45 protein-coding genes and 9 pseudogenes are annotated in these 57,671 nt (G+C 69.7%); 31 read left to right on the forward strand and 23 right to left on the reverse strand.

All coding sequences use genetic code 11. The annotated features are described in order from the left end of the window. The 3 genes and pseudogenes from ACFXGX_RS19040 to ACFXGX_RS19050 all read right to left on the reverse strand — a co-directional run. Nucleotides 1–346: pseudogene (locus tag ACFXGX_RS19040) on the reverse strand (hypothetical protein); the annotation flags it as partial. Nucleotides 347–380: 34 nt separating this feature from the next. After that, a complete protein-coding gene (locus ACFXGX_RS19045) occupies nt 381–1,376 on the reverse strand; it encodes an FAD binding domain-containing protein (protein ID WP_384792203.1) in 996 nt (331 codons plus the stop codon). Then, entirely contained in the window at nt 1,373–1,912 is a 540-nt protein-coding gene (locus ACFXGX_RS19050; RefSeq protein WP_355846153.1) for a 2Fe-2S iron-sulfur cluster-binding protein, read from the reverse strand. The genes ACFXGX_RS19045 and ACFXGX_RS19050 overlap by 4 nt, the downstream gene beginning before the upstream one ends. A 311-nt stretch (nt 1,913–2,223) precedes the next feature. Here ACFXGX_RS19050 and ACFXGX_RS19055 point away from each other — a divergent pair. Beyond that, nucleotides 2,224–2,561: pseudogene (locus ACFXGX_RS19055) on the forward strand (hypothetical protein); the annotation flags it as partial. Between the two features lie 25 nt (nt 2,562–2,586). Continuing rightward, nucleotides 2,587–2,835: pseudogene (locus ACFXGX_RS19060) on the forward strand (hypothetical protein); the annotation flags it as partial. Nucleotides 2,836–2,965: 130 nt separating this feature from the next. Here ACFXGX_RS19060 and ACFXGX_RS19065 read toward each other — a convergent pair. From ACFXGX_RS19065 to ACFXGX_RS19075, 3 genes are all read right to left on the reverse strand, one after another. Next, nucleotides 2,966–5,278 carry an FdhF/YdeP family oxidoreductase gene (locus ACFXGX_RS19065; protein ID WP_384792207.1) on the reverse strand — a complete coding sequence of 771 codons (2,313 nt, stop codon included), beginning with the start codon at nt 5,276–5,278 and terminating at the stop codon, nt 2,966–2,968. Nucleotides 5,279–5,314: 36 nt separating this feature from the next. Beyond that, nucleotides 5,315–5,911: an SRPBCC family protein gene (locus tag ACFXGX_RS19070; RefSeq protein WP_384792210.1), complete on the reverse strand. Its 597-nt coding sequence runs from the start codon at nt 5,909–5,911 to the stop codon at nt 5,315–5,317. Nucleotides 5,912–6,414: 503 nt separating this feature from the next. After that, the gene (locus ACFXGX_RS19075; RefSeq protein ID WP_384792213.1) at nt 6,415–6,909 is read right to left on the reverse strand and encodes a TspO/MBR family protein; all 495 of its coding nucleotides are present in this window, start codon (nt 6,907–6,909) and stop codon (nt 6,415–6,417) included. Between the two features lie 244 nt (nt 6,910–7,153). Here ACFXGX_RS19075 and ACFXGX_RS19080 point away from each other — a divergent pair, with 244 nt between their 5' ends. The 8 genes and pseudogenes from ACFXGX_RS19080 to ACFXGX_RS19115 all read left to right on the forward strand — a co-directional run. Beyond that, nucleotides 7,154–8,398 carry an RNA-guided endonuclease InsQ/TnpB family protein gene (locus ACFXGX_RS19080; protein WP_384792216.1) on the forward strand — a complete coding sequence of 415 codons (1,245 nt, stop codon included), beginning with the start codon at nt 7,154–7,156 and terminating at the stop codon, nt 8,396–8,398. Between the two features lie 383 nt (nt 8,399–8,781). After that, nucleotides 8,782–10,086 (forward strand): alpha/beta hydrolase family protein, encoded by a 1,305-nt coding sequence (locus tag ACFXGX_RS19085; protein ID WP_384792219.1) that lies wholly within the window; start codon nt 8,782–8,784, stop codon nt 10,084–10,086. 507 nt (nt 10,087–10,593) lie between these two features. After that, a complete protein-coding gene (locus ACFXGX_RS19090; protein WP_384792222.1) occupies nt 10,594–12,894 on the forward strand; it encodes a HAMP domain-containing protein in 2,301 nt (766 codons plus the stop codon). 15 nt (nt 12,895–12,909) lie between these two features. Further along, nucleotides 12,910–14,373 (forward strand): poly-gamma-glutamate synthase PgsB, encoded by a 1,464-nt coding sequence (gene pgsB, locus ACFXGX_RS19095; protein WP_384792225.1) that lies wholly within the window; start codon nt 12,910–12,912, stop codon nt 14,371–14,373. Next, nucleotides 14,373–14,855: a poly-gamma-glutamate biosynthesis protein PgsC/CapC gene (locus ACFXGX_RS19100; RefSeq protein ID WP_382796865.1), complete on the forward strand. Its 483-nt coding sequence runs from the start codon at nt 14,373–14,375 to the stop codon at nt 14,853–14,855. The genes pgsB and ACFXGX_RS19100 overlap by 1 nt, the downstream gene beginning before the upstream one ends. 42 nt (nt 14,856–14,897) lie before the next feature. After that, the gene (locus ACFXGX_RS19105) at nt 14,898–15,959 is read left to right on the forward strand and encodes an NlpC/P60 family protein (RefSeq protein ID WP_384792228.1); all 1,062 of its coding nucleotides are present in this window, start codon (nt 14,898–14,900) and stop codon (nt 15,957–15,959) included. A gap of 41 nt (nt 15,960–16,000) precedes the next feature. After that, on the forward strand, nt 16,001–17,905 hold the full coding sequence (locus ACFXGX_RS19110) for an ArnT family glycosyltransferase (protein WP_384792232.1): 1,905 nt from the start codon (nt 16,001–16,003) through the stop codon (nt 17,903–17,905). 8 nt (nt 17,906–17,913) lie between these two features. Then, nucleotides 17,914–18,056: pseudogene (locus ACFXGX_RS19115) on the forward strand (transposase); the annotation flags it as partial. A 651-nt stretch (nt 18,057–18,707) separates the two neighbouring features. Here the strand turns inward: ACFXGX_RS19115 and ACFXGX_RS19120 are convergent. Then, entirely contained in the window at nt 18,708–19,802 is a 1,095-nt protein-coding gene (locus ACFXGX_RS19120; RefSeq protein ID WP_384792235.1) for a barstar family protein, read from the reverse strand. A 130-nt stretch (nt 19,803–19,932) separates the two neighbouring features. On the opposite strand from ACFXGX_RS19120, the gene ACFXGX_RS19125 reads away from it, so the two are divergent. After that, complete coding sequence (locus ACFXGX_RS19125; protein ID WP_384792238.1) at nt 19,933–20,310, forward strand: hypothetical protein; 378 nt, start codon at nt 19,933–19,935, stop codon at nt 20,308–20,310. Between the two features lie 65 nt (nt 20,311–20,375). On the opposite strand, the gene ACFXGX_RS19130 is transcribed toward ACFXGX_RS19125, so the two are convergent. From ACFXGX_RS19130 to ACFXGX_RS19140, 3 genes are all read right to left on the reverse strand, one after another. Then, nucleotides 20,376–20,996 carry a hypothetical protein gene (locus ACFXGX_RS19130; protein ID WP_384792241.1) on the reverse strand — a complete coding sequence of 207 codons (621 nt, stop codon included), beginning with the start codon at nt 20,994–20,996 and terminating at the stop codon, nt 20,376–20,378. Nucleotides 20,997–21,082: 86 nt separating this feature from the next. Next, nucleotides 21,083–21,244: a hypothetical protein gene (locus tag ACFXGX_RS19135; RefSeq protein WP_384792244.1), complete on the reverse strand. Its 162-nt coding sequence runs from the start codon at nt 21,242–21,244 to the stop codon at nt 21,083–21,085. Nucleotides 21,245–21,590: 346 nt separating this feature from the next. Continuing rightward, nucleotides 21,591–21,845 carry a hypothetical protein gene (locus tag ACFXGX_RS19140; protein ID WP_384792247.1) on the reverse strand — a complete coding sequence of 85 codons (255 nt, stop codon included), beginning with the start codon at nt 21,843–21,845 and terminating at the stop codon, nt 21,591–21,593. A 781-nt stretch (nt 21,846–22,626) separates the two neighbouring features. Between ACFXGX_RS19140 and ACFXGX_RS19145 the strand changes: the two genes are divergently transcribed. The 4 genes from ACFXGX_RS19145 to ACFXGX_RS19160 all read left to right on the forward strand — a co-directional run bounded on the left by ACFXGX_RS19145 (nt 22,627) and on the right by ACFXGX_RS19160 (nt 25,453). Continuing rightward, on the forward strand, nt 22,627–22,899 hold the full coding sequence (locus tag ACFXGX_RS19145; protein WP_384792250.1) for a hypothetical protein: 273 nt from the start codon (nt 22,627–22,629) through the stop codon (nt 22,897–22,899). A 48-nt stretch (nt 22,900–22,947) separates the two neighbouring features. Next, nucleotides 22,948–23,744, forward strand: a protein-coding gene (locus ACFXGX_RS19150) for an IS5 family transposase (protein WP_384792356.1) whose coding sequence is annotated in 2 segments (ribosomal slippage) — nt 22,948–23,283 and nt 23,286–23,744 — 795 coding nt in all. Because the reading frame shifts where the segments join, the coding sequence is not laid out codon by codon here. A gap of 62 nt (nt 23,745–23,806) precedes the next feature. Next, entirely contained in the window at nt 23,807–24,406 is a 600-nt protein-coding gene (locus tag ACFXGX_RS19155) for an SMI1/KNR4 family protein (RefSeq protein ID WP_384792253.1), read from the forward strand. Nucleotides 24,407–24,532: 126 nt separating this feature from the next. Continuing rightward, a complete protein-coding gene (locus ACFXGX_RS19160) occupies nt 24,533–25,453 on the forward strand; it encodes a transposase family protein (RefSeq protein WP_384792256.1) in 921 nt (306 codons plus the stop codon). 65 nt (nt 25,454–25,518) lie between these two features. Here the strand turns inward: ACFXGX_RS19160 and ACFXGX_RS19165 are convergent. The 4 genes and pseudogenes from ACFXGX_RS19165 to ACFXGX_RS19180 form a co-directional block, all read right to left on the reverse strand. Continuing rightward, nucleotides 25,519–25,695: pseudogene (locus ACFXGX_RS19165) on the reverse strand (transposase); the annotation flags it as partial. A gap of 104 nt (nt 25,696–25,799) precedes the next feature. Continuing rightward, complete coding sequence (locus ACFXGX_RS19170; RefSeq protein ID WP_384792258.1) at nt 25,800–27,977, reverse strand: FUSC family protein; 2,178 nt, start codon at nt 27,975–27,977, stop codon at nt 25,800–25,802. Nucleotides 27,978–28,248: 271 nt separating this feature from the next. Further along, nucleotides 28,249–29,424, reverse strand: coding sequence for a glutathione-independent formaldehyde dehydrogenase (locus tag ACFXGX_RS19175; RefSeq protein ID WP_384792261.1), 1,176 nt, complete (start codon nt 29,422–29,424; stop codon nt 28,249–28,251). 315 nt (nt 29,425–29,739) lie between these two features. Further along, entirely contained in the window at nt 29,740–30,861 is a 1,122-nt protein-coding gene (locus tag ACFXGX_RS19180) for a hypothetical protein (RefSeq protein ID WP_384792264.1), read from the reverse strand. A 379-nt stretch (nt 30,862–31,240) separates the two neighbouring features. On the opposite strand from ACFXGX_RS19180, the gene uvrA reads away from it, so the two are divergent. Continuing rightward, a complete protein-coding gene (gene uvrA / locus ACFXGX_RS19185; protein ID WP_384792267.1) occupies nt 31,241–33,709 on the forward strand; it encodes an excinuclease ABC subunit UvrA in 2,469 nt (822 codons plus the stop codon). A 150-nt stretch (nt 33,710–33,859) separates the two neighbouring features. Further along, nucleotides 33,860–34,345 (forward strand): LysR substrate-binding domain-containing protein, encoded by a 486-nt coding sequence (locus tag ACFXGX_RS19190; protein WP_384792270.1) that lies wholly within the window; start codon nt 33,860–33,862, stop codon nt 34,343–34,345. 57 nt (nt 34,346–34,402) lie between these two features. Here the strand turns inward: ACFXGX_RS19190 and ACFXGX_RS19195 are convergent, their stop codons facing one another. After that, complete coding sequence (locus ACFXGX_RS19195) at nt 34,403–36,169, reverse strand: PucR family transcriptional regulator (RefSeq protein ID WP_384792273.1); 1,767 nt, start codon at nt 36,167–36,169, stop codon at nt 34,403–34,405. 282 nt (nt 36,170–36,451) lie between these two features. On the opposite strand from ACFXGX_RS19195, the gene dnaK reads away from it, so the two are divergent. From dnaK to ACFXGX_RS19240, 9 genes and pseudogenes are all read left to right on the forward strand, one after another. Further along, a complete protein-coding gene (gene dnaK, locus ACFXGX_RS19200) occupies nt 36,452–38,353 on the forward strand; it encodes a molecular chaperone DnaK (RefSeq protein WP_384792276.1) in 1,902 nt (633 codons plus the stop codon). A gap of 8 nt (nt 38,354–38,361) precedes the next feature. Continuing rightward, the gene (gene grpE, locus ACFXGX_RS19205) at nt 38,362–38,970 is read left to right on the forward strand and encodes a nucleotide exchange factor GrpE (RefSeq protein WP_384792279.1); all 609 of its coding nucleotides are present in this window, start codon (nt 38,362–38,364) and stop codon (nt 38,968–38,970) included. Nucleotides 38,971–38,976: 6 nt separating this feature from the next. Next, on the forward strand, nt 38,977–39,921 hold the full coding sequence (locus ACFXGX_RS19210; protein ID WP_384792283.1) for a DnaJ C-terminal domain-containing protein: 945 nt from the start codon (nt 38,977–38,979) through the stop codon (nt 39,919–39,921). Beyond that, entirely contained in the window at nt 39,918–40,325 is a 408-nt protein-coding gene (locus ACFXGX_RS19215; protein ID WP_384792286.1) for a chaperone modulator CbpM, read from the forward strand. Before ACFXGX_RS19210 ends, ACFXGX_RS19215 begins: the two co-directional genes overlap by 4 nt. Continuing rightward, the gene (clpB, locus tag ACFXGX_RS19220; RefSeq protein ID WP_384792289.1) at nt 40,316–42,955 is read left to right on the forward strand and encodes an ATP-dependent chaperone ClpB; all 2,640 of its coding nucleotides are present in this window, start codon (nt 40,316–40,318) and stop codon (nt 42,953–42,955) included. Before ACFXGX_RS19215 ends, clpB begins: the two co-directional genes overlap by 10 nt. Then, nucleotides 42,952–43,407, forward strand: coding sequence for a thioredoxin (gene trxA, locus ACFXGX_RS19225; protein ID WP_384792292.1), 456 nt, complete (start codon nt 42,952–42,954; stop codon nt 43,405–43,407). The genes clpB and trxA overlap by 4 nt, the downstream gene beginning before the upstream one ends. After that, nucleotides 43,404–43,667, forward strand: a complete 264-nt coding sequence (locus ACFXGX_RS19230; protein ID WP_067378125.1) for a UBP-type zinc finger domain-containing protein — start codon at nt 43,404–43,406, stop codon at nt 43,665–43,667. The genes trxA and ACFXGX_RS19230 overlap by 4 nt, the downstream gene beginning before the upstream one ends. Next, on the forward strand, nt 43,667–45,484 hold the full coding sequence (locus ACFXGX_RS19235) for an FAD-dependent oxidoreductase (RefSeq protein ID WP_384792296.1): 1,818 nt from the start codon (nt 43,667–43,669) through the stop codon (nt 45,482–45,484). The genes ACFXGX_RS19230 and ACFXGX_RS19235 overlap by 1 nt, the downstream gene beginning before the upstream one ends. 38 nt (nt 45,485–45,522) lie before the next feature. Then, a pseudogene (locus ACFXGX_RS19240) lies at nt 45,523–45,794 on the forward strand (transposase); the annotation flags it as partial. A 76-nt stretch (nt 45,795–45,870) separates the two neighbouring features. On the opposite strand, the pseudogene ACFXGX_RS19245 reads toward ACFXGX_RS19240, so the two are convergent. Continuing rightward, nucleotides 45,871–46,131, reverse strand: a pseudogene (locus ACFXGX_RS19245) (IS5/IS1182 family transposase); the annotation flags it as partial. A 676-nt stretch (nt 46,132–46,807) separates the two neighbouring features. Between ACFXGX_RS19245 and ACFXGX_RS19250 the strand changes: the two are divergent. The 3 genes from ACFXGX_RS19250 to ACFXGX_RS19260 are packed head-to-tail and all read left to right on the forward strand — an operon-like array spanning nt 46,808 to nt 48,950. After that, on the forward strand, nt 46,808–47,008 hold the full coding sequence (locus ACFXGX_RS19250) for a hypothetical protein (RefSeq protein ID WP_384792299.1): 201 nt from the start codon (nt 46,808–46,810) through the stop codon (nt 47,006–47,008). Further along, complete coding sequence (locus ACFXGX_RS19255; protein ID WP_384792302.1) at nt 47,005–47,487, forward strand: hypothetical protein; 483 nt, start codon at nt 47,005–47,007, stop codon at nt 47,485–47,487. Before ACFXGX_RS19250 ends, ACFXGX_RS19255 begins: the two co-directional genes overlap by 4 nt. Then, nucleotides 47,484–48,950 (forward strand): UvrD-helicase domain-containing protein, encoded by a 1,467-nt coding sequence (locus ACFXGX_RS19260; protein WP_384792359.1) that lies wholly within the window; start codon nt 47,484–47,486, stop codon nt 48,948–48,950. The genes ACFXGX_RS19255 and ACFXGX_RS19260 overlap by 4 nt, the downstream gene beginning before the upstream one ends. Before the next feature lie 296 nt (nt 48,951–49,246). On the opposite strand, the pseudogene ACFXGX_RS19265 reads toward ACFXGX_RS19260, so the two are convergent. Together ACFXGX_RS19265 and ACFXGX_RS19270 are read right to left on the reverse strand one after the other, a co-directional pair. Next, nucleotides 49,247–50,370, reverse strand: a pseudogene (locus tag ACFXGX_RS19265) (IS630 family transposase). Nucleotides 50,371–50,614: 244 nt separating this feature from the next. Next, a pseudogene (locus ACFXGX_RS19270) lies at nt 50,615–51,555 on the reverse strand (zinc-binding dehydrogenase). A 167-nt stretch (nt 51,556–51,722) separates the two neighbouring features. On the opposite strand from ACFXGX_RS19270, the gene ACFXGX_RS19275 reads away from it, so the two are divergent. Then, entirely contained in the window at nt 51,723–52,388 is a 666-nt protein-coding gene (locus ACFXGX_RS19275) for a TetR/AcrR family transcriptional regulator (RefSeq protein WP_384792305.1), read from the forward strand. A 166-nt stretch (nt 52,389–52,554) separates the two neighbouring features. Continuing rightward, a complete protein-coding gene (locus ACFXGX_RS19280; RefSeq protein ID WP_384792308.1) occupies nt 52,555–54,108 on the forward strand; it encodes an alpha/beta hydrolase in 1,554 nt (517 codons plus the stop codon). A gap of 27 nt (nt 54,109–54,135) precedes the next feature. On the opposite strand, the gene ACFXGX_RS19285 is transcribed toward ACFXGX_RS19280, so the two are convergent. The 5 genes from ACFXGX_RS19285 to ACFXGX_RS19305 form a co-directional block, all read right to left on the reverse strand. After that, complete coding sequence (locus ACFXGX_RS19285) at nt 54,136–54,291, reverse strand: hypothetical protein (RefSeq protein ID WP_384792311.1); 156 nt, start codon at nt 54,289–54,291, stop codon at nt 54,136–54,138. Nucleotides 54,292–54,580: 289 nt separating this feature from the next. Next, a complete protein-coding gene (locus ACFXGX_RS19290; protein ID WP_384792314.1) occupies nt 54,581–54,928 on the reverse strand; it encodes a hypothetical protein in 348 nt (115 codons plus the stop codon). Between the two features lie 155 nt (nt 54,929–55,083). Beyond that, nucleotides 55,084–56,535: an IS607 family element RNA-guided endonuclease TnpB gene (gene tnpB / locus ACFXGX_RS19295; protein WP_384792317.1), complete on the reverse strand. Its 1,452-nt coding sequence runs from the start codon at nt 56,533–56,535 to the stop codon at nt 55,084–55,086. After that, nucleotides 56,532–57,107 carry an IS607 family transposase gene (locus tag ACFXGX_RS19300; protein WP_384792320.1) on the reverse strand — a complete coding sequence of 192 codons (576 nt, stop codon included), beginning with the start codon at nt 57,105–57,107 and terminating at the stop codon, nt 56,532–56,534. Before ACFXGX_RS19300 ends, tnpB begins: the two co-directional genes overlap by 4 nt. A 214-nt stretch (nt 57,108–57,321) precedes the next feature. Beyond that, nucleotides 57,322–57,534, reverse strand: a complete 213-nt coding sequence (locus tag ACFXGX_RS19305; RefSeq protein WP_384792323.1) for a hypothetical protein — start codon at nt 57,532–57,534, stop codon at nt 57,322–57,324. Between the last annotated feature and the right edge of the window lie 137 nt (nt 57,535–57,671).

A 57,671-nucleotide genomic window follows, 5' to 3' on the forward strand; every position in this document is an offset into this window, starting at 1 on the left:
CCCGCGCCCGCGGGGGCCGCCGCGCGCCCCCGCCCACGCGGGGGGCGACCGGGCGGTACCGGGTGCTCTCCCCCCCCCCGCCCCGCCGCGGGGGGGCCCCCCCGCGGGGGGGGCGGGGGCGCGGGGTGGGGTGGGGGTCCTGCTCCAGGGCGCCGGTAGGGGGCTGCCGGCCCTCGCCGGATTCACCCGAGGCGGCGGAGGCGGCGCGGGTGAGGAGGTCGTCGTGCGGCAGAGCGGCGCCGGCCCGCGGATCGTCCCGGGCCGGTCCGGTGGCGGCCATCGGATCGTCGTGCGGCAGACCGGACCCGGGCAGCGGGCCGCCGTGCTCCAGTGGGTCGTTCGCCATCGGTTCTCCTGGGGTTGGGCGGGTCCGGAAGAAGTCAGGCCGTCGCGGGTGCGGGGGCGAGGCGATTCAGGACGTCCAGGGCGAGGTTGCGGGCGAGGGGCACCTTGTAGGCGTTGTCGCGCAACGGCTCGGCGTGGTCCAGTTCCAGGGCCACGGCGCACTCGAAGGCCTCGGGGGTCGCCGCCGCGCCCAGCAGCGCCGTCTCCGCGTGGTGGGCTCGCCAGGGCCGGGGGGCGAGGCCGCCGAAGGCGAGCCCCACCTGGTCCACGACGCCGTCCGCGACCCGCAGGACGACGGCCACGGAGGCCAGGGCGAAGGCGTACGAGGCACGGTCGCGGGCCTTGCGGTAGGCGCAGGGCACACCGGCCCGGGCGGCTGGCAGCAGGACGCCGGTGATCAGCTCACCGGGGCGGATCTCGGTGTCCCGCTCCGGACGGACCCCAGGCAGCCGGTGGAAGTCGGCCACCGGGATGCTGCGCCCGCCCTCGGCGCCGTACAGCTCGACCCGGGCGTCGAGGGCCGCCAGGGCGACGGCCATGTCGGAGGGGTGGGTGGCGATGCAGTGCGGGGAGTGGCCCAGCACGGCGTGATCGCGGTGCACGCCGTCGCGGGCACCACAGCCGCTGCCCGGCTGCCGCTTGTTGCAGGGTTTGTCGAGGTCCTGGAAGTAGGGGCAGCGGGTGCGCTGGAGCAGGTTGCCGCCGGTCGTGGCGGCGTTGCGGAGCTGTCCGGAGGCGCCCGCGAGGAGCGCCTGGGACAGCACCGGGTAGCGGTCGCGGACCAGCGGGTGGGCGGCGAGATCGCTGTTGCGGACGGTGGCGCCTACGCGCAGCGCGCCGTCCGGCAGTTCCTCGACCGAGTCCAGCGCCAGCCGGCCGACGTCGATGAGGACGCCAGGGGTCTCCACGCCGAGTTTCATGAGGTCGACGAGGTTGGTGCCGCCGGCGAGGTAGTGGGCGCCAGGGTGGGCCGCGTAGGCCTCGACGGCCTCCTCGACGCCGGTGGGCCTGAGGTATCCGAAGCCTTTCACCCGATCACGTCCTCCACCGCCTCGACGATGCGCGGATAGGCGCCGCACCGGCACAGGTTGCCGCTGAGCCGCTCGCGGATCTCTGTCCCGTCCAGCGGCACGGGCCGGCCGGAGGGCTCCGCCGGGTCGGTGACGTGGGACGGGTGACCGGCAGCGGCCTCGGCGATCATGCCCACGGCGGAGCAGATCTGCCCGGGCGTGCAGTAGCCGCATTGGAAGGCGTCGCGTTCCAGGAAAGCCCGCTGGAGGGGGTGCGGTTCCTCGCCGTCGCCGCCGAGGCCCTCGATGGTGGTGACCTCGCTGCCGTCGAGGGTGACGGCGAGCAGCAGACAGCCGTTGACGCGGCGCCCGTCCACCAGGACGGTGCAGGCGCCGCACTGGCCGTGGTCGCAGCCCTTCTTGGACCCGGTGAGGCTCAGGTCCTCGCGGAGCAGGTCCAGCAGGACCCGCCGGTGGTCGACGAGCAGGGTATGGGGTTTGCCGTTGACCCGGAGGGTGATCTTCGAGTGCGGGTCGAGCGGCTTTTCGCTGGTCATGGCAAGAAGGGTCTTCCGGACGGGGTGGGGTGTCCGTGCGCACCGCGTATCCAGGCTGCGACGCCTCACGCGTCCCGGCCACTCCAGGGCACCCCGCGGCCTCCGTCGCCGGGCCGGTCGGCCGGTCGGCGCCGGGGGAAGGGCTCGGCCGTCGTCCAGCAGCGACGCGGCGGACTCCACCTCGTCCCCCAGCCCGATCTCCGTCTCCAGCGCCCGCCACATCGCCGCCGCGTCCAGGTCGGCGCCGTGCTCGGTGGCGAGGTTCAGGCGTCGGCCGTGACCCGGCCGGCTCGGCAGGTGATGATTGGGTCATGGCTCTGAGCTCCTCTCGTTTTCCGGTGCCGAACGCGTTCGAGCTGCTCCGCGAGCAGTACGCCAAGCGGCTGCCCGCGCGCCTTCGAGACCTGACGGGCCCCACCCATGGCTCGGTCGATCTGCCCCTGCACGTGGCCTGGTCAGGACGCCGCTCCTACGACGTGGAGCAATCGCGCTCGAGGATGAGCCTCTACCGCACCGTGCTGGCCGAGGGGCAGCGCCAGGACCTGGTTGCCTTCCTGAACCGGGATCTGCTGCTCGGGCAGTGGCCGGTGCTGCGCACCCTGATCAGCCGCTGCGGGATGCCTGGGAAGCCGCCTTTCCCGAGCTGGCTTTGCCGCGCGGAATATGCCAGCCGCGTGAATCTGACCGACCTGCATCGCCGGCTTCTTGCCGATGTGCTCGCGATCGGCACCCTGTACCCCTTGGTGATCACAGGCGGTTATGCCGTCCAGGCCCACGGCCTGGTAGACCGCCTCAGCCAGGACCTCGATGTAGCCACGGAGAATCCGGCCTCGATCGACGAGATCGTCGCCGTGGTCAGCGACGGCCTTGCCGCCCGCGGCCGGAGCATCCGCCGGATCGAGGCGGGCGCGCTCTCTCTCCGGTCAGGCTGTTGCCAGAGCGGGGTAGCAGCAAGTAGCTACGACGGCGACCCGGTGACGCCGGGTAAACCAGATGCCGAGCCACGCGGGCCCCGTTGGGGCACGACGTCGCTGGCCCCGGTCCCGGTCTCGGTCAGACGGGTGCCGGCTGGGACCGGTCGCCCGTGGGTTCCAGGCGGACGACGATGCCCTTGGAGGTGGGCTGGTTACTCATGTCGGCAACGCTGTCGAGCGGCACCAGGACGTTCGTCTCCGGGTAGTAGGCGGCGGCCGACCCCTTGGCCGCCGGGTAGGACACGACCTCGAAGTTCTCGGCCCGGCGCTCGGTGCCGTCCTCCCAGACGCTCACCAGGTCCACCCGGTTGCCCTGGGCGAGGCCGAGCGCAGACAGGTCGGCCGGGTTGACCAGGACGACGTGACGGCTGCCGTAGATGCCGCGGTAGCGGTCGTTGTTGGTGTACGGGACGGTGTTCCACTGGTCGTGCGAGCGCAGGGTCTGCAGCAGCAGGTGGCCCTCGGGGGCCAGGGGGACTACCGGCTCGTTACAGGTGAAGCGGGCCTTGCCGGTCTCGGTCCGGAACACGCCTTCGTTGACCGGGTTGGGTAGATGGAAGCCTCCCGGGCGGGTCACCCGGGCGTTGAAGTCGTGGAAGCCCGGCACGATCCGGGAGATGCTGTCGCGGATGGTGTTGTAGTCGCCCTCGAACCTCGCCCAGGGGATGTCCCCCGTGCCGTCGACGCTGAGTCGGGCGAGCCGGCACAGGATGGCGACCTCGCTGAGCAGCATGCGCGAGGCCGGTTCGATCCGTCCCCGGGAGGTGTGCACCTCGCTCATGGAGTTCTCGACGGTGACGAACTGCTCGCCGTCGGCCTGGACGTCACGCTCGGTGCGCCCCAGCGTCGGCAGGATCAGGGCGGTGTCGCCGCAGACGGTGTGCGAGCGGTTGAGCTTGGTGGAGATGTGGGCGGTCAGCCGGCACGTACGCATCGCCTTCTCGGTGACCTCGCTGTCGGGCGCTGCGCGCACGAAGTTCCCGGCCAGGGCGAGGAAGACCTTGACGCGGCCCTCCAGCATCGCCTTGATCGAGTTCACCGAGTCCAGGCCGTGCGGGCGCGGCGGGTCGAAGCCGAACTCCTCTCGCAGGGCGTCCAGGAAGCTGTCCGGCATCTGCTCCCAGATGCCCATGGTGCGGTCGCCCTGGACGTTGCTGTGGCCGCGCACCGGGCAGACGCCTGTGCCGGCACGTCCCAGGTTGCCACGCAGCATCAGGAAGTTGACGATCTCCCGGATGGTGGGCACGCCGTGCTTGTGCTGGGTGATGCCCATCGCCCAGCACACGACGACGCGTTCGCTGGCGAGGACCTCGTCGCGGACCTTCTCGATCTCCTGGCGGGTCAGTCCCGTCGCCGCGCGCACGTCGTCCCAGTCGACGGTGCGGGCGTGCCGGGCGAACTCCTCGAAGCCGGAGGTGTGGGCGTCGATGAAGTCGTGGTCCAGGACGGTGCCGGGGCGCGCGTCCTCCGCCTCCAGCACCAGCCGGTTCAGTGCCTGGAACAGGGCAAGGTCCCCGCCGGGCTTGATGTGCAGGAAGCGGTCGGCGATCTGGGTGCCCCGCCCCACGACCCCGCGCGGCTTCTGCGGGTTCTTGAAGCGCCGCAACCCCGCTTCCGGCAGGGGGTTGACCGCCACGATGCGGCCACCGTTGCGCTTGGCCTCCTCCAGGGCGGAGAGCTGGCGCGGGTGGTTGCTGCCGGGGTTCTGCCCCACCAGGAAGATCAGGTCCGCGTGGTGGAGGTCGTCCAGGCTCACGGTGCCCTTGCCGACGCCGAGGGTCTCGCTCAGGGCGAAGCCACTGGACTCGTGGCACATGTTGCTGCAGTCGGGCAGGTTGTTGGTGCCCAGGGCGCGGGCGAAGAGCTGGAAGACGAAGGCGGCTTCGTTGCTGGCCCGGCCGGAGGTGTAGAAGACCGCCTCGTCGGGCGAGTCCAAGCCTTTGAGTTCCTGCGCGAGGACGCCCAGGGCATCGTTCCAGCCGATGGGCTCGTAGTGGTCCGATCCGGGCCGTTTGATCATCGGCTCGGTGAGCCGGCCCTGCTGGTTGAGCCACATGTCGGAACGGGCGGCCAGGTCCGACACGCTGTGCTCGCGGAAGAAGTCGGCGGTGATCCGGCGCGTGGTGGCCTCGTCGTTGATGTGCTTGGCGCCGTTCTCGCAATACTCGTTGCGGTGGCGCCGGCCCGGGGCGGGGTCCGCCCACGCGCAGCCGGGGCAGTCGATCCCGCCCACCTGGTTCATGGTGAGCAGGTCGACCCCGGTCTTGCGCGGGGAGGTCTGCTCCAGGGAGTACTCCAGCGCGTGCACGACGGCGGGGACCCCGGCCGCCCACTTCTTCGGCGGTGTCACGGAGAGGGAGCTCTCCGGCTCCTTACCGGGCGGGTTCTGCATCGCTTGGCCTTTCTCTTGCCGTGTCGGGCGGGCAGGTCAGCCGACGGGCCACTGGGCGACACGGCTCCTGGGAGGTTCCGGGGTGTCGTGCTGGACACGGCCGTTGCGGATGGTGCCGCGCCATGCGCCGCCCTCCTGGCCGAGCCCTTCGATGAAGTGCTTGAAGCTGACAAGTTCTCCGCGCACCAGTCGAGCGGCCAGCTCCGTGACCCTGGGGGAACGGGTGAGGACCTTCACGGCGCCGTGCGGCCGCAGGAGCATCCGGACGGTGATCGCGGTGCCGCCGGACTCCGTGGGCTGGAACTCGACCTCGCCCTCATGGGTGGGATGCTGCTCCAAGCCCCGCCAAGCCAGGTAGGCGTCGGGGTCCTGTTCCACGATCTCGACCGGGAAACGGAGGCGCACAGGGCCGTAGCCGATGGTCCACGCGGTGACGGCGGGCCTGACCTGCTCGACGTCGCGCACCACGGCTGAGAAACGTGGGAACGTCTTGAACTGCGTCCATTGGTTGTAGGCCGTACGGACCGGCACCGCGACCTCGACCGTCTCCTCCACGTGCCGCTCGCGCAGCGGACGGCGGCGTGTGACGCCGTACCCGCCGGTGCGCCCGTCGTCCTCTTCATGCGCCATCATGGTCCTTCTTCCGGTGAGAAAGCCGGGCATCTGGACGGCCAGCCTCCCTTGTGGATCAGGGCACCACCTCCGGTTCCCCGATCCCGGGCTTCAAGTCATCCGACCGCACCCCCGACCCCTGTGCACGGGCCCGAAGGCGCGTCCACCGGGCTTCTCCCGGCGCCTGGCGGCCACCTCCAGCTTCACCCCTGGCCCCGGCCACCCGCCACTCACCGCACCCCGGCAGGCGGCCTCCCTCGATCCCGTTTCCCGAGATCCTCGCCACGCGAATGCGAGTCCGCGTCTACCGTGAGGTCAGGGCCCGCCTGGCAGCCCGCAGGAAGGTCCTCCGGTCCTGAGTAGTCCAGGCAGCGCCCCGTCCGTTCCCGCCAGCGTCCATGAGGCCAACGCAAAACAACGCCACCGCGTCACGCCCGAGCCTGTTCGGCGCCCCCTGCCCGACCGGTGCGCACCCCGCCGTGCTCCCCTTGCCGCATTACTCACACGTCGGCTCTTGCCCGGACTCAGGCGGAGTTGCGTTGGACGATGGCCCCATTCAGGACGGTGGCGAATGCGCACCACCCTGCGTAGGGGAGCAGCGCTCGGGCTCCTGATCGGTCGACCTCTGCCATCTGGCGGATAAGCACAACGTTGCTCATGTCGAGCAGGAGTGTGCCGACCAGGCCGGCCTTCGGGCTCTGCCGGCGGAAGAACAGCCAGTTCCACGCAGTGTTGAGAACCAGGTTCACTCCGAAGGAGGCCGCCAGTGCACGGCGGCGCCTGCCCCTGGCCTGTTGCAGAGCGTGCCCGCCCGCCCACGCGATAGAGGCGTACAACGGTGTCCACACCGCACTGAATGCCCACGGTGGAGGCTGGAATGCGGGTTTCTCCAAGCGTCGGTACCAGGCGCTGGAGGGGTCCACGGCCGCAGCTCCCGCTACCGCAGATACTGCCGCCGCGGTGATCCCGTAGGGCACCCAACTGGGCGGTGGAGCCTGCGCTTCACTCAGAAGCCTCATGACGTGAAGGGTCCCCGCCCGCAGCCACCTCACACCGATAGGCCGACACTTGTGATGGTTTGCTGCCTGTCGTTCACTTCGCAGCACAGTGCACGGACCCTGTTCCAGAAGTTGATGTCATCAGGTCTCCGTAAGTTGTTGGGCGGCCCGGGAGGGAACGAAGCTCCTGTGGAGCAGGGCAGGGAAAGCCGGTTCGCCCCTTGGGCGGAGCGGCGTTGTCAGTGGCGGCCGTTAGGTTGCTCGCGTGTATCTGCGGTACTCCTTCCGGCTCGAGCCGACGCCGGGTCAGCGCATCGCGCTGGCCCGTACGTTCGGCTGTGCCCGGGTGGTCTACAACGATGCGCTGGCCGCGAGGAAGGCCGCGTACCGGGCGGACAGGTCGCGGATCGCGACGGGTGTGCTGGCGAAGCGGGTGATCACTGAGGCGAAGAGGACGCCCGAGCGGGCTTGGCTCGCCGAGGTGTCGGTGGACGCCTTGCAGTCCTCTCTTCGTGATCTCGATACGGCGTACGCGAACTTCTTCGCGTCGGTGGCGGGGAAGCGGCCAGGGCGCCGTATGGGGCTTCCGGTGTTCAAGTCGAAGAAGGACAGCCGGCAGGCCGTCCGTTTCTCCAGGAACGGGTTCCGGCTGCGGGACAACGGGCGGTTGAACCTCGCGAAGATCGGGGACGTCCGGGTCCGCTGGTCGCGTTCGCTGCCTTCCGCTCCATCCTCGGTGACTGTGGTCAAGGACGCTTCGGGCCGGTACTTCGCGAGCTTCGTGGTGGACGTCGAGCCCGCAACGCTGCCGCCCGTGGATGCGGAGGCCGGTATCGACCTGGGGCTGATGTTTTACGCCGTTCTGTCCGACGGGCGGGTGATCGACAATCCCCGCTTCCTGCGGCGTGCCGAGCGTCGGCTGAGGAAGGCGCAGCAGGCGTTGAGCCGCAAGGCGAAGGGGTCGAGGAACCGGGCCAAGGCCCGGCTGAAGGTCGCCCGTGCGCACGCCCGGGTGGTCGATGCGCGCAGAAACTGGTGTCACCAGAACGCTTCGAGGCTGGTCCGCGACAACCAAGCGGTCTACCTCGAAGACCTGGCGGTCTCCGGCCTGGCCCGCACTCGCCTCGCCAAGTCTGTGCACGACGCCGCGTGGGGCATGTTCCGCCGCGTGCTGGAGGAGAAGGCGGCCCGCTACGGCCGGCACGTCGGCATCGTCTCCCGCTGGCTGCCCTCCTCGCAGACGTGCTCGGTGTGCTGGGTCGTGGACGGGACGAAGCCGCTGCACGTGCGTATCTGGCGGTGCGAAGGCTGCGGTACCGAACATGATCGTGACCTCAACGCGTCGCGAGTGATCCTCGCCGCCGGGCAGGCGGAGAGGCTAAACGCCCCCGGAGGGCCGGTCAGCCCTGGAGTGGAAACCCCACGCCAGGCACGGCCCGTTGAACGGGGAACCCACCCGAAGGCCCAGCCGGTCACCACCGGCAGCCAGGCGGGAATCCCCGTCCTTTAGAGCGGGGAGGATGTCAATACCGGTTCCGGCGGCATCATCCGGACGAGCGGCAGCGACGGCTGGTGAGGGGGTCGAGGCCCGGATTTTGGGTCGGGGCGGTATCCGGGCAGTCGCGCGGGACGACGCTCCGCAAGGGCGTGGACGAGGTGGAGGCAGGCGAGGAGTGGCTTGCTCGGCCGCGCATCTGTCGGATGATCCTTTCTGGGCGGGTATGACACCTTCGTGCGGCCGTTGTGGTGGAGCAGGGCGAGCCTGATGGCACGGTGTGCTGATTGGTCTGCTCCGCAACGACGGTACGGTGTGCGGCAGTCGATCGCTTGTTCCGCGATCAGTGACCCACGAGGGGTTCCATGAGGCACCGCCGCCCGCGTCGTCGTCAGCAAGTGATCGCCAGAGCGGTCAGCACGGCCAGTGCGATCGCAGTCGCCCTGGGCGCCGGGATGACGCCGGCGATGGCCGCCGGGACACCGCACGGCGGGGCCACGCTCAGCACGGCCACGCCCGACGCGGCTGCCCCCTGGGCGCCGGAGAACGATGAGGAGACGGGCCACTACAAGGCGCCCCTGAGCGCGAGCGTCTCGCCCAAGACCGCGGGCACGTCTCCGCTCAAGCTCACCATTCCCGCGCCGACCGGTCGCCACAGCGTGGGCATGGTCGGTCTGCACCTGGTCGACAACTCGCGCACGGACCCGTACGTGCCGGGCAGGAAGCGCGAGTTGATGGTCTCGCTCTTCTACCCGACCAACTCTCCCTCCGGGCACTACCAGGCGCCGTGGATGCCCTCGCTGTCCGGTGCCTCCTTCCTCGCCTCCCGCGGCCTGACGCCGCAGAAGGTGACGCTGCCCCCGACCGCGGGCCACGTCCTCGCCCCGGTGGACACCTCGCTCGGCAAGCTGCCCGTCCTGCTGTACTCGACCGGGCTGCACTCGGACCGTGCGATGGGTACCGCGCTCGTCCAGGACCTCGCCAGCCGCGGCTACCTCGTCGTCACTGTCGATCACACCCACGACGCCAACGAGGTGCAGTTCCCGGCGAACCGGGTCGAGCACAACGCCATGCCGGCGGGCTCGCACTCCTCCGACACGCTCAAGGTGCGCGCCGCCGACATCAAGTTCGTCATCGACAAGCTCAACACGCTCAGCACCGGCGGCAACCCCGACTACGGTCACGCCACGCTCCCCACTGGGCTGACCAAGCACGTAGACATGTCCCGTATCGGCATGTTCGGCTGGTCGCTGGGCGGCGCGGCGGTCGACACCGCCATGCAGCTCGACAAGCGTATCGCCGCCGGCGCCAACCTGGACGGACAGTTCTTCGGCACGGCGCCGAGCAAGGATCTGGACCGTCCCTTCATGCTGTTCAGTTCTGGCACCCACAACCGGAACACCGACAGCTCGTGGCGCACCCTGTGGTCGCACCTCAAGGGCTACCGGGTCGACATCCAGCTCCACGGTGCGGCGCACCTGTCGTTCAGTGACAACGAGTGGATGGTGCACCAGGAGGCAGGTCTGCTCGGGCTCTCTCAGAGCCAGCTTCAGCAGCAGTACGGAACGATCGACCCGAACCGCGCGATCGCGGTCCAGCGCACCTACCTCGCCGCCTTCTTCGAGCAGGAACTTCTCAAGAAGCACAACACCCTGCTCGACGGGCCCAGCACGAAGTACCCGGAGATTTCCTTCGTCCGTTGACCGAGCGCTCCAATGGCGGGCCCGTTGCCTGGGGCCCGCCCTTCGTGTGACATCTCGTTCGCGCGAAACGGTGCTGTCGTGTTGCCCAGGGTTGGGCTGACGCAAGGAGTTGGGGATCCCGACCGATTCGGTCCGCGAGGGGAGTCGCCGGGGCGTCCGGTCGCTCGTACGGGCTGATCGTCGAGCCCCGCCGGGCCGACCGTCCGCCAGCAACCCCGCTGTTCGGTGCTGTTGGCGATGTCTGGTTTGCTCGAGAGTGCCGCACCCGTTACGCCGTCGGCATCACCCTGTGGAGGCCTTTTCAGGGCCATCCCGGCGCAGGCGAACAGTTGCACGAGAAATCGACTTGATCGCCTGGGGTGCGGCTTCGGGGAGATCCTCGATTCACTCGCGCGCTTGTGTCGACGGATCCTCGGCGCGGGACATTAGAGTGGCAGTTCGACCTATCGAACTTTTGCGTTAGGCGCCCGTCGAGAGAGGATCGCTGTCCTGCCCACCGAGTCCCGGGTGCCGCGCCGACACCGAGTCCGCCGCCGCGCCGACATGCCGCTGCTGGGCGGTGTTCGCCCGCCGATCGTCCTGCTCCTGTTGCTGCTGCTCCTGGTCGCCGCCGTGACCGTCGGCGGCCTCGGTGCCGTCCACTCCGACCGTGTGCCGGCGGCTGTGCTCAACTCGGAGCAGCAGATCGCTTCGGACACCGCGCTGTCGGTGCGTACCGCGATCGATTCCGAGGCGAGCACCGTACGTCGTACGGCTGACGCCTACCCGGCGACGAGCGCGTCGACACCTACCGCCACGCTCAAGGCGCTGACCGCCGCCGGCAAGGCGGATCTCGGCAGTGCTCTCCTCGACGCGCACACCGGCAAACTGCTGGCGTCCGGTGGCGCTCCGGTGGCGCTGGCCGAGGCGGAGGCCGCCAGGAAGGCGTCGGAGCAGGGAACGATCGCGCCCCGGCTGGTGACCTCGGACGCGACGCGGGTGCTGTACTTCGCCAGGATCACGCTGCCCGCCCAGCAGGTGGACGCCGACCAGGATCAGAACCAGGTCCCGACCGGGGCCGAGCGGCAGTGGCTGCTGGTGGTCTCCGAGGCGCTCCCCACCGTCACGACGTTCGGCGACGGGCGCATCGCGAAGGTGCTGAACGCCAACGGCAAGGCGCTCGTCACCACGTCCCGCGGCGCGACGTCACCGACCGCGGCCGACAGCGGTCTGCCCGCGTCGGCGTCCCGCGCGGTGAGCGCGTCGGGGCGCGACACCGACACCTCCGGAAGCCTGGTGGGGGCGGCCACGAGTTCCCGGCCCACGGTGGCGGGCTGGGCCCAGGTCGCCTCGGCGACCGGGCCGGGTGACACCGACGACCTCGGCCTGGTGGTGCTCACCTCCCGGGCCGTGCCCGCCACGATCGCCGCCACCGACTACTCGGGCATCGCGATCGAGGCCGCCGCGGCACTCGCCGTCATCGCGGTGCTGCTCGGGCTGGCGCTGAACTTCCTCGTGCAGCGACCGCTGTTGCGGCTGTACCTGTCCGCCGGCCGCCTGGCCCGCGGCGCGACGGAGGACGGTTCGGCCGAGGAGGCCGAGCTGGGCCGGCCCGTCCCGGTTCACGGCATCGGAGAACTCGCCCGGATCGGAAGGGCGCTGGAGTCGCTGCGCCAGCAACTGCTGGGGGAGAGCGGCCCGCAGGAGTTCCCGGCCGGCCGCGGACCCGGCTACCGGGCGCTGGCCGCGTTCAGTCTGGTGCTGGTGGCCTGCTGGGCACTGCCGATGATCTTCGTACTGAACCGGGCGGACGCGGGCTCGGTTCCGGCGCCGGTCATCGCCAACCAGCAGGCGCGCGCCGAGCTCGCCGCGAACCGTGTCCGGCAGTCGCTCGACCAGTCGTACGTCGAGCTGAACGACGTGGCCGCTAGCCTGCCGGGCAAGAGCCGGGCCGCCCAGACCGGGGAGCTGCGACACGCCCTGTCCAAGCACGGGCAGTACCGTTCCCTCTACCTTCTGGACCGCTCCGGCGCCATCACCCTGCGGGTCGGGGACACCCCGCTGCGCACCCTCGTTCACGTGCCGCGCGGCGGCGGGGTCACCACCGTCAACACCTCGGGCCGGATACCCGCTATCGCCTCCTACGCGCAGGTGCGGCCGGTCAAGGGCCAGGCGGCGGCGGACGGAGTGGTCCTCTTCGGCGAGATCGATGTGACGACGCTCAACTCCACCCTCGCCAGGCCCAACCTGGGCACCGTCTGGGTGACAGACGCCGACTGCAAGGTGCTGGCGGCGAGCGAGGGCTACCGCGCCTTCCAGGACCTGCCCGAGGCCGGCCTGACCCGCCTCGCCCGCGCCGCCCAGAGTGCCCCCGGCACCGTGGGCACCGCCACCTCGAAGGTGCTCTCCACGTCCACCGGCCCCTCGGTCGACGCCGCCGCGCCGCTGGCGCAGAACGGCCCGACGGCCCACCTCGGCTGGCGCGTGGTGACCGCGGAGCCCGCGGCGGCGCTCCGGCTCCCGGCGACACAGGCCCAGCAGCGCACGATGCTCGTCGGAATCCTGGCTCTCGCGTTCGGTGCGGCCTGCCTGGGCTGGCTGCACGTCGTGGTGATCCGGCCGCTGCGAGCGGTCGCCGCGCTCATCGAGAAGCTCGCGGGCGGTGACCGCCGTACCGTGCTGCACCCGGTGAACCACGACGAGATCGGCTCGGTCACCCGCAGCCTGGAGCTGATACGCCAGGCCCTCGCGGACCGCAGTCGGGCAGCCAGAGCCGAACAGGTCGACGCCCCCTTCGGGTTGTGGCGCGAGAACACACTGCAGTGGTAGGAGTAAGGATTCAGCGTGCTTTTCCTCTATGTCATCGTCCTGCTGTGCTGCGCCGCGCTGTGGATCGCCGGAATCGTGGAGCAGCGGCGGCACTTCGACTCGCTGAACCAGATACCGACGCGGGTCCTGGTCAACGGGATCCGCGGCAAGAGTTCGATCACCCGGCTGTGCGCGGGCGCGCTGCGCGGCGGCGGCCTGATCACGGTGGCCAAGACCACCGGTACGGCGGCCCGGTTCATCCACCCGGATGCCACCGAGGAGCCGATCTACCGCAAGTTCGGGCTGTCCAACATCGTCGAGCAGATCGGCATCGTACGGCGGGCGGCGACCTACCGGCCGCACGCGCTGGTAATCGAGTGCATGGCGGTGATGCCCGCGCTGCAGGAGATCAACCAGGAGAAGCTGATCCGCTCCACCATCGGCGTCCTGTGCAACGTCCGTGAGGACCATCTGGAGGAGATGGGGCCGACGTTGGACGACGTGGCCCGCTCGCTCTCCCGCTCGATGCCGGTCGGCGGAGTGTGCGTGACGGCGGAGAAGGACCGTCTGCACATTCTCCAGGAGGAGGCCGACAAGCGGAACTGCCGTCTGGTCTCGGTCGATCCGGAGTCGGTGAGCGACGCCGAACTGCGCGGCTTCAGCTGGTTCACCTTCAAGGAGAACGTGGCGATCGCGCTCGCAGTCGCCGAACTGCTCGGTGTGGAGCGGCAGACGGCGTTGCAGGGCATGTGGGACGCACCCCCCGACCCGGGTGTGCTGTCCGTGGAGCGCTACATCACGCCCGAGGGCAAGCGGCTCCGCTTCGCCAACATCTTCGCCGCCAACGACCCCGAGTCGACGCTGATGAACGTCAAGCAGCTGCAGGACCTGGGCGCGATCCGGCAGCCGCTCAACGTCATCATCAACTGCCGCCCGGACCGGGTGGAGCGCAATGGCCAGATGGGCACGATCATCCCCGACCTCGCCCCGGAGACCGTCTTCCTGATCGGCCACCCGACCAAGAGCGCCCGCGACGCCATTCCGGCCGGCTTCACCGGACGGGTGGTGGATCTCGGCGGGGACCGCCGCGACCCCGAGGAGCTGACCGCGGCGATCCTTGCGGAACTCGGCCCCGCCTCCTCACTGGTCGCGATCGGCAACATCCACGGTCAGGGCGAGCTGTTCCTGGAATGCCTCGCCGAACTGCCGCTGGACGAGTCCGAGGACGAGCTCGCCTCCGTGCCCGCGGGCGACGGCCTGGACCAGGAGACCATGCAGATCGCCATTCCCCGCCAGCAGATGGCACTGTCCCGGCCTCCCACCCCCGAGCCGTACAGCTGGGTGGCACCGCTGGAGACACCGACATACACACTCCACATCCCTGGGCAGCGCGAACTCGCCCGCCGGTTCGCCGCCCGCAACGACCGGCCCGACGCCGAGCGAACAGAAGACGACCAGCACCACTCCTACGATCCGCACCAGTCCCCGAGGAACCGTTAGTGATCCCCGCCAATCTCACCGCACAGACCGCCGCGCTCGGGATCGCCCTCGGGCTGGTCTTCTCGCTCATCTGTTACCTGACCACCAACCTCTCGCCCGGGGGAATGATCACCCCGGGCTGGATCGCCCTCACGCTCATCACCGACGTCAAGCTGGCGGCGCTCATGGTCGGAGTCTCGGCGCTGACCTACTTCATGACCAGGCTGCTCCAGCGCACAGTGATCCTCTACGGCAAGCGGCTGTTCGCCGCCGTGGTCCTGTGCGCGGTGCTCATGCAGACCACGGTGATGCTCGCCCTCAGCCACGAGTACCCGCTGCTCTACACGTCCCAGACGCTCGGCTTCATTGTCCCGGGACTTGTCTCCTACCAGATGGTCCGCCAGCCGCTGGGGGCCACGCTCATCTCGACCACGGCGGTGACGCTGGCCACCTACGTGGTCCTGGTCGTCGGACTGCTGCTCGGCGCCCTGCCCACCATCTGACCTGACCACCCCCGCACCCCACACCCTCAAGGAGTACCGGCCATGCACTCTGAACCCGTCGGCAGGCGCAACCGCCCGACCCGCCGTGCCGTGCTCGGGACGGTCGCGGGTGTGGCGACCGCAGGGGTGGCGGGCGGTTACGTCTGGAACCGCCACCGCAAGGACAGTGACGACGCAGGCGGCGACAGCGGCGCGAGCAGCCGGCCCGGGAGCCGCAGCTACGAGCGGCTGTCCGACCCCGGCCGCACCGTCGTCCGCGGCGCCGACGGCGACACGCTCGCCACCTTCACCGACGGTGCCCGCACCGCCGTACTTGCCGGGCCCAGCCGCACCTTTGGCGAGCCGCGGACCACCGACGCCACCGTGACCACCAACGCCTGGGTGCGGGTCCTGCCGCACGCCTGGCAGGAGGGCATGGAGAAGTCCGCCTGGTTCAAGGCATGGTTCACCAAGACGCTCACCGATAAAGGACCGGACGTCTTCGCGGCCGCGTTCCAGTACAGCAGCGCCGGCGCCCCCGACAAGCACAACAGTGCCGGCGTGCGCTACGCGGGCACCGCCCACTTCGGCCCGCGCAACCAGGCGGTCGACAGCCCCCTGGACTTCGCCTACCACGACGAGCAGTCCGACTTCTACGACTACCTGGGCATCCCCTGGACCTTCTCGGACGGCACGCGCGCGCAGCCCGAGCAAGCCCGCTACGGCGACGTCGACTGCTCCGGCTTTCAGCGCCTGGTGTGGGGCTACCGCATGGGCCTGCCCCTGCACAACACCAACACCAAGGGCGCCGGCCTGCCGCGCAGGGCCTTCGCCATCGCTGCCTACGGACCCGGCCGCATGGTGATCCCGCACACCAACACCCAGCCCACCGAACTCGACGTTCTGCAGCCCGGGGACCTGGTCTTCTTCGCCATCATCAAGAACCGGCCGAACTTCATCGACCACTGCGGCATGTACATGGGCCTTGACGACCAGGGCCGGCACCGCTTCTACTCCAGTCGCTCCGCCGCCAACGGCCCGACCCTGGGCGACCTGTCCGGCCACTCGCTGCTGGACGGCACCGACTTCTACGCCCGCGGGTTCAGGGCGGCCCGCCGCCTGTGAACACACCGCCCCACCAGCCCGCTGATCCAAGGACCACTGCCATGGCCACCATCCCCGCCGCCCCGCCCACCAGCGCGCGCCGAAGCCGACGGGCGAAGCCCTCTCGCGTCGGCCGACCGGAAGCCCTCCAGAGCTGGGAGCGCGGCGCGCTCGCCGCTGTGCTGGTCACAGCCGTGGGGCTGTACTCCTGGGGCATCGGGCACGCCGCCCTCCACCCCTTCTACGGCGCGGCGATACGCTCGATGGCCGGTAGCTGGCGCGCCTTCTTCTACGGCGGGCTCGACACCAGCGGTTCGATCACCATCGACAAGCTCCCCGGCGCGTTCTGGCCCGAGGCCGTCTTTGTCTGGCTCTTCGGCCCGCACACCTGGGCGGCCGCGCTGCCCCAGGTCGTCGAGGGTGTGCTCACGGTGTGGCTGCTGCACCGGATCGTACGGGCCTGGGCCGGGCCGCTCGCGGCACTGACCGCCGCTCTGGTCCTCACGCTCACCCCGGTCACCGTGGTCCTCACCCGGGCCACCATCCCGGACACCGCGCTCACTCTGCTGCTGGTGACGGCCGCCGGAGCGCTGCAGAAAGCCGTGCGCACCGAGCGGCTGCTGCCGCTGATCACCTGCGGGGTCTGGGTCGGGCTCGCCTTCCAGGCCAAGATGCTGCAGGCGTGGCTGGTGCTTCCGGTCTTCGCCCTGGTCTATCAACTGGTGTCGCCCGGAACGCCGTTGAACCGGGCCCTGCGGTCGCTGGCGGCCGGCGCGGTCGCCCTGGCGGTCTCCTGCTCCTGGGTGCTGCTCGCCTGGGCCACACCGGCCGCCGACCGCCCCTACCTCGACGGAACGTCCAACAACAGCGCGTTCGCCATGGTCTTCGGCTACAACGGCCTGAGCCGCTTCAGCAGTGATCCCACGGCATTCGGTGCCGTCGCGGGAACCGCCGCCAGCCGCACGCACGGCAACACCGGCCTGACCATGCTGATCAACCACAATGTCGGTCCCCAGGTCGCCTGGTTCCTGCCGCTCGCCATCGCCGCCGCCGTCCTGGGCATTCTCTGGCGCTCCGGTCAGCCGCGGACCGATCCGCTGCGCGCCGGATTCGTGCTCTGGGGCGGCTGGTTGGCCGTGCACGCGCTGGTGTTCAGCGTGTCCAACGGCAACCACGCCTACTACACCGCCGTCATCGCCCCGGCACTCGCCGCGCTGGCCGGCGGCGGCCTCAAGCTCTTCCGTTCGGAGTACGAGGCGGGTGGTCAGCGGCGTGTGGCGCTGCCGGCCGCCATCGCGCTGACGACGCTGTGGGCTCTGGTGCTCGACTGGCCCACCCGCTTCTTGCCATGGCTGCTGCCGATCGCCGCGATGCTCGCGCTTTGCGGCGCGGCCGGCCTGTGGATCCGCGGGCCCCGCACCTCCCCACGAATGGTCCACAGCGCCCTCGCCGCCGGAATCGCGGCCATGCTGGTCGTCCCGGCCGGCTGGTCCTTCGCCTGCCTCGACCCGATGTACGCGGGCGCCTCCACCTCACCCACGGCCGGCCCGGTCGGCCTCGGGTACGAAGCCGCCCTCCGCAATCACCGCCCCGTGCCCAGGGTGGGGCTCAACAAGCCGGGCGCCCGTGACACCGCCATCCTCCGGTACGTCACCGCACACCGACACGGCGAGAAGTACCTGCTCGCCACCCAGGCCGCCTACGCCGCCGAGCCTCTGCTCCGCGCGAAGTCCGAGCCCACGCTCATCATGGGCGGCTTCACCGGCCTCACCCCCTACCCGAGCACCCGGCAACTCGGCACGCTCGTCACCACCCACCAACTGCGCTATGCACTGCTCACCACAAAGCGCCCCACCACTGTGGCCACCACCTGGGTGAAGTCCCACTGCACCCAGGTCCGGCCCACCGCGTACGGTCGTCCTACCGGCGGAACCCTCTCCCTCTACGACTGCAACCCGAAGCGGTGAAGGGATGGGTCTTTAAGGTCCTGGTCAGTGGCTGTGCCTGGCGGGCGCCCTGCCGCCCTGCTTCGGCATATCGAAGTCAACCGCCCATCGCCGCTTCCTGATCTGGTCGAGAGCCGGCGTCTGGGGCCGCCTGCATGAGGCCGTGCTGCACCTGCCGGCCCACCCGCTCCACCAGCCGCGTATCGACCAGAGCCGCCCCCACGGCCACGACCTCCGCGATCACCACCGCGTCCCGCAGCAGCAGCCGCCACTGCGCCTGCCCCCAGCCCGGCACACCCCCGCACCGCCGCCGCGTCGCCGCGGCCACACCCTCCAGCCGCGGCCCCCACACGGTCTCCCGCTCCCAGAGCTCCTCTCGCTCCCACCCCCCGCACACCACCGCCCGCGCCAGTGCGAACACCTCACCGGGCGCCGTTGCTCATGCCAGCTCTCCAGGACGGGGCAGCGGTCGGCGACCGCGGGCGGGCATGACGCGCGCATCGGGCAGCAGGCCGTGAGCGAGGCAGGCCGACGAGAAGCGGGTGCGGCCCGGCCCTGCCAGAGCGCGGACTGGGGCCGGGCCACGGCTGAGAACCCTAGAGAGGGCAGCGGCATCCAGAGTCCTCAGTGTTCGCGCATCAGGTCCACTCCCATATACGCGACCTCTGGGCCAACGACTTCCCGCCCGCCCGGACACGGCGCTTCACGCGGTGAAGACCGCCCCGGGAGCGGCTGCTGGACGAAGGCGGCGGTGCAGCCCGTCTCTCAGCGTCGCGTACCGGTTCAACGTTTCTGGCATACCAGCACAGGCTTAAACCACACCTCACGTGCAGGTCACGTGCATCCCGCCCTCGGTCAGGACTTCGAGTACCAGGGCGACCAGCTCGTACTGCTTGCCCTCCGGTGCCAGGAGGCGGGACAGGTGCTCGCGCGCGGTCGCGGCGTTGCGCCAGAGCAGGGTCGCGGGGGCGGTGTAGCCGAAGTTGCCGCGCAGACAGTCCACAAGGGCGTCCAGGCAGCCGCCGAAGTAGCCGCCCGGTCCGTTGACGGCTTCGCCGAGTGCCAGGTAGAGGCTTGGTTCGTCGGTGATGTGGCGGCCGTCCAGCTCGTACGCGTGTCCGGCGGGCCGGTCCTGGTGCCTGATCCGGCAGCCCCGCTCCAGGACGAGGTCGAGCCATGCCCCGCGCTGTCGGGTCTCGAGTTCGACCCAGGCGCCAGGGGTGTCCGGCGGCCCGGCAAACCAGCTTTCCCAGACGGGCCGGGCATGTCCCGGTACGGGTGCGAGGTCTGTGTCGAGTTCCAGATCAATGAGGTCCGTCCCTCGGGAGGACGGGCGCCACGTGCGGACTTTGGGCCGCAGCAACCGGTCGGTGAGCGGCTCGCCCCTGTCGTCCCGTATCTCCAGTTGGGCCTCCTCCAGATCCAGCGCGCGACGGGTGCCCGTCGTCAGCGCCTGCCGTAGCTGATCCCCCGGGGCGAGTCCGAGCAGGACGAGCGGGGGCGGTGTGTCCTCGGGCGGCAGGACGCGGGCGAACTCCCGGCAGGAGCCCAGCCACCGGTACCCGTCGTGCAGCCGCACCGGAGCCCTGTGCCCCTCGGGCGGCCCCTCGTAGTCGTCCATACCCGTGAGCACGAGGCCGTCCGTCCCCGGGTACTGTCCAAGGCTCTCCGCGTCCTCCAGCAGCCAGGCATCGAGTGTCCTGTCCTCCGGCACCAGCCACACCCGGCTGCCGACCCAGCCGCGCACCTCGGCTCCGTCAGGAACCCAGCCGAACAGTTCGTACGTCCCACGCCGGGGTTCCCTGAACAGTCCCTCCACGGCGGCGCAGACGCCCCAGACATGGCCGCTTTCCGTGTCCGCCAGCGTGTACCGTCCCTGCCCGCGATGTCCCCTGTCCACATGCACGGTGGGAATCATGCCCAGACCAGATGCAGCCCGGGAAGCCCTTTCCTGACCGGTCAGGGTGACTCGGGGCTCAGCACTCCGTCTGGCGAACGACGCCGACCAGGGACTGCCTCTTGGATTTGTCCGTGAGATCGTCGTGCCTGTGACCGAGTTCTGGGTGATCGATGACGACAGCCCTGTCCCTGTGTCGTCCGAGGTGGTGCTGGAGGTCCTTCGGTCGAGGATCGACAGCGGGCAGTTCGAGACGTGGCTGACCAGTTCGTCCGGACGATCGCTGGCCTTCGTGACGAACAAAGAGCGCGCCATGGTGATGCTTCTCGAAGAAGAGGGTGATCCCGGCGAGCATGCCGTGGACCCCGGCGCCGAGGGGTCGAGCGGCGGGTTCGTCCTCTCGAACGGGCAGGGCGACGAGTACCTGGATGGGGACACCGTCCCCATGGGTGAGGCGTTCAGGCTCGTGGAGCACATCGTTGAGACGAACTCTTGGCCTGCGGAGGCGCGTTGGGTGGGCGATCGCTGACCGCTGCATTCACCGTCGTCGGTGACTGACGTCTGGACAGGCGACAAACCGCTGGCGCCGATCCGTCACTCGCCGAAGTCGAAGGAAGCGATGACACGGGCCGGAGCGCGGAGGGTGGTTCCGGCGGGGGTGCGTTCGATCAGGATGTTGGCATCTGTGTCGGGATTCTTGCCGTGATAGCTCCAGACGGGTCCCTTGAGAGCTGGCCCGCACAGTCCATCGAGCATCTCGTGACCGCCCTCACTCCACGCATATGCGCTGCCATAGTTTTCGTCGAACAGGGGCTTGCCCTCTGGGACGAGTCCTGCGCGGTGCAGATAGTCCGGCATCTGGTTGCTCAGGAAGGAGACCTCGGCGGAGCCATCCTGCGTGATGTAGTGGACATCGACGGCGTCGGCGGGGATCGGCACGCCTCCGAGCGAGATCTTCTCCGCCAGCATCGAGTCGCTGCCCTCACAGGCCCGAGTGTCCCCGAATGGGTGGAACAACTCGTCCTGAAACGACCAGAGCAGTCCTCCTGCCACCACGCCGAGGAAGGCGAGGCCGACAAGTACGACCGCCGTGCTCGACAGTCTCCGTCGTCCTATGGAGTGCTCCCGATCCGCGTCACCCATGCCCTCCGGATCTGAGGTTTCGTTCATCTCGCCCGAAACGACGCTCTCGCCGCCCGTTTCTGCATTACCCATGAAAGCCTACTCAGACGTACCGGCACGTGATCATCGGCAGCATAAGGGGCTCCAACAGCGCGAATTCCTGGCACTCCCAGGTAACTTCAGCAGTGACCCGGGGGTTCTTTGTTGTCCAGACCAGTGGGCGGGGCGCGCACCACATCGGCACCATAAGGACCGGCTAGCTGCCGGTGGGCCACCTCGGCCGCCTCCACACCGGGCGTGCTCGCGAAGACGTGCCGGGCGTACTCCGCGCTCTGAAGCATGGCCGGCAGGACAACGCACTGGAACGACCGAACGAACCGGGCCTCGCACACCGCCAGGTCGACGACGACACCGCGGAAGCACTCAAACCCGCGAGGGTCTGGTCTGCGCCCACGGACGGAGCCGACTCGACTTCAGCGAGAGCCACCCGCAACTCCGCGACAACAGCGGCATCCAGGCCGAGAGCTCCGGACAGGCGGTCGAGGACGTCACGGCTGGGAACCATCCGCCCGTTCTCCACCTTGGACACCGTCGGCTGACCCCCCAGCTCAGAAAGCACGCTGACCTACGCGAGCACAAACCCCAAGCATGGGGGCGCCATCCGATTCATTCGGATCAACCGAGCCCCTACCAGCCCATGTTCTTGGCGACCTCCGCTTGCGCAGCAGAGACCTCCTGAGCCGTGCACGCCGTGACATCGACGTCAGCCGCCCACTCAAAACGGCTCAGAAGATCCGCCAACGCCTGCTTCTGCGCAGGGTGCGTGATCGGCACCGTGTCCAGATCGGTGCTCATCAACCAGTCGAACAGCACGACGGCATCCGCGTGCCACAGACGGACATTCACCGTAGGCACAGATTCCCATGAGTCATTGGCTTCCACAGAGATCATCGTGCCAGGTCAGCGCTCTACCCTGGCCGGCCAACCTGCGGTAGCACCCGATCCCGGAGAGGCTCCACTGGCACGACGTGATTCAAATTTTCTCTACTGGTTCAAGTGCCCGCGCGAGCGCGGGCTGGCCCCTGGGGCCCGACCCCTCTGCGCCTTCGGCGCCGGGGCCGGGCCCTGGGGCCGCAGCAAGCTACGGCCCATGAGTAGAGACCCGGACACGGAATCCGCCGGTCAGAACGTGCCTCCGGCGGGGGCGCTCAGGCTCCGAGATGGCGGGGGCGCCGTTCTCGTGTGCCGGCCGAGTGTGGCGTGTGCGGGGTGCTCCCATCCCGCCTGCCATCGACCCAGGCAGAGCCGAGCAGACGCGGCCCCTGGCGTCCAGGTCGTTCGTACAGTGGCGCGCTCCACCTGGACGCCAGGAACCACGCCCGCTCCACGGAGTGTGGGTCGACGGCAGACGGGATGGGAGCTGGGGCGAGTGGTGGGTCAAGGAGGTATGTACCGTCTCCCCAGACGATCACAGGGGAGGGATCAAGTGTCGACTGATCTCCAGTTCAGTTGGAGTCTGACCGGATCTGGTTGGGCAACGTACCGAATCGCCGATGGCGAGTCGGAGCAGAAGTGCAGTCCGAGCTACTGCACGAATGCTCTTGCTGATCTACTTGTTGGCGTTGCAGGGCTGTACGGACCTGGTGCTACTCGGCGGTTCTCGTTCGACATGGAGCCCTCAGAAGTGAGGTGGGTCCTCAACAGTCACGGGACAGCCGTCGAGATGGGTATCTACCTCTTCCCGGACATGTTCAAGAGCTTCAACCTGCCGGACGATGACGGTGAGTTCTTGTGGCGCTCAGTCCAGTCGCGCAGCACTATCGGTCACGTGGTCATGGAAGCCGCGCAAGGCGTCCTTGAGCTGCACGGCGAGGACGGGTACCTGAAGAAGTGGGTGCAGCATCCCTTTCCCGTCGCCGAGCTACGAGAGCTCCGTCGCCTGCACCTGGAGCGGGACGCTTGCGATCTCCCGCACGAGTTGTCGCCCCCGGAGTAAGAGGTCGTCTCAACTGGCTTGAAAACTAGGCTGACCGTCATGATGGCCATGGTGGAGCGGCTGGTGCCGGACGCGTTGTGGGAGTTGTTCCAGCGGGTAGTTCCGGCGGCACCGGTGCGACCGCAAGGGGGAGGGCGGCCTCGTTACGGAGACCGGCAGGTGTTGGCTGCCATCGTGTTCGTGGCCAAGACCGGTTGCACGTGGCGGCAGCTGCCGCCGGGTTTTGGGCCGTCCGGATCGACCGCGCACCGCCGTTTCACCGAGTGGAGCAGAGCTCGCGTCTGGGGCAAGCTGCACCGCCTGGTCCTGGACGAGCTCGGCGCACGTGGCGGACTGGACTGGTCGCGGTGCGCGATCGACTCGGTGAACATGCGTGCCCTCAAAGGGGGGACCTGACAGGTCCGAATCCCGTAGATCGCGGTAAGAAGGGATCAAAGATCCACTTGATCACCGAGCGGACCGGTCTGCCCCGCTCTATCGGTATCTCGGCTGCGAACACTCATGACAGCCAAGGGCTGGAGTCCTTGGTGCAGGGCATCCCGCCCATCCGGTCCCGCCGCGGGCCACGCCGCCGTCGACCGGCCAAGCTGCACGGCGACAAGGGCTACGACTTCGACCGAGTACGCGCATGGCTCCGTTCCCGCAACATCACACCGCGCATCGCGCGCCGGGGCGTCGAGTCCTCCCAGCGCCTTGGTCGGCACCGCTGGACCGTGGAGCGCACCGTGGCATGGCTGTCCGGTTGCCGCCGCCTGCACCGTCGCTACGAGCGCAAGGCCGACCATTTCCTGGCATTCGCCGGTATCGCCGCGGCCCTGATCTGCTTTCGCAGGCTGACAGCCTGATCGGTGAGGCCTTCGAGCTGCGATGATCCTGCTGCGAGCACGACACATAAGCGAGGAGCGCCATGACCGACTACCTGCCCGCAGTCATGGCAATGCTCGGCCCGGCCCAGAACCAATACGCGGACCCCGCCGCCTGGGACCGCCTCCACGCAGAACTCGGCATCCGGCTACCGACCGACTACCAGGCCCTCGTAAACGCATACGCCCCCATCCAGCTCAACAGCCACCTGTACCTGCGCCACCCCGCGACCGAACGCTGGAATCTGGGCCAGGACATACGGGACACGGCCCGTGCTTGGTCCGCGATCTCCTGGGACGACCTTGACCCGGACGAGGACCCTCGCCTGCTGTTCGGACTCACGGAGTTGAGCTTCGGTACGCGCAACGGACTGTGGCCGATCGCCAGCACCGATCGAGGTGAAACGCTATTCCTTGTGGCTGCGGACGACACAGCCCCTTGGATCCTGGTCGAAGACGGTGAAGGTGGCTGGGCACGGTACGACATGAGCTTCGCCGAATGGCTCTACCGCTACCTCGTCGGCGAAGACATGGCCGGCCCGAACACTTCAGCCTTCTATCCCGGCCCGGTGAAACTGTGTCGCCTTCCGATGACCGCCGACGAACGGCCAGAGCCCTGGAGCGGGCCTGAGCGCGGCATGTAACCCCGCCTGCCACGACAGTCACAGACACTCATCACGTCACCTTGAAAGCCAAACGGGACGACCACTTACGAGCTGGTGCGTGATAGCGGGTGAGGTGTCGTGCCAGGCAGGTGGCATGATCCCGCTGTGGCGATCACGGTCAATCGGTCGGTGCTGGCGCATCGACTGTTCACGGGGATCTCTCGGCGTCATCTTGCTTGCCTGGTCGAGGAGTTGGCCGTGCCGTGGCAGGCCGGGGTCGAGGGTCGTCGCCATGCCGCGCGAGGTGGGGCCCGGAAGCGGGCTGAAGGGGCCGGCGCCCGCCACCAACTGGTGTTCGTCGACCGGCTGATGGCCACGCTTATCCATTTGCGGCACGACCTGCCGCACTCGGTGCTGGGACTGCTGTTCGGCGTCGACCGTTCCACCGTCACCCACGCGATCGGAGAGGTGCGCACGCTCCTGGCCGAACGGGGGTGCGCGGTCCCGGACAGCCCCGGCCTGCGTCTTCGGACACTGCCGGATGTCTTCGCTTATGCCCAGGCCGAGGGCATCGAGCTGCGGCTGGACGCCACCGAGATCCAGGTCCCTCGGCCGCCTGCCAGCCGCGGCGGGCGGCGAGCGTTCGTCTCCGGCAAGAAGAAGCAGAACACGATGAAGGCCACCGTCATCGCCGACCACCTGGGCCGCACTTTATGGGTCGATGCCCTGCGACCTGGGCGGATGCATGACGCGACCGCCGCACGCAACGAAGGTATCGGGATCTGCTTCCAGCACTTTCCCGATGTCGAGATCCTTCTGGACGACGGCTACCTCGGGCTCCGTCGTGATCACCCAGGACAGGCGGTGACACCGCCCCGGAAAGGCAACAAGATCAGCCCGCCCGAGGTCCTCGAAGCCCGTCGGCGAGCCCGCCACCGACACTCCTCGAAACGCATCACCGTCGAACACGCCCTCGCCGACCACAAACGCTGGAAACAACTGACGCGCTGGACCCACCGACGCGAGACCCTGCCCGCCACCTACCGAGCCATCGCCAGCCTCGTCTCCGACCGCACCACCGGCTGACAACAGCCACGACCGGGAGAAACACACCTCGCCCGCTATCACGCACCAGCTCGTAACTGATGGTTTCAGAATGAGGTTCGGAGTCGTCTCAAGCAGATGATTCTGCAGGCGAGTTGGAGCAGTGCGAGGTGGAGGTCGGCTCGTATCTCGTAGCGGATCCGGAGTCGTTTGAGCCGGTGGAGCCAGGCGAAGGTCCGCTCGACGACCCAACGCGTCTTGCCGAGTCCGGATCCGTGCGCGGTGCCTTGCGGGCGATCTTCGATGTGATGTGGTGGAAGGCGCCCGACGCAGCCGGGAGACTACTTGCCGCCCCCAGGAGGCGCGGCGCTCTCCATGGCCGACTTCGTCACCCACTCCGGTGCGCGGGTGCTGATCCCTCATCTTCCGCCGCCACGGCCGCCCGCACCCGCTGCTCCTCGCGAGCAGAGCCGACGTCCCGTTCCAGGGGTGTGCGACTTACGGCCGTCGCGAGGTCTTCCAAGGCCCGCTTTTGCAGTTCCGCCTCGCGCCGCACGACCGGGCTCCGGTTGCCGGCGGCAGCGTCCTCCCAGGCGTGGAGCGCCTCCTCCACACGCCCCCAGTCCGGATTCCTGTGCTCGCGCACATCGACTGCTGCCTTCGCGGTGTCCGTCTCCAGGGCCTCGGCGAACTGCTCCGCCTCGGGGACGAGACGGCTGTCGGCCCGCGGGACGTGGCTCTCCATGAGCATCGTCGCCCGGCCGAACCCCTTGAGCGCCTCCTGAGCCTCCTGTGCCTCGCGCGACGTCAGACCCCTGGGGCGGACCGGTTCCTGCCTTGCCCGGTCGTACGCCTCCTGCCAGGCGGCATACGCTTCCCTGCTCGCCAGTAGTGCCCTGCGCATGTCGGCGTGATGTTCCCGGGTCGGTTCGGCGTAGTTGCGGAGTACCGAGGCCGCGTAGCGGCCGTTGGCGGCGAGCCAGTCCGCGAGCCGGCCCGGCAGCCGGGGCGTCTCCCACGCGGGGAACACCACGTAGGCCAGCATTGCCAGGGCCCCGCCGAGCAGGGTGAGCACCACCCGCTCCGGGACCGTCTGCTCCCATGCCTGGCCGCCCATGCCGAGCAGGAAGACGACGTATGCGGCAGTGAAGCACTGGGAGTAGGCGTAGCTGGTACGGATCAGCGTGTACGACAGGCCCGCTGAGACCACCGCCAGCGCGCCGAACACATGGGCGTCCGGGCCCAGGGCCCGCACCATCCCGGTGGCGAGCGCGACCCCCGCCAGGGTGCCTGCGAGACGGGCCACCGCACGCGCGTACGTCCGGTGGAAGTCCGGCCGCATCACCATCACCGAGGCGATGGGCGCCCAGTAGCTGTGGCCCAGGGGCAGCCGGGCGGCGATCAGATAGCCGAGCGTGGCCACCGCCGCCAGGCGGACGGCGTGTCGGAACACGGGCGAGTCCCGGCGGAGCTCACGGTGGATCGCCCGGACGACGACCGGGACCAGCCGGAGCATTGTCGGGCGCACCAGGAACTGGGCGCCGGCAGGGCCGGGCGGCGTGGGTGTCCTCCCGCGCGCGCTGCCGCTCCCGGCGATCTCCAACGCCTCGCCGAGCAGTTCCACGAGCCGCTCGGCGGCCTGCCGCGCGGGGCCCTCCAGCACCTCGTGCTCCTCGTCGACACGCAGGACGTCCGTGCTCCCGGGCGGCACCTCGGCGGGAGTGCCGCGGCGGATCGAACGGGCGGCGGCATCCAGGACGTCGGCGGCCGCGTCGAGCAACTCCCGCGCGCGGTCCCTCCCGGGTCCCTCCGCCGGGGCGCCGACGTCCGGGTCGGCGAGCGCGGCGACGACCGGCCGAATGCGCTCGGCGAGTCCCCGGGGGCCGTGCAGGGCGGGGGGACGGGTGCGGGCCTGTGATGGCGTCACGGCGGCCGCGTCCCTGGCCGTCATCAACGGCTCCGGGTCGAACGGGGCCGTCGGGTCGTGCCGCAGTCGGCGGGCGTAGTCCGCCACTGCGGCCAGGGCGTCGGCGAGCGCGTCACGATGCGCCCCCCAACGGCGGATCGGGAACAGTAAGATCAGCACGGCTTGCACCACGCCCCCGAGCGCGATGACCCCGGCGTGCTCCAGGGCTCGCCCGACGCTCGTGGGCAGGGTGATGGTCACCAGCATGCTGCCGACCGTCGTCGCTGCGACGATCCCAGTGGTCGATCCGACGGCCCACGCCATCCCCGCGGCGAAGGCCCATACGGCCAGCAGCGGGAGGAACGTCACGAGTCGCCCCGCCGCCAGGTAGCCCACGAAGGTGCTGAGCGCCAGACCCGCGCCCGCGCCGAGCGCGATCACCTTGCGTGGACGCCAGGTGCGCTGGAAGGTGGCCCCACCCGCGGAGTAGGCACCGAGGGCGGCGGACGCGGCATACGCAGGGGAGACGAGCCACAGCGCCGGCCCGATGATGATCGCCATCCCCGCGGCCGTGCGCAGCGCGAGCAGGGGCTCCAGCCGCGTCTCCTCGATCGTGAGCCCGGATCGCACGACCTCTCCGAAGGCCCGCAGCCACGTCACGGGTGTGAGCCTAGCCGGAACACCCTGCCGGGTCGCATCGGCCTGATTGAGGTGCGGCAACCGTCGGGCAGGGAAGCCTCCCACCCGCCCCGCGAACAGGCCGGCGGCCGCAGCCGCTGGACGGGGTGCAGCCACTGCGGACGCTGCTGAGCGTCCGCCGTCCGTCCTACCGGGCCGGAGCGCGGGCAATCGCCGTTGGTTCAGGTCCGACCGGAGCGCGGGCGATTGTCCCCAGCCCCGGCCGGAGGGCGGGACGGCGGCCCCGGGTCGCCTACCGCTTGTGGCCGTTCCCGTGTCCGTTCGGGTGCAGGACCACCTTGGTCCAGCCCTCGTCACGGGCGTCGAAGTGCTCGTAGGCGGTGGGGGCCTCGTCCAGACTGAGTTCGTGGGAGACGACGAAGCTCGGCTTTGCCTTCCCGCCGGCGATCAGATCCCGCAGTGCCCGGTTGTACTTCTTCACCGGCGCCTGCCCGGTGCCCATGCGCTGGCCCTTGAACCACATCATGCCGAAGTCGATCGGGATCTTGCCCTGGGCCTCCAGCTCCCCCTGGGCCTCGACGCCGCCGGGGTCCTGGGGCAGGAACACGCCCACCACGCCGATGTCGCCCGTGAACCTGACCGCGTCGATCAGTCCGTTGAGCGTGAGACTGGCGTCCTCATGTCCCTCGGGATCGTGTGCCTGGTAGCCGACGCACTCACAGCCGTTGTCGGCGCCCAGACCGAGGGTGGCCTCCTTGACGACCTCCGCCGCGTTCTGCTCGGCGGTGTTGATCGGGATGGCCCCGATCTCCTCCGCCTTGCTCAGCCGGTCGGGCTGGTGGTCGGCCACCCACACGCGGCCGGCGCCCTTGAGCAGGGCGGAGTAGGCCGCCATCAGCCCGACGGGGCCCGCCCCGAAGACGATCGTCTGGTCACCCGGTTTGACGTGGGCCATCTCGGTGGCGTGATAGCCGGTGGGGAAGATGTCGGCGAGCATCACGTAGTCGGTCTGCCGCTCGGCGGCGTCCTCACCCAGACGCAGCGCGTTGAAGTCGCCGTAGGGCACGCGCAGCAGTTCTGCCTGGCCACCCTGGTAGGGGCCCATGTCGGCGAACCCGTAGGCGGCTCCGGCGAGGGCCGGTTCCGGCTGCATGGTCAGGCAGTAGTTGGTCAGACCCCGCTCGCACTGCTTGCAGAAGCCGCAGGCGATGTTGAAGGGCAGAACCACGTACTCGCCGACCTGGACCTTGCGGACGGCCGAGCCGACCTCCACGACCTGGCCCATGTTCTCGTGTCCCAGGGTGCGGCCGGACTCGAACGAGGTGCGGCCCTCGTACATGTGCAGGTCCGAACCGCAAATGTTGGTAGTGGTGATCTTGACGATGATGTCGCAGGGGTGTTCGATCTTCGCGTCCGGTACGTCCTTCACCGTGACGGTTCGCGGGCCTTCATATACCGCTGCTTTCATGATCGCTTCCTTCGATGCCGCGGCATGACCGCAGCACGGTTGCGGTGGAGACGGGGTACCGAGCCTGACTCCCGCGAGTTGGTGCGACGAAGTCCAGCGCTCCGGCATGCCTCTGTGGGCCGTTCACCCGGTTCAGGTGAACGGTGGCGCCGCCGTGGCCTGTCCGGCGGAGCGTCGGTGCTCCGGCGGCGTGCCTTCCGAGTCCCCACAGGCTCTTGACGCGAAACAACCACGCACCGACCGATCAGCGGAATCTTCGTACAAGGACGACCGACGACCACCAGCCGCCGACGAATCTCCGACTCGGATCACCACCTAGTCGCCGTTGTCGTCCTGGAGCATGTGGCGGCGCTCCTGTTCGCGCTTGGAGTAGGCGGCTGCCCGGATTGCCTCGTCGCTCTCCAAGCCTGATCCCAGCGCCCCGCCCACCGTCGCGACCGAAGCGACGAACCAGGACAACGTCCAGTACTCCGCGGCGTCAAGCGGGGTTCGTGTCGTGGAGGCGAACACTTGGCCGTTGAGGATGAACAGGGCCCACACCAAGTTGATGACGATCAGACCCCCGTAGCAGACGAGCACCCCGATACCCACGGTCATGACCGTCGAGGCGTTGTAGAGCCGCGCCCTCTGCCTCGCCTCCCGCGAGACCTCCGCTGATCGATGCCACAGCTGCGCGTCCACGATCAGCCAGCCGATCATGATCGCGATGGACCCGACCGTGGCGATCACGAGGCGTGGCGTGCTCAGGGACGTGGCCAGGCTCCAGACGGTGGAGTTCACGATGGAGACTGCTCCTGTGGCGAGTGCGGCCGCCAGGGCTTTCGACAAGCCCGGTACCAACCGCCACGGCCGGTTGGCGCGGACCATGCCGGCGAGCACCCGCAGGTAACCGCGCGGCCCGCTGACGACGTACCGAAGATCGTCGGTCTCCTTCTCACCGGTTCGGTCCGGATGAGCAGGCGCGAGACGATCGACGAGGGGCCCCGGAAGCGGCTGACTTCGCGGAGGTCCTTCAGCCCCAGGGGTTTGCGGGCCCGCCAAGCCAAGCACAGCTTCTTCGACGGCCCGCCGGGCCCTCGTCTGCAGCCGCAGGCCCCCCAGCGAAGGAAGAGAGAGCAGTGCCAAGCCGTGTTCGTGATTCAGATCCACAGCGAGCTTGCGCCCGTGCGAGTGCAGCGGAAGGTCGGTCAGGGCCACGACGATGTCCCAGTCCTCCGCATTGCCACGGTCGATGATCCGGCGCATCAAGGTGGACAAGTCCTCGGTCCCTGAGGTGAAGGGCTCACTGACCACCTCGACGTCGAACCGTCGCCCCTGGTCTGACCTGTCGGCGAGCCGGTCGGGAAGCATCCGGGCCATGCGCTGCGCGATCTCCGTGGGCGCGTCCGGATCCGCCAGGAGAGCCACGACCGTAACGCCCTGAGACGACACCCGCATGACTCCTTCTCGTCGGCTGCCCCCGCGATCGCCCGTGCCTACAGGATGCCCCTGAGGCATCGCCGACGCCGCGTGACACGCCTGCCCCTGCCGGGTAGGGGCAGGGGGTACGGTCGGATCTCCTTGTCCACCCCGTGCAGGGCCTGCTCCACCACCGGGCCACGGTTGCGCGGGCCACCGCGAACACCCGCTCCGCTTTACCCCGGTCGGCACCGCGAAGAGATCGCTCGGCAGCAGGCCCGCCTCCTGTTCAACCTCGTCACGCCGCCCGAGGCCGTGTATCGAAAATGGATCCGGGACACTTCGGAGGCTCGTGTGAGCGGGGCCCGGTGACGGCGCCTGTCGCGCGGTTCCCGGCGCGATCAGGTAATCAGGAACGGTGGACAAGGACGCGACCGACCCCTTCGTGCATGTCCGGGGCGCCAGTGAGAACAACCTGAGGAACATCGATGTCGACGTTCCGCGGGACGCGATGGTCGCCTTCACCGGCGTCTCCGGTTCGGGCAAGTCCTCGCTCGCGTTCGGCACGCTCTACGCGGAGGCCCAGCGGCGCTACTTCGAGTCCGTGGCACCGTACGCCCGAAGGCTGTTGCAACAGGTCGGCGCACCGCACGTGCAGGAGATCACCGGACTGCCACCGGCCGTGGCCCTGCAGCAGCGACGCGGGTCGCCCAGCTCGCGCTCGACGGTCGGCACCATCACCACGTTGTCCAATCTGCTGCGCATGCTGTACTCACGCGCCGGCACCTATCCGCCCCGGGCCGCACGGCTGGAAGCCGAGTCGTTCTCACCCAACACCGCGGCCGGCGCCTGCCCGGAGTGCCACGGACTGGGCGTCGTGCACGACGTCGCCGAGGACCTGCTCGTCCCGGACCCCTCGCTGAGCATCCGCGAGGGGGCGATCGCCGCCTGGCCGGGCGCCTGGCAGGGCGCCAACCTGCGCAGTGTCGTGAGCGGCCTGGGGATCGACATCGACCGACCGTGGCGCAGGCTCAGGAAGAAGGACCGGGACTGGCTGCTGTACACGGACGAGCAGCCCTCCGTGTACATCGAGCCGGAGGAGGACCGCGTCGACTACGGCTACCAGGGCAAGTTCTGGAGCGCCCGCAAGCACGTCATGCACGTCCTCGCCGACTCCAAGAGCGAGAAGATGCGCGAACGGGCGCTCCGGTTCGTCAGAAGTGTGCCCTGCCCCGAGTGTCACGGCAGCGGACTGCGGCCCGAGGCGCTCGCCGTGACCTTCGCCGGACGGTCCATCGCCGAGATCAACGCGATGCCGCTCACCGAGGTCGTGGCGCTGCTGCGGCCCGTCGCGGCGCGGTCCGAGGCCGGCGCCACCACGTCGACCGCCCGATCCGGGGAGACGACCGAGGTCGCGGTCCGGATCTGCGGCGATCTGGTCGCGCGGGTCGACGTACTGCTCGACCTGGGCCTCGGATATCTCAGCCTCGGGCGCCGCTCGACGACCCTGTCGCCCGGCGAGGCGCAGCGCCTGCGGATCGCCACCCAGCTGCGCTCGGGGCTGTTCGGCGTCGTCTACGTCCTCGACGAACCCTCCGCGGGCCTGCACCCGGCTGACGCGGAACCGCTGCTGGACGTGCTGGACCGCCTCAAGGCGGCGGGCAACTCGCTGTTCGTCGTGGAGCACGACATGGACGTCGTACGGCGGGCGGACTGGGTGGTCGACATCGGCCCCGGCGCGGGCGAGGGCGGCGGACGCGTGCTGTACAGCGGCCCGGTCGCCGGTCTTGAGCGGGTCGGGGAGTCGGCCACGAGCCAGTACCTGTTCGGGCGCGCCCAGCCGCTCGATCACCGCCCGCGCACACCGCACGGCTGGCTGCACCTGAGCGGCGTCTCCCGCCACAATCTGCACGACGTGTCCGTCGACGTACCGCTCTGCGTACTGACGGCGGTGACGGGCGTGTCCGGTTCCGGGAAGTCGACGCTGGTGACGCAGGTGCTCGCCGAAGTCGTCCGCGGCCACCTCGGACTCGCACCCGAGGAGCCCGACGAGGCGCAGCTGGAGGTCGACGTCCAGGACGCGTCGGGGGTCGAGTCGTTCGACCGGCTGGTCCGGGTCGACCAACGGCCCATCGGCCGGACTCCCCGGTCCAACCTGGCCACGTACACGGGGATGTTCGACGCGGTGCGCAAGCTGTACGCGGCGACGGACGAGGCCAGGGCGCGCGGCTACTCGGCCGGACGGTTCTCCTTCAACGTGCCCGAAGGGCGGTGCGAGACCTGCCAGGGCGAAGGATTCGTCGCTGTCGAACTGCTGTTCCTGCCCGGCACCTACGCGCCGTGCCCGACCTGCGAAGGCGCCCGGTACAACGCCGAAACACTGGAAGTCACCTACCGCGGCAAGAACATCGCGGAAGTGCTGGGACTGTCCGTCGACGCCGCCGCGGAGTTCCTGTCCGCGGTCCCGGCCGCCTCCCGCAGTCTGGAGACGTTGCGCGAGGTGGGACTGGGGTACCTGCGGCTGGGCCAGCCCGCGACGGAACTCAGCGGTGGTGAGGCGCAACGCATCAAACTGGCCACCGAACTCCAGCGAGCCCGCCGCGGTCACGCGCTCTACCTGCTCGACGAGCCGACGGCGGGGCTGCACCCCTCGGACATCGCGCTGCTGCTGCGACAGCTGCACCGGCTCGTCGACGCCGGCAACACGGTCGTCCTCGTCGAGCACGACCTGGACACGATCGCCACCGCCGACTGGGTCATCGACCTCGGGCCGGGCGGCGGCGACGCGGGCGGGCGGGTGGTCGCGGCGGGCCCGCCGGCCAAGTTGGCGAGGGCCCGCCGCAGCGCCACCGCGCCCTATCTCGCGGCCCGGCTCGCGCGCTCCTGACGACGGCGCGAGGGGCGCGCACGTCGCAGCAGGTCCGGATCACCGGAGCGGGCGCGGCGCTGCTGCCGGAGGCTCGGGCCGCCCTCCACGCCGCCCAGGCGGCCCAGGACGCCATGCGCGCCGCGCAGGACACGCTGCGCGGCACGGTGGATGTGGGTGCCATGGCCTCGGTCGAGGGGGTGGTGGATCCTGCCTGCGCTCCTCGGGCATCTGCCCGCGTGGCATCCGGCGATCGACGTCCGGCTGCCACGCGGGCGACGACCGGACCGGCGGGACTGGCGCACGCACTGCTCAGCGGGGGACCTGGGCGTGGCCTTCCTGTCGTTGCCCGAGCACAAACCCGCCGGGATCGACGCACGGGAGCCGGCCACCGTTCCGCTCGTCCTGGTGGTGAGCGCCGCCCATCCGCTCGCGCAGCGGGGAAAGGTGGCACTTGCCGACCTCGCGGGGGAGCCCTTCGTGGACTTCCCGCCGGGCTACGGCTACCGCGAGGTGGTCGACCGGGCGTTCGCGGTGGCTGGCGTCGTACGCCGGGTTGCACTGGAACTGCCCGACATCGACAGGGGGCGGCACTGGTGGCGCGACGCGACCTCCCTGGATCGAACCGAGGAAGGGCCACCCACCGCAGCTCTGTGACATCGCAGCCCGCCCAACTGCTGCCGCCACCGATCGCACGAAAGTTCTAGCGAGGCATCAGCCGGGGCCGCCCAGCACGATCTTCCACACCCGGGTCGCCACCTGGAGGTTCAGCCGGTCCTCGACGTTCGCGAGGTCGTTGCCGCTGATGTCGCGGATGCGCTGGAGCCGGTAGCGCAGCGTGCTGCGGTGGATCGCGAGGGAGTCCGCGGTCTCGTCGTAGTTGCCGCCGCAGTCGAAGTACCGGGACAGGGTCTCCACCATGGCCGTGTGGTGCCGGGAGTCGTAGTCGATGAGCTGCCCGAGCCACTCCTGGACGAACGTCTCCAGTTCCCGGTAATCGTTGCCAGGTCCCAGGATGCGGTAGAGGCCGAGCTCGTCGAAGAACGTCGTGCCGTAGCGCTCGCGGGAGTGGCGGCGCACGTCCATGGCGCGCCGCGCCTCCTCGTAGTGGTGGGGGATGTCGCCCAGGGAGTCGCAAGGGGCGCTCACCCCGATCGTCCCGGACCGGGTCCCGGTCTCCCGGGCGAGCGCCTCGTACAACGCGCGGGCGTGTGGCCTGTCGTCCGCGACCAGGACCACGTGATCGGAACGTCGGGTCAGCAGCGAGCGCATGCCCACGCCAGAGGCCGCCTGTCCCACGGTCTGCGCGAAGGAATCGTCCGCAGTCCGGTTCGGCCACTGCACCACGACGATGTAGTGGCTGCGGTGCAAGTCGTGTCCGACTGCCTCGTACCGGGCGTTGGCGCTCGCTTCGTCCGTCCCTGCCAGGAGGTCGTCGACCAGCTCGCGGTGCAGCCTCAGTTCCACTTCGGCCAGATTGCGCAGGTGCGCCAGCTCCGGGGCGAGCGACGCGGCGGCGTGTTCCAGCGCGAGTACGGTGTGCTCGTCGGCCTCGTCCCGGGCATCGACCAGGGCGAGCACGCCCAGGATCTCGCCGCGCGGGCGGACCAGGGTGATCAACCGGTCCTTCACCCGCACCGGCCCGGCCTGACGGGCGACGGCGTGCAGCATTTCGTCCTGGCGCACGGGGTCCGGCTCGGGATAGGGGTCGGGGCGGCCGGGGCCGGTCCAGGACCTCAGCCGACCGAAGCGGTCCTCGACCAGCGCGGGGAGTCCGGTGAGCCTGTGCAGTGCGCGGGTGATGGCTTCCTCGCCGCCGCCCGAGGCAGCGACGTCGGCCATGAGCGCGTGAACGGCCCGCTGGTACCTCAGCTCGGCCACGACGGAGATCAGCTGCCGCTGGAGGGCTGTGCGTTCGTCCCTCAGCCGGTGCAGCTCCAACGCGTCCTCGCGTCGGCGTCGGTATGCGAAGGCGACTGACAGTGCAGCAGCGGTGTGCCGGACGAGCGTGGCGAGCAGGGATTGCTCGGCCTCGGTGGGCCGGGAGCGGGACGTCACCACGAGGTAGCCGTGGAGTCCTTCAAGTCCGCGTAGCCCCAGGGCCCGGCCCCAGGGCCTGCCGGGTACGGTCACAGGGCCGTCCCGCCCGGCCAGCTCCCGCACCCTCCGGCCCACAGCCGAGACATGCGTCTGCCCGTTCCTCGGGCTGGGGACCAGATCGCCGTCCACCTTGAGGTATCCGGCCTCGGCGCTGTATGGCCCTGCGGCGGCTATGTGGTCCATGGCCAGGCGCAGGATCTCGCCTTCCTCCGGGGTGTCGAACAGAGCGCGGGAGAGCACCATCAGTTTGCGAAGGGCATGATCGGCCAGGGTTGGAACGGGTGGGCGAGGCACTGTCCGCGCAGCCGCGAGGTCCCGTCGGCCGCTGCCCCGGCGGAGGCTGTCCTCCCGGGACAGGTGGTGCGTCCGGATGCTGACCATCGGATCACTCCGTTCTCCTCGAGCCTACAGCGAGCGGCGGTATCCCCTCCCGTCCGGCTCGTCCGAGATGTTCGGATTCCTCCTCTCGTACTCGTGGGGCGACCGGAGCCGTGCATTCCTGACTCGCCAGGCGCAGGCGTGGAGCCACCCGGTTCGTCACCATGGGCAGTGCTTGAGACCCTCCGTGCGCACAGGCAGGAAACCGGCGGAGGTCCCACCCCCTACCTGAAATGAACGTGATCCGGAGAGTCGACGCAGGCGTCGTACCGGGAGGAGTTCCTCATGGCCAAGGCAGTGGGCATCGACCTGGGCACCACCAACTCGGTGATCGCCGTGTGGGAGGGCGGCGAGCCGTCCGTCGTGCCCAACAGCGAGGGCAACCGCACGACACCGTCCGTGGTGGCCTTCACCGACACCGGGGAACGTCTGGTGGGTCAGCTGGCCCGGCGCCAGGCGATCCTCAACCCGAAGGGCACCATCTACTCGGCCAAGCGGTTCATCGGCCGGCACTTCGACGAGATCTCCGACGAGGCCAGGGCCGTGGCGTACGACGTCGTCGAGGGCGACGGCGGGGCGGCCCGCTTCAAGGTGCGCGACAAGCTGTACGCGCCTGAGGAGATCAGCGCACAGGTGCTCCGCAAGCTCGCCGACGACGCCTCCAAGCAGCTCGGGGAGAAGGTCACGGAGGCGGTCATCACGGTGCCCGCCTACTTCAACGACGCTCAGCGCACCGCAACCAAGGACGCCGGACGGATTGCCGGACTGGAGGTGCTGCGGATCATCAACGAGCCGACCGCGGCGGCCCTCGCGTACGGCGTGGACAAGAAGGAGCACGAGACCGTCCTCGTCTTCGACCTGGGCGGCGGCACCTTCGATGTGAGCATCCTCGACGTCGGTGACGGCGTGGTGGAGGTGCGCTCCACCGCCGGCGACAGTCACCTGGGCGGCGACGACTTCGACCGGCGCTTGGTGGACTACCTCGCGGACGACTTCCAGAAGGAGAACGGCATTGACCTGCGCAAGGACCCGCAGGCGTTGCAACGCCTGTTCGAGGCGGCGGAGAAGGCCAAGACCGAGCTCAGTTCGGTGACGCAGACGCAGGTGAGCCTGCCGTTCATCACCGCCGACGCCTCGGGCCCCAAGCACCTCACCGACTCGATCATGCGGTCCACGTTCGAGCAGATCACCGGCGACCTGGTGGAGCGCTGCCTGGGACCGGTCCAGCAGGCGATGGCCGATGCCAAGGTCGGCGAGAGCGACATCGACGAGGTCATCCTCGTCGGCGGCTCCACCCGTATCCCGGCGGTCCAGGCCCTGGTCCGCCGGCTGACCGGCGGCAAGGCACCCAACATGAGCGTCAACCCCGACGAGGTCGTGGCCCTGGGTGCCGCGATCCAGGCCGGGGTGCTCAAGGGCGAGGTCAAGGATGTCCTGCTGCTCGACGTCACACCCTTGTCGCTGGGCCTGGAGACACGCGGCGGAGTGATGACGAAGATCATCGAGCGGAACACCACCATCCCGGTGCGCCGCAGCGAGACCTTCTCCACCGCCGAGGACAACCAGCCCGCTGTCGACATCGTCGTCCTCCAGGGCGAGCGCGAGCTGGCCGCCGACAACCGGGTGCTCGGCCGGTTCCAGCTCACCGACATCCGGCCAGCGCCGCGGGGCGAACCACAGATCGAGGTCACCTTCGACATCGACGCCAACGGCATCCTCAACGTCAAGGCCCGCGACCGGGACACCGGCAAGGAACAGGGCATCACCATCAGCGAGAGCTCCAACCTGGACCGCAGTGAGGTCGAACGCATGGTCCAGGAAGCCGAGCGCAACCAGGGCCAGGACCATGCACTCCGCGAGGCCGTCGACGCCCGCAACGAACTCGACGCCATCGCGTACCAGGTCGAGAAGCGTCTCACCGAACTGGGCGAGGCAGCACCCGCGCACGAGAAGGCACGCGCCGAGATGCTCGTGTCCGACGCCCGGGCGGCGGTCAAGGAAGAGGCGGGCGTGGAGCGCGTGCGGCCCCTGACCTCCGAACTCCAGCAGGTGCTCGCCGGGCTGGCGGCCCATCAGGGCGCCGTCACCGCGGACGGCGGTCCCGGCCAGAATGCCGCCACCGGTGGTCCCACGAGCGGCGACGCCGGTGGCGACGATGTCATCGACGCCGAATTCGACAAGGGCTGAGGCGCGCCATGCCCGCCCACCCCCAGGAACCCGACCAGGCCGCGCCGGATCCGGGCGTACGGGTCCCAGAAGGCGCCGGACCCGCTCCTCGCGGGGATCTGCCCCAACCGGGCCCGCCCCGGCCCGAAGCGGCGAACGGCGAACCGGGGCCCGACGCCGCCGGCCCCGCGCCCGCCGAGGACGAGTACGCGACCGCGATCCAGGAGCTGGAGGACCGCTGGCGGCGCGCACTCGCCGACCTCGACAACCTTCGCAAGCGTCACGCCAGGGAACTGGAGCGCGAACGGGCGGTCGAACGGTCCCGCACGGCGGCCGCCTTCCTGCCCGTCCTCGACAACCTCGAACTCGCCCTGACCCACGCCGGCGCCGATCCGGGCGCGATCGTGGAGGGCATCCGGGCCGTACGCGACCAGGCCGTGAGCGTCCTCGAACTGCTCGGCTACCCGCGCCACGCGGAGACCGGCGTCGTCTTCGACCCGGCCCGGCACGAGGTGGTCGGCGTCGTCCAGGACCCAGACGCCCCACCGGGCACGGTCGTCGAGGTGCTGCGCCCCGGCTACGGGGACGGTCAGAGGCAGCTCAGGCCGGCCGCGGTGACCGTCGCGAAGCGGGAGTGACCGGCGATGGCACGGGACTACTACGAGGTGCTCGGCGTGACGCGGAGCGCGAGCCAGGACGAGATCCAGCAGGCGTATCGCAAACTCGCCCGCCAGTACCACCCCGACGTCAACAAGGACCCTGCGGCGGAGGAGCGTTTCAAGGACCTCAACGAGGCACACAGCGTCCTGTCCGATCCCAAGACCCGGGCCCGCTACGACCGCTTCGGCGAGGACTTCCGCAAAATCCCCGAGGACTTCGACGAGCGGGTCGCGGCCGGAGCGGGCGGCGGCTTCCGCGGCCGGACCGCGGGCGGCCCCCGCGTCCGGTACGCCACCGGCTTCGGCGACGACTTCGGCGCGGAGGGCATCGACATCGAGGACCTGTTCGGCTCCATGTTCGGAGCCGGCGCAGCCCCAGGCGGCGTCCCCGGAGCGGACCAGGAGGCCGAGCTGCCGCTCACCGTCGAGGAGGCGTACCGAGGCGGCCGTCGCACCGTCACGCTCGCCAGCCCCACCGGGCAGCCGCGGCGCTACGAGGTCGACGTGCCGCCGGGTGTCACCGACGGGCAGCGCATCCGGCTGGCCGGCGAGGGCGGCCGGGGCCGTGGCGACGCCGCTGCGGGCGACCTGTACCTGCGGGTGCGTATCCAGCCCCACCCCCGGTTCCGGCTGGACGGCCGTGACGTGCACATCCAGGTCCCGGTCGCCCCGTGGGAGGCGGCCCTGGGGGCGACCGTGCCGGTGCCCACGCCCGGCGGGAGCACGGCCAAGGTCACGGTGCCCCCGGGTTCCTCCAGCGGCCGGCGGCTCCGGCTGCGTGGCGAGGGCATGCCGAACCCGCGCGGCGCGAACGGCGACCTGTACGCCGAACTCCGCATCATGGTGCCGCCCACCCTCGGCGACCGGGAGCGCGAACTGTTCCAGGAGCTCGCCGCCACTTCCTCGTTCGACCCCAGGAGGACGCGATGAACGACCGACCCGCGGGATCGGCAGGCATCGGCCGGCCCGAAGGGGGCGCCCGTCCGGTACGAACGGGCGCCGACATCACCGCCTCGACGGCCGTCCGGTACGCGCTCGTGCCCGCCCCCAGGCTCTCCCTCGACGCCGTGGCCCGTCGTTCGGGCCTCCACCCCGATTTGATCCGCCGGTTCGTCGCCCTCGGCCTTGTCGACGCCGAACGCGACGCCGCGGGGCACCTGGTGTTCGACCCCACGGCCCCGGCGGTCCTTGCCCGCATCCAGCGGCTGCGCACCGGACTCTGCCTCAACTACGCATCCATCGGCCTGGTGCTCGACCTGCTCGACCGCATCAGCCTGCTCGAAGCCGCCCTGCGCGGCCGCGGCACGAGGAGTGAAACACCCCCATGGACATGAACCGTCTCACCCAGAAGTCCCAAGGAGCCCTCCAGGAGGCCCAGACCGCGGCCGTCGGCATGGGGCACACCGAGGTCGACGGGGAACACCTGCTGCTCGCACTTCTCGATCAGGAGGACGGTCTGATCCCGCGGTTGCTGCAACAGGCCGGCACCGAGCCGACGGAACTGCGCGCTGCCGTTCGCGAGGAACTCTCCCGCCGCCCCAAGGTCACAGGCCCCGGCGCGGCACCTGGCCAGGTCTTCGTCACCCAGCGCCTCTCCCGCCTGCTCGACGCCGCCGAACGGGAGGCCAAGCGCCTCAAGGACGAGTACGTGTCCGTGGAACACCTCCTGCTCGCCCTGGCCGAGGAGAGCTCTTCGACCGCAGCCGGGCGACTGCTCAAACAGGCCGGCATCACCAGGGACTCGTTCCTGGGCGCGCTCACCCAGGTCCGCGGAAACCAGCGCGTCACCTCCGCCAACCCCGAAGTGGCCTACGAGGCTCTGGAGAAGTACGGCCGCGACCTGGTCCTCGAGGCTCGGTCGGGGCGGCTGGACCCGGTCATCGGCCGCGACGCCGAGATCCGCCGCGTCACCCAGATCCTCAGCCGCAAGACCAAGAACAACCCCGTCCTCATCGGCGACCCCGGCGTCGGCAAGACCGCCATCGTCGAGGGCCTGGCCCAGCGCATCGTTCGCGGCGACGTCCCCGAGGGCCTGCGCGACAAGACGGTGTTCGCCCTCGACATGGGCTCCCTGGTCGCCGGCGCCAAGTACCGCGGCGAGTTCGAGGAACGCCTCAAGGCCGTGCTGTCCGAGGTGAAGGCCGCCCAGGGGCGCATCCTGCTCTTCGTCGACGAACTCCACACCGTCGTAGGAGCGGGCGCCGCCGAAGGGGCCATGGACGCGGGCAACATGCTCAAGCCGATGCTCGCCCGCGGCGAACTCCACATGATCGGCGCCACCACCCTCGACGAGTACCGCAAGCACATCGAGAAGGACGCCGCCCTCGAACGCCGCTTCCAACAGGTCCTGGTCGGCGAGCCGAGCGTGGAGGACACCATCTCCATCCTGCGCGGACTGCGCGAACGCCTGGAGGTGTTCCACGGCGTGAAGATCCAGGACACCGCGCTGGTCTCCGCGGCCACCCTCAGCCACCGCTACATCACCGACCGGTTCCTGCCCGACAAGGCCATCGACCTCGTCGACGAGGCGTGCGCCCGGCTGCGTACCGAGATCGACTCGATGCCCGCCGAACTCGACGAGATCACCCGCCGCGTCACCCGCCTGGAGATCGAGGAAGCGGCCCTGTCCAAGGAGACCGACCCCGCCAGCAAAACCCGCCTGGAGGAGCTGCGCAGGGAGTTGGCCGACCTGCGCGGCGAGGCCGACGCCAAACACGCCCAGTGGGAGGCCGAACGGCAGGCGATCCGCCGCGTGCAGGAACTGCGCCAGGAACTGGAGCAGGTCCGTCACGATGCGGAGGAAGCCGAACGCGCCTACGACCTCAACCGCGCCGCCGAACTCCGCTACGGCCGACTCCAGGACCTGGAGCGCCGACTTGCCGCAGAGGAGGAGCAACTGGCCGCCAAGCAAGGGCAGAACCGGCTGCTGCGCGAGGTCGTCACCGAGGAGGAGATCGCCGAGATCGTCGCCGCCTGGACCGGCATCCCCGTCGCCCGCCTCCAGGAGGGCGAACGCGAGAAACTGCTGCGCCTCGACGAGATCCTGCGCGAGCGCGTCATCGGCCAGGACGAAGCCGTCAAGCTCGTCGCCGACGCCGTCATCCGCGCGCGCTCCGGCATCCGCGACCCTCGCCGCCCCATCGGCTCGTTCATCTTCCTCGGCCCCACCGGCGTCGGGAAGACCGAGCTGGCCAAGACGCTCGCCCGGACCCTGTTCGACTCCGAGGAGAACATGGTCCGCCTCGACATGAGTGAGTACCAGGAGCGGCACACCGTCAGCCGGCTCATGGGCGCGCCGCCCGGATACGTCGGCTACGAGGAAGGCGGCCAGCTCACCGAGGCCGTACGCCGCAAGCCGTACTCGGTCGTGCTGTTCGACGAGGTCGAGAAGGCGCACACCGATGTCTTCAACACCCTGCTGCAGATCCTCGACGACGGCCGCATCACCGATGCGCAGGGCCGCACCGTCAACTTCCGCAACACCGTGATCATCATGACGTCCAACATCGGCTCCGAGCACCTCCTCGACGGCGCCACCGCCGAGGGCGAGATCAAGCCCGACGCCCGCGCCCTGGTGATGGGCGAGCTGCGCGGGCACTTCCGCCCGGAGTTCCTCAACCGCGTCGACGACATCGTGCTGTTCAAACCGCTCGGCGAGCGGCAGATCGAGCGGATCGTGGAGCTGCAGTTCGACGAACTGCGACAGCGGCTCGCCGAACGCCGCATCACCGTCGAACTCACCGACGCCGCCCGGGAAGTGATTGCCCACCAGGGCTACGACCCGGTGTACGGGGCCCGGCCACTGCGCCGCTACATCTCCCACGAGGTCGAGACACTGGTCGGACGCGCCCTGCTGCGCGGTGACGTCCAGGACGGCGCGACGGTCCGCGTCGACGCCGAACACGGAGAGCTGGTGGTCACCTATGACCAGCCCGAGGATGTGAAGGGGGCGCGGGCGGCATGAGCACGATGCAGGCGACGACCGTCAGTTGTCCCAACTGCGGGCGCACCAACCGAGTGCCCGTGGCCGCGGAGGGCCGCCCCAGGTGCGGCCACTGCAAGCAGTTCCTGCCGTGGATGGTGGACGCGGGCGACGCCGACTTCACCGAGGTCGCCGAGCGGGCCGGCGTCCCCGTCGTGGTCGACCTGTGGGCCACCTGGTGCGGCCCCTGCCGCATGGTCAGCCCCGCGCTGGAGAAGGTCGCCACCGAGCTCGCCGGCCGCATCAAACTCGTCAAGGTCGACATCGACAAGAACCCGCGGCTCTCGCAGCGTTTCGAGGTCCAGGCGGTACCGACACTGCTCGTCCTCGACCGGGGCGAAACGGTCGCCAGGCAGGCGGGGGCGGCGCCCGCCCCCGCTCTGCGCCAGTGGGTGGAACAGTCGATCACGACCCGGGAAGGGCGATCCGGATGACCCTGCACGCAGACCCCCACCTCGCGCTCGTTCGGCCGGTCCAGCCGCTGACCCCAGAGGGCTGTCAGGAGTGTCTGCTGCTCGGCTCCCCATGGGTCCACCTGAGGCTCTGCCTGACCTGCGGGCACGTCGGCTGCTGCGACTCCTCGCCGAACAAGCACGCGCGTAGGCACGCGGCTGCGGACGCACATCCGATCGTGCAGTCGTTCCAGCCCGGCGAGGAATGGCGCTGGTGCTACGTCCACGAGGCGTTCGTCTGATGTCCGGCGACCATCCGCTGCCGGGCGGAGAACCGGTGCCGGAGGAAGCGGACGAGACCGGCTTCCAGGAGACCCCGGACACCTGCGGCGCGTATCCGCGCCTTACGGAGGACCAGACAGCACGTCTGGCGGAGCACGGGCAACGCCGGAGCATGGCTCCCAACGACGTGCTGATCCAGGAGGGTGAGCGCTGCGAGACGTTCTTCGTCGTCCTCAGCGGTACCGTCGCCGTCGTCGAGGACTACGGCACTCCCGAGGAGCACGTGCTGCGCGTGCACGGCCCCGGCCGCTTCATCGGCGAACTCGGGCTGCTGCACGGGCAGGTGGCCTTCTACACCGCTGTCGCCAGGGAGCCGGGCGAGGTCCTCGTCGTCTCCCTGGACCAGTTGCGCCACCTGGTGTCCCAGGACCCCACCATCGGGGACGTCGTGCTGCGCGCCTGTCTGGGCCGTCGCGCGCTGCTCGTCGGACAGGGCGCCGGCTTCCGCATCATCGGCTCGCGCTACTCGCCCGACACCAGGCGGCTGCGCGAGTTCGCCATCCGCAACCGGCTGCCGCACCGCTGGATCGACCTGGAGACCGACGAGGAGGCCGAGGACCTGCTGCGCCGCTTCGGCGTCGGCCCGGAGGAGACACCGCTCGTCATGTGGCGGGACACCACCCTGTTGCGCAACCCCAGCAACGCGGACCTGGCCCGGCTCATCGGCCTGCCGTCACTGCCCGCCGGAAACCGACACGGCGACGTCCTCATCGTCGGCTCCGGACCCGCCGGCCTCGCTGCCGCGGTGTACGCCGCCTCCGAGGGCCTGAGCACCACCGTGGTGGAGGCGATGGCCGCCGGTGGCCAGGCCGGCACGTCGTCCCGCATCGAGAACCTGCTCGGCTTCCCCGCCGGCATCTCCGGCGCCGAACTCACCGAACGCGCCGTGCTCCAGGCCGGCAAGTTCGGCGCCAGGATCAGCATTCCGGTGGAGGCGACCGGTCTCCATCCCAAGGACGAGGACCACTACGTGGTGGCGTTCGCCGACGGCAGCGAGATCGCCGCCCGCGCCGTCGTCCTGGCCACGGGCGCCCGCTATCGCCGGCTCCAGGTGCCCGGCATCGAACGCCTTGAGGGAACGAGCGTCCATTACTCGGCGACCGTCTACGAGGCCCAGCAGTGCCGCACCGACCCGGTGGCCGTCATCGGCGGAGGCAACTCGGCGGGCCAGGCGGTGCTGTTCCTCGCCGGGTACGCGCCGAAGGTGTGCCTGCTGGTCCGAGGACCCAGCCTTGAGGCCAACATGTCCCGCTACCTGGTCGACCAGGTCGAACGCCATCCGCGGGTGGAGGTCATGCTGCACACCGAGGTCACCGAGGTCATCGGCCAGGAGGTGCTGGAGGAGCTCGACGTGGTCGACAACCGCACGGGCGGGCACCGCCGACTCGCGGTAGGGGGCCTGTTCGTCTTCACCGGCGCCGACCCCCACACCGAGTGGCTCGCGGGCATCATCGCCCTCGACTCCCGCGGCTTCGTCCTCACCGGCCCGGAGGCCCAGGAAGCCTGCGCCTACCCCGAGGTGTGGCACGGCCGCGGGCGCCCGTGCATGACCCTGGAGACCAGCCTGCCCGGGGTCTTCGCGGTGGGGGACATCCGCAGCGGCTCGGTCAAGCGGGTGGCCTCGGCGGCCGGCGAGGGCGCGATGGCCATCCACTTCGTGCACCGGCACCTGGGGCACTCGGCCGCACCCGGCACCACGGGCATGTCCGTTGCCGCGGGCGGCTCGGACGCCTCCCCACGCATACGTCACAAGGAGTCCGCATGGCCGCCCGCATGACAAATGACGGGCGCGGCGGGTACCAGAGCAGCATCCTCAACCACGGCGCCTCACTCGGCATCGACGTGGAAGTCGTCCAGCGCTCACGGATAAAGGGCTTCGAGCCCCTGCCGAAACGGTGGGTGATCGAGCGGACCTTCGGCCGGCTGATGCAGCACCGCCGCCTCGCACAGGACTACGAAGCCCTCCCACATAGATCCCGCACGATGATCCACTGGGCAATGGCTAGCAAAATGTCCCCCGAGAGCTGACCGGAGAATCCACGCCAACATGGCGAATCGAAACGGACACCCAGCACTCATCGGCCTGAAGGCGGATCAGAGCCCTCTTATAACGAGCTGGTGCGTGATAGCGGGCGAGTGTGTTTCTCCCGGTCGTGGCTGTTGTCAGCCGGTGGTGCGGTCGGAGACGAGGCTGGCGATGGCTCGGTAGGTGGCGGGCAGGGTCTCGCGTCGGTGGGTCCAGCGCGTCAGTTGTTTCCAGCGTTTGTGGTCGGCGAGGGCGTGTTCGACGGTGATGCGTTTCGAGGAGTGTCGGTGGCGGGCTCGCCGACGGGCTTCGAGGACCTCGGGCGGGCTGATCTTGTTGCCTTTCCGGGGCGGTGTCACCGCCTGTCCTGGGTGATCACGACGGAGCCCGAGGTAGCCGGTCGACGACGCTGTCGCACCGCACTTACGACTGGCCTCAGAGCGGCCTGCGAGTGGCACAGCGGAGTACGGCAGAGCCGTCGAGGGAGGCGGGGCTGGGCGGGGGGCTGCCGACGCCGCCGAAGCGGCACGTCAGGTCACCGCGCACCACAGCCGCACCAGATAGGGCGGGGAACAGCGGGGAGCAACGGTAAAAGCCACGAAGTCCGACGCGGCCACACCGCGGGCTCTCGCACAGGTCAACGCCCGGACCGACCAGAAACGACATCAGCTTCCCAAGCTGATGGTGTTGAGCGCGTGTCCGTAGATCACTACTGAAGGAAGGCCGGCCGAGGGAGCGACGCAGGCCGCGGTGACAGAAGGTGGGCGACCACCCTTGGCTCGGCGGCCAGGACAGCCACTGCCTCACACTTAGTTCCCGGACCCGTCCCCCTCAGGGTCACTGCTGAGAGCTGTGCCCCCTCGGCGATCAACCCGGACCAAACACAGTCCAGCTGCCCCGCGGTCAGGCGGTAGCTGCGCCGACGCCGCCCTTGAGGCCATCCGGTGCGTGGCACAGACCCGCCAGCGCCATCGCTGCCCCCGACCTGTGCGCGACACCGGCCGACCATGCGGTGTGTGGGTCCTGCTGCCCGCCACCCCACAGCGCGGCCAACTCGCCCTTCCCGCAATGCCCATGGCCGTCTATGACCTCAGCCGCCTGCCCTACGCCGAGCAGCTGCGCTGGCGCACCCAGCGTTGCCCCGCCCACGCCGCAACCCCCGATGCTGCAGATCTCACGCCGGCCGGATGGCAGGTCTTCGACCCCCTGCTGCACACGGCGCACGTCCACACCCGGCTGCCCCACACCCTGCCCGCCCACCGCGAAGAGGCATGAGCATGCCGCCCCACGCCTTGGACATCACCCTGACCAGAGCTCTCACGTCGGCCGAACTCCACCGGGCCGCCCGCACGATGCCGCTCGCAGCCAGCCACGACACCACCCGCCTCCTGGCCCTGGTCCGCGCCAAATCACCGGCCAAAGCCCTCAACCGGCTCCGCCATCAGATCGGCGGACGGCTCCCCATCGACGTGATCACCACGCACTACCCCGACCCGCACGGGCAGATCTTGCTCAACGTCACCTTCTCGCCCGCCGCATACGCCGCTCTCGAGGATGCCGCAGAGCACACGAGAAGACCGCCGCACCTGTTCGTGCAGGAAGCTGTCCACCGGGCCCTGGCCCGGCACGCCGATCAGGACGCCGATCGCCTCGACCGTGCACTCCAGCACCTGCTCGCCAGCACTACCCCTCCCTATCTCTTGGCCGCCGTCGGGCGCGCGCTCACCCACACCACCGGAGCAGCGCCGTGCTGAAGCCCACCGAAGAACAGCAAGCCGCGGCCGACGCCTTCCACGCCGGCCAGCATCTGGCTCTGCAGGCCGGGGCAGGCACCGGCAAGACCACCACCCTCGCCGAACTCGCCCGTGCCACCCGGCGCCGCGGCCGCTACCTCGCCTACAACCGCGCCATCGCCCAGGACGCCCGCGCCCGTTTTCCGCTCACGGTCAGCTGCAAGACCGCCCATGCCCTGGCCTACGCTGCCGTCGGCCACCGCTACACCGCGCGCCTCAACTCTCCGCGTCGCCCCGCCTGGCAGACCGGCCACGCCCTCGGCATCACCAAGGCCATCCGCATCGGCGAACGCGACCTATCCCACAAGACCCTCTCCAACGCCGTCGTGCGTACCGTGGCGCACTTCTGCCATACCGCCGATGCGGACGTCACCCGCCATCACGTCCCGCGCCTGCGCGGCCTCGAAGACACGAAACTCCACGCCGAACTCACCCACCATGTCCTCCCGTTCGCCCGCAGAGCCTGGAACGACCTACAAAACCCTGACGATGGCGCGATCCGCTTCGAACACGACCACTACCTGAAGATCTGGGCCCTTACTCAGCCGAGAATTAACGCCGACTTCCTACTCTTGGACGAAGCCCAGGACACCAACCCAGTCGTTGAACAGATCTTCCTTGCGCAACGCGATCACGCCCAGCTCGTGATGGTCGGCGACTCCGCCCAAGCGATCTACGACTGGCGCGGTGCCAAAGATGTCATGACCGGCTTCGACGGCACTCAGCTCGCCCTCTCACAGTCATTCCGTTTCGGCCCCCAGCTTGCCGCAGAAGCCAACCGGTGGCTGGCCATCGCCGACGCCCCGATCCGCCTCACCGGGACCGAGACAGTGCCCACCGATTTGGGCCCCGTCACCCGGCCTAATGCGGTGCTGTGTCGGACTAACGTCGGTGCCATGGCTCAGGCGATGCGCCTCCTTGCCGAAGGGCACCGGGTCGGCGTGGTTGGGGGAGGAGACAATTTGCGCGCCCTGGCCCTTGCAGCCCAAGACCTCAAGGACGGACGCCGCGCCATCCACCCAGAACTCGTCCTCTTCGCCACCTGGGGAGAGCTGCAGGACTACGCTTCTCACGACCCGGCGGGACGTGACCTGCAGCCGCTGGTCGACCTAGTCGACACTCATGGCACCGATGCCATCCTTGCCGCCGTTGCCCAGTTCGTATCCGAGGAGTCGGCCGAAGTCACAGTCTCGACGGCCCACAAAGCCAAAGGGCGTGAATGGGCCTGTGTGAGGATCGCGGACGACTTCACCCCGCCGAAGGACAGCGACGAGACGGACGACAACGGGCGACCCATTCCCGGCCCGATCGACAACGGCGAGGCCCGACTCGCCTATGTGGCGATCACGGGTGCCCGTCAGCGCCTGGATCTGGGCGGTCTGTGCTGGATCGACGATCATCCGGAGGGTGGACTTGCCACGTGACCTCCGAAGGCGTGATGGCGGGTTGCGTGCTTCCAATTGGAGGGCCTGGACCACCTGGACCACAGCAACGCTGATGGCCACGGCCGGCGGGCCGCGGCCATCAGGTGGATACAGGTCGCGCTGTTCGGAGTCGTTGTCCTGGCAGTCGGACTCCGTATCTGGGAGCGAGAGCACAGCGGTGGTTCGAACTCGATCGGGTTCGGGCTGATGGCCGCGTCGGCACTGTCCATTGGCGTACTGGAACGCTATCGGGCAAACGCCGCCAAACAGTCTCGGTGACTCACGTTCCAGCCGGATCAGGCCGCGGCTGACAGGAGCCGACCACGCCAGCGGATGCCTTTCTCGCTGTGAATGGGGGTGCGTTCACATCGTTCGGCGGCCAGAACGTCGCGGTGGCGGGCATTGGCGTTGCGCCAGCGCAGACAGGCGCGGAGGCCCGGGTCTGCACAGTGTGGTTGGGGTGTGCGAGTTGGCGATGGTGAACTGCCGCAACGGTCCGAAATGCGCCTCGATCGGGTTCGCCCACGAGGCGTAGGTCGGGGTCAAGCACAACTCGACCTTGTTCTTGTTCGCCCAGCGGCGGATGTCGGCGCCCTTGTGGGCGGACAGGTTGTCCAGGATCACGTAGAAAGGGGCGCCGTCCGGGCGGGCGGTACGGATCGACTACAGCGCGGTGAGCGTGTTGGCGGCATCCTTCCTACGGCAGTTGACACCCCACAGAGTGTCCTCGCCGACCGAATAGCAGCCATGGAAGTAGCGCACTCCATGGGTACGGTGACACGTGGCGGGCAGCCGGTCGGGACGCCCCTGTTCGGCCCAGCCCGAGCCCGCGGTGGGACGGATGCCGAGCGGGCCGAACTCGTTGAACGCGAAGACCCGGTCCGGGAAGCCGTCCAGGGCCTCCGCGATCCGGTCCAGTTTGGCGTCGCCGCTCGGGGTCCGGCGATTCCTTCCACGTCTTGGTGCGCTGGAAGGTGATACCGCGGCGGGCGAGCAGGCAGCGTAATGCTTCGCGGCCGATGCGGATGACCCGGCCGTGGACTTTACGCAGGTAGGCAACCAGCTTGCGCAGTTACCAGCGGGTGAAGGGCCGGCCGAGCTTGACCGGTCGGGTAGTGGCCGTCGCGATGACGAAGTCCTCGTTGCCATTGCCGAGTTGGCGGGGACGGCCTCCCGCCCATCGAGGGTCCAGACAGGCCAGGCCGATCTCGTTGAACCGGTGGATCACGTCCCGGACGGTGTCCTCGTCGGCCTGGACCAGTTGGGCGATCACCGGAACCCGGTTTCCGCCGGCCGAGGCAAGCAGCATCATCGCGCGCCGACAGCGCACCGAACTCGTGCTGCCCCGGCGCACGATCCGCTGCGGCTTCTGCTTCTCCTGGTCGGCCAGTCCGCGTATCACCGATCTGGTCAAGGCCATCCTCACCCTCCACCGGACGACACCACGCTGAGGTAGGAGAGTGGCCCACGGCCATCCAGCGCATCATCACGCGGCAATGCGCAACGGAACGCTCCGACGCCGGGACGAGACAGCGGTAACCGGGCACGCCACGCACGTTCCTGGCCGCTGGCCGTGGTGAGTGACAGTCTGCGGCGGGTGTCGGCCGCGATCCGAGCGGGTCCCATTCCGTTGCCTGGGGCCGCGAACACCGTTCCTGCCCGGCTCAGGGCGCCAGCACGACCCTGCCGAATACCCTGCCCGCGTCCATTTCGCGGTGAGCCAGCACCGCCTGGTCCAGCGGCAGCACCGCGTGCACGACCGTGCGCAGGTCCCCGTGCGCGGCATCATCGAACTGGGACGACCGCACCGCCTGCCTGTCGGAGCCGGGCACGGTGTCGGAGCTGAAGGTGGCGAACGACAGCGACTTGCGGAAGGCATCCATCAGCCGCATGCCGAAGTCCGCCGGCGGCTGCCCGCCGACCACGCCGACAGCCACGTACCGCCCGTTCGCGTTCAACCGGTCCAGGAACAGGGAGAGTTGAGGGCCCTCCACGACATCAATCACCACGTCGAAACCCGACGGTGCGTCCGAGCCACCCTCGCCGGAGCGGTCGAGGACATGGGTCGCGCCCGTTCCGCCGATGAGGTGGTGACCGCCACCGCGCCCGCACCGCCCTTGGCCGCAAGCTGGACCGCCGTGATCCCTATGCTGCCCGCCGCACCGCGCACGAGCACCGTCTCGCCGGGCGTGAAACGAGCGCGGTCCAGAGCGAAGTGGGCGACCACACCGGAACCGCCGAGAGTCACCGCGTCCGCGCCGGTCAGGCCGTCAGGCAGCAGAAGGACGTCCTCGACCGAGGCGACGGCCTGCTCGGCATACCCACCGGACAGGCCGGTGAACGCCCACACCCGCCGCCCCATCCACGAAGCGTCCACCCCCTCTCCCACTGCGGTGACGCCACCCGCTACCTCGCTGCCGAGGAGATGGCCCTCCCGGAAGCCGTACGCGGCGAGCGTTCCCCGGCGGATCACGGCGTCCACGCCGCCTACCCCGATCGCCTCCGTGGTGATCCGCACCTGCCCCGGTGCGGGGACGGGCACGGGCAAGTCGACGACCTCCAGACCGTCAGGGTTTCCAAACTGCCTGATCACGACGGCTTTCATCTCTGCTCCTCAGGCCGGTGGACGAACGGGCCACAGCTGCTGCGACCATGAGCGGCGAGCCCGGCTCCACAGCCCGAGGCACCACGAGCGTGGTGCCGGGACGGGGCGGCGTCACCGCCATCGGACCGTAACGGACGCCCCCGTCCAATTGGCTAAAGTGAGAGGCCATGACCGACCGTTTGCCTCACCCTGCGCGCTCCGACGCCCGCGACAACCGGGCCCGCATCCTGGACGCCGCCCGCGCGGTGTTCAGCGAGGAGGGCCTGAACGCGCCCATGCGCGAGGTCGCCCGGCAGGCAGGCGTCGGCCCCGCCACGCTGTACCGGCACTTCCCGACCAAGCAGGCACTGATCGTGGAGACCTTCGCCGAGCAACGGCGGGCCTGCCATGCCGCCGTCCGCGACGCCCTCGCGGACCCGGACCCGTGGCACGGATTCCGGAGCCTGGTCGAGCGCATCTGCGAACTCCACGCACACAGCAGGGGATTCGCCGACGCCTTCATGACAGCCTTCCCCGAGGCCATGGACTTCGCCGCCGACCGAGAGCGGACTTCGCGCGGGCTTGCCGAACTGACCCGCCGTGCCCAGGACACCGGCCGGCTCCGCCCCGGCTTCGTCGTCGACGACCTGATCCTCATGCTCATGGCCCACCAGGGCCTCCAAGACGCGCCGCGTGCCACCCGGCTCACGTCCTCTCGCCGCTTCGCTGCCTACGTGATCGAGGCGTTCCGCGCCGCACCAGAGACGGGGGCGCCTACACCGCTGCCGCCGGCACCACGCCTTCAGCTCGCGTACTCGCCCAGGGCGAGTATCGGAAGTGAATCGAGTGCATAGGGTGCCGGCATGTCGCTGAGCCACATAGGCCTCGTCCGGTCGTTCGATCGAACTCACCGAGCTGCGGATGTCCTCGACCTATGGGGGATGCTGGAGAGCTACCCGTGCAAGCGCATCAACGACATGAAGGCAAGTGGCCTCCAGGGCCGGGAGCGCGGGGATTTCGATGAGTGACGCACATCCGATACAAAGCCATGGACCGGGCCTCTCGGTCGGCGCGCGCATCATCGCGGTGGTCGTCCTCACCGTGATCGGGGCCGTCTGCGCCTGGCTCCAGCACGACACTCCCGGCCGGAGTGCGGAGCCGCGTACGGAGTTCACCGCGAACAACCCGCCCGCCGGCCTGCCCACCGCGCTCACCACCGGCCAGCACCTCCACTGGTCCAACTGCACCTCGCCGCCCACCGCGCGCACGGGCTACGACTGCGCCACCATGAAGGCCCCCCTCGACTACCGGAAACCGGACGGCAGGACGATCGACGTCGCCCTGATCCGCCGCAAGGCCACCGGCCCGAACGCCCGGCGCATCGGCTCGCTCGTCCTCAACTTCGGCGGCCCCGGCGTGTCCGGCGTGAGCGGACTGCCCGAATTCCTCAACCAGTTCGAGCCGCTCCTCGACCGCTACGACCTGGTCTCCTTCGACCCACGCGGCGTCGGCGCGACCATCCCCGTGCGCTGCGGGAAGACCGCGGACGACACCGGCTACGACGGGGCCGACGCCTGCGCCGAGCACTCCGGGGCACTCCTCCCGTACATCGGCACCTCGCACACCGCGCACGACCTCGACCTGATGCGCTACCTCCTCGGCGACGAGCGGCTGCACTACTTCGGCGTCTCGTACGGAACGGCGCTCGGCGCGGTCTACGCCCACCTGTACCCGTCGCACGTCGGACGGCTCGTCCTCGAAGCGTCCGTCGATCCGACCGAGGACCTCGACGAGAAGCACGTGTCGCAGGTCAAGGCGGTCCAGGCGGCGTTCGACCGGTTCGCCGCGCACTGCGCGGCCCGTATCCGCCACTGCCCGACCGGCGACGGGCCCGAGGAGGCCGCGCGACGCATGGCGCGCCTGGCCGACCGCCTGAAGAAGAAGCCCGCCCCGGCCGGCGGCGGAAGGAACCTCGACGCCGACGACCTCGCGTACGCCGTCAGCGACCATCTCCGCCTCGGCACGGACGGCTGGGCACCGCTCGCCAAGGCCCTCACCGCGCTGATCGACCACAACGACGGCCGTCCGCTGAACAAGGGCGCGGACGACATCGGCTCCGCCGACCGCGCGGCGACCCCACGCGACAACAGCCGCGCCGCCCTGACCGCGATCACGTGCGCGGAATCCAGCCTGCGCCCGGGCTTCGATCGCCTCGACAGGGACGCAGCCCGCGTCAAAGCCGCCTCACCCGTCTTCGGCGCTGCATGGTCCACCGGCGTCTACCTCTGCTACGACTGGCCGTTCGACGGCGAGCGCACCACGCCCCAGGTGAACGCCGACGGCGCCGCCCCCGTCCTGGTGGTCGGCGGCACCGGCGACCCGATCACCCCCTACCCCGGCGCCCGCCACATGGCCCGCGCCCTGGGCGACGGCGTCGGCGTCCTCCTGACGGCCGAGGAGGAGGGCCACGGCACATACCCGCAGAACCGCTGCGTCAGGGAGACGGTCGACCACTACCTCCGCACGGGCCGCGCCCCGGCCCCGGGGACGGTGTGCCGGGGCGGCATGTCCTGAGGCTCGTACGGATCCGCCGGGCGGCCGTCAGCACACCGGTTCGCCCGTATCGGCCCCGAGCGGGCGCCACCGCACCGCCCGGTCCGAGGCCGCCTTCGGGTGGGTGCCGGTGCGGTGGTCGGGGCAGAGCGGCCGGACGATGCGCAGGTGGGCCGCGAGGTCGCTCCGGACGGCCTCGGCCACAGCGACGTGGATCCCCGGCGGCTCCGTGGCACGGACGGGCGAGCCCGCGAAGGACATGTCGCGGTGACACGGTCGATGGGCTCCCTGACGCCCCGCCAACTTCCGCGCGGACGCCATCTGCGCGTACGCCAACCACGCACACCAACCGCGCGAACGCGGCCGGGGAAAGGGCCCGTTCACCTCGAACACCTCCCGCATCCACGGAGGTGGCGGAATGCGGGCCGCCGGCTGGGAGGAGGACGCGAAGCGCACCCGGCCCTGGCCTCCTGATGCGCGACGCCGACCCGCGCTACAGCTCCACGAGCCGTTCGGAAGCGGAGGGATCCGACGCGGATCCGTAGCGCAAGACCACATTCGCGGGGCGGAACGGCAGGTCACGCAAGGCAGGTTCCATGACGGCGAAGAGCGCGTCGGCATCAGGGCCATAGGCGAAGAGCGCCACCTCGCCGCCCCCGAACTCGTTACCGTCGAACTCACCGACACCGACTCGTTCGATCGCCTCGGTCAAAAAGTTCTGGGCCGCGCGGACAGTCGACCGATCGCCCGGCTCGCCGAACCCGTCGCCAGTCAGTCGAAACCGCGCGATGACCGCGTGCTCGACGCTTCCCTGCGCACCGCCACCAGCCGTATGAGTCATGCAGGAACAATCTCACCCCGGACTGACATCAATGATTCCCCGTCCAAGGATCCGAGCCCAGCCACTTGCTAGGCGTCGAGGTAGTGGTAATCCGTTGCTGAGTCCGTAGTCAGGTCTCAGCATTCCGGGCATTTCGGCCCGAAAGGTCCGTCACGTCACCAGAGCATCAGGGGCTCGGCTTGAGTACGGTCTCCCGTTTCTGTCTGCTGCTGGTGCGGCAGGGTTGTGCCACCTGCCCGCCCCGCCTCCGCTTTGTGGCGGGGGCGGGTGGTGCGGGTCTTGTGGTCGGCTCCACGGGGCTTCGACACCGCCGGGGCGGTGTCCTGGTCTCCGGCCACTCCGGTACCAGTCGTGCAGGCTGCCGCGGCGAGGTTGCGGGCCGCGTTGGTGTCCCGGTCGATGACCAGGCCGCAGGCGTCGCATGCGTAGGTCCGGATGTGCAGCGGCAGCTTGGCTTTCACCGCGCCGCACCCGGAGCAGGTCTTGGAGGAGGGGAACCAGCGGTCGGCCGCGATGATGCGGGTGGCGTGGCGCCGGCGGGTTTTGTAGGTGAGCTGACGGCGGATCTCACCGAACCCGGCGTCGGCGATGTGCCGGGCCAGGCGCCGGTTCTTCACCATGCCGGCGACGTTGAGGTCTTCGACCACGACGGTGCCGTACTCGGCTGTCACGGCGGTGGTGAGCTTGTGCAGGGCGTCCGCGCGGAGGTCCGCGACGCGGTGATGGACCTTGTTCCGCCGGGCGTTGGCCTTCTCCCACCTGCGGGAGGGCTTCTGTCCGGTGTGCCGGTCCGGGCCTCGACGCCGGGAGACGACGCGAGAGGCGCGGCGCATCTGCTTCAGCGCGGTGCTCAGGTGCCGCGGGTTGGGGACCTCGCGGACCTCGCCCGCGCTGTCGGCCATGACGGCCAGGGTCTTGATGCCGAGGTCGATGCCTACCGCGACATCAGGCCGGGTGACCCGGAAGAGGTCCCGCTTCACCTCCGCCTGGAACGAGGCGAACCATCGTCCTCGCTCGTGGCGGACGGTCGCCGACAGGATGCGCGCGGTCCCGGCCCGGACGCGGCTCAGGAGTTTACCGGTGGGCTCGTGGACGCGGATCGTCCCGAGGCGGGGCAGGGTGACGTGACGTCCGTCGGCGTCGACACGGATCGTGCCGGTGGTGAACCGGCAGGACAGACGCGCCTTCCGCTTCGACTTGAAGCGGGGCATCCCGACCCGCTTGCCCATACGGCGGCCCTGCTTGGACTTGGCGTAGTTGTCGAACGCCGCCGCAGCGTTGGCCAGCCCGGTGGAGTACGCCTCCTTGGAGTTCTCCTCCCACCAGGAGGCGAACCTTGGGTCGGTGTCCTTGGCCGCGTTGAACGCCTTCCTCAGCGCCGGCAGCGACCACGGCCGCCACTCGGTCAGGTCCGCCTCCGGGACGCCGTATGTCTCCTCCGCGCGGCGTTGCCACCAGGAGGCGGTCACCCAGCCGACAGCCCAGTTGTACGCCGCGCGGGCGGCACCGCAGTGCGAGCGCAGCGCGTGCTCCTGGGCGGCGTTCGGGTCCAGCGCGAAGCGGTACGCCTGCACCACGAACCCGGGCCGCGGCTGGAACTTCTTCACTCGGCGGCCTCGCCGGTCGCCACAGCCACCGCGCGGGCGGCCCGGTTCTTCGCCGCGCGCTGCCCGTACAGACGGGCACACATGGAGGTGAGCACCTCGGTGACGTCCCGCACCAGATCGTCTGCGCTCTCGATCGGGTCGAGGACGACCAGGCGCCGGCCGGACGCCGACAGCGCGGCCTCCAGGTGCTCGACGCCGAACCGGGCCAGCCGGTCACGGTGCTCGACCACGATCACGGCCGTGCCCGGGTCGGCGAGGAGTCGGTGCAGCTTGCGACGGCGCCCGTTCAGCCCTGACCCGACCTCGGTCACAACTTCCGCGACGGCCAGGCCCAGTCCATTGGCGCCGGACACCACCCGCGCGACCTGCCGATCCAGGTCGGCCCTCTGGTCTGCTGAAGATACGCGGCAGTACGCCACCACGCGTCCGGACGGCTGGGCGGCCACCTCATCGACCAGCCACGTCCCGGACGGCGCCTGGCGGACCGGCACGGGCATCTTCCCGTCCTTCACCCACCGCCAGGCGGTCTGGTAACTCACGCCCTGCTGACGCGCCCACTCCGAAAGCTTCACAAGACCAAGGTACGTGAGACATCCGACTAGAGATGACTATGAATGACTAGAAAATGCGTAACAACTGTCACCCTCATTACGAGAGGCCGATCACTAGGCCGCCGTTGGGGACCCTCCACTCGCTTATGCCGTCGACGTCGTGGCTGACCAGAAACAGCCCCCGGGGTCTCTCGTCGTACGCGTCATCCTGGTAGGAGGCCGATATCTGGGCGATCTAACGCAACCTCTCCTCGAACCAGTCGAGGGACACCGCGCGGATGTCGCCCCCATAGAACGCCCACCTGACGTTGTTGTACTGCCGAGCGGGGAAGGCCCAGCCCCCACTGTAGGTGTGCTCCGGATCGTCTGCTTCCACGATCTCCCTGATCTGGGCCAGCTGTCCGGCGTCACACTCCAGCCAGCCCCTGACCGAGACCATGGTTCCCACGGCGGTTGCTCCTCATTCGGTGGCGCGCTGCCCTGGCGCACGGTTCCTATGCGCTTGCACGCTAGGGGCGACTTGCTCGTTCACGCAAAGGGATTGACAGGTGGATCAGCCGCCTCGGGTGAGCGCGCGTCATCCAC

The sequence above is a fragment of the Streptomyces sp. NPDC059371 genome, from assembly GCF_042751995.1.
Lineage (GTDB): Bacteria > Actinomycetota > Actinomycetes > Streptomycetales > Streptomycetaceae > Streptomyces.

What these genes read in the sequence shown, in the direction of transcription:
- ACFXGX_RS19050 (WP_355846153.1), bottom strand. Translation starts at nt 1,912, where the DNA reads ATGACCAGCGAAAAGCCGCTCGACCCGCACTCGAAGATCACCCTCCGG.
- ACFXGX_RS19065 (WP_384792207.1), bottom strand. Translation starts at nt 5,278, where the DNA reads ATGCAGAACCCGCCCGGTAAGGAGCCGGAGAGCTCCCTCTCCGTGACA.
- ACFXGX_RS19070 (WP_384792210.1), bottom strand. Translation starts at nt 5,911, where the DNA reads ATGATGGCGCATGAAGAGGACGACGGGCGCACCGGCGGGTACGGCGTC.
- ACFXGX_RS19075 (WP_384792213.1), bottom strand. Translation starts at nt 6,909, where the DNA reads ATGAGGCTTCTGAGTGAAGCGCAGGCTCCACCGCCCAGTTGGGTGCCC.
- ACFXGX_RS19105 (WP_384792228.1), top strand. Translation starts at nt 14,898, where the DNA reads ATGCACTCTGAACCCGTCGGCAGGCGCAACCGCCCGACCCGCCGTGCC.
- ACFXGX_RS19110 (WP_384792232.1), top strand. Translation starts at nt 16,001, where the DNA reads ATGGCCACCATCCCCGCCGCCCCGCCCACCAGCGCGCGCCGAAGCCGA.
- ACFXGX_RS19120 (WP_384792235.1), bottom strand. Translation starts at nt 19,802, where the DNA reads ATGATTCCCACCGTGCATGTGGACAGGGGACATCGCGGGCAGGGACGG.
- ACFXGX_RS19130 (WP_384792241.1), bottom strand. Translation starts at nt 20,996, where the DNA reads ATGGGTAATGCAGAAACGGGCGGCGAGAGCGTCGTTTCGGGCGAGATG.
- ACFXGX_RS19135 (WP_384792244.1), bottom strand. Translation starts at nt 21,244, where the DNA reads ATGCTTCAGAGCGCGGAGTACGCCCGGCACGTCTTCGCGAGCACGCCC.
- ACFXGX_RS19145 (WP_384792250.1), top strand. Translation starts at nt 22,627, where the DNA reads ATGGGTATCTACCTCTTCCCGGACATGTTCAAGAGCTTCAACCTGCCG.
- ACFXGX_RS19155 (WP_384792253.1), top strand. Translation starts at nt 23,807, where the DNA reads ATGACCGACTACCTGCCCGCAGTCATGGCAATGCTCGGCCCGGCCCAG.
- ACFXGX_RS19175 (WP_384792261.1), bottom strand. Translation starts at nt 29,424, where the DNA reads ATGAAAGCAGCGGTATATGAAGGCCCGCGAACCGTCACGGTGAAGGAC.
- ACFXGX_RS19180 (WP_384792264.1), bottom strand. Translation starts at nt 30,861, where the DNA reads ATGCGGGTGTCGTCTCAGGGCGTTACGGTCGTGGCTCTCCTGGCGGAT.
- ACFXGX_RS19190 (WP_384792270.1), top strand. Translation starts at nt 33,860, where the DNA reads ATGTGGGTGCCATGGCCTCGGTCGAGGGGGTGGTGGATCCTGCCTGCG.
- ACFXGX_RS19195 (WP_384792273.1), bottom strand. Translation starts at nt 36,169, where the DNA reads ATGGTCAGCATCCGGACGCACCACCTGTCCCGGGAGGACAGCCTCCGC.
- dnaK (WP_384792276.1), top strand. Translation starts at nt 36,452, where the DNA reads ATGGCCAAGGCAGTGGGCATCGACCTGGGCACCACCAACTCGGTGATC.
- grpE (WP_384792279.1), top strand. Translation starts at nt 38,362, where the DNA reads ATGCCCGCCCACCCCCAGGAACCCGACCAGGCCGCGCCGGATCCGGGC.
- ACFXGX_RS19210 (WP_384792283.1), top strand. Translation starts at nt 38,977, where the DNA reads ATGGCACGGGACTACTACGAGGTGCTCGGCGTGACGCGGAGCGCGAGC.
- ACFXGX_RS19215 (WP_384792286.1), top strand. Translation starts at nt 39,918, where the DNA reads ATGAACGACCGACCCGCGGGATCGGCAGGCATCGGCCGGCCCGAAGGG.
- clpB (WP_384792289.1), top strand. Translation starts at nt 40,316, where the DNA reads ATGGACATGAACCGTCTCACCCAGAAGTCCCAAGGAGCCCTCCAGGAG.
- trxA (WP_384792292.1), top strand. Translation starts at nt 42,952, where the DNA reads ATGAGCACGATGCAGGCGACGACCGTCAGTTGTCCCAACTGCGGGCGC.
- ACFXGX_RS19230 (WP_067378125.1), top strand. Translation starts at nt 43,404, where the DNA reads ATGACCCTGCACGCAGACCCCCACCTCGCGCTCGTTCGGCCGGTCCAG.
- ACFXGX_RS19235 (WP_384792296.1), top strand. Translation starts at nt 43,667, where the DNA reads ATGTCCGGCGACCATCCGCTGCCGGGCGGAGAACCGGTGCCGGAGGAA.
- ACFXGX_RS19250 (WP_384792299.1), top strand. Translation starts at nt 46,808, where the DNA reads ATGGCCGTCTATGACCTCAGCCGCCTGCCCTACGCCGAGCAGCTGCGC.
- ACFXGX_RS19255 (WP_384792302.1), top strand. Translation starts at nt 47,005, where the DNA reads ATGAGCATGCCGCCCCACGCCTTGGACATCACCCTGACCAGAGCTCTC.
- ACFXGX_RS19275 (WP_384792305.1), top strand. Translation starts at nt 51,723, where the DNA reads ATGACCGACCGTTTGCCTCACCCTGCGCGCTCCGACGCCCGCGACAAC.
- ACFXGX_RS19280 (WP_384792308.1), top strand. Translation starts at nt 52,555, where the DNA reads ATGAGTGACGCACATCCGATACAAAGCCATGGACCGGGCCTCTCGGTC.
- ACFXGX_RS19290 (WP_384792314.1), bottom strand. Translation starts at nt 54,928, where the DNA reads ATGACTCATACGGCTGGTGGCGGTGCGCAGGGAAGCGTCGAGCACGCG.